Genomic DNA, 54,876 nt, shown 5'->3' with positions numbered 1-54,876 from the left:
GCTATCCCGATGATCCGACCCTGCCGGCGGTCCGTGCCGAGCTGGCGGAGCTCACCGATGACCGTGAGCAGATGAAGGAAGCAATCGAACGCTCGCTGGCGCTCGACCCTGATCATCCGATGGCGCTCGCCGCCCGCGCAGGCTACAAGGCAAACTATGAGAGCGATATCAACGGCGCGCTTGCCGATCTCAATCGTGCGATCGAACTCGCGCCCGGCGGGTCGAGCACGCTGAATTCGCTCGGCCTGCTGCAGAGTTCGCGCGATGCGAATGGCGAAGCGGAAAAAGCCTTCAAGAAGGCGATTGAGCTCGATCCGCAGGACCCGCTGCTGCACGCAAACCTCGCGATCTTCTATCTCGATCAGGCGCGCATGAAGGAAGCCAAGCGCGAGATCGATACCGCAATCGCGCTTGACCCGTCCTTCGATCTCGCCTTGCTCGCCCGCGGCCGGTACTACCTGCAAATCGGCGAGAGGGACAAGGCGTTGGAAGATCTACTGGCGGCCAGCACCGCCAATCCGGCCCATTCGCAATCGCAGCTGATGCTCGCCGCTGCACACTATGAAAAGGGCGACCGGCTTCCGTCCGAGCAGGCGCTCGACAACGCCAACCGCATCGATGATGACGATCCGGCCATCTCCGCCTTCCGCACGGCTGTCGATATCGACGATTACAATGCCGATGGTGCCATTAGCAACGCGCAGGAATTCCTGCGCCGCTCGCGCGCCCGCGGCGGCGATTTCAGTGGGCTCGGTGCCAATCAAAGCGCCGGCTCGACGCTGAACAACGCCTTCCGCCTGCAGGGCCTGGATGCCTGGGGCCGCTATTATGGCGATGCCGTGTTCGATCCTTTCAAAGGCAGCGGCTATATCGACCAGTCGATCAAGGGCAGCATCTTTCCCTTCGTCAACGCGACGAGCTTCAGCGATGACAATGTCATCCAGTACCGGAACAACGCATCGAGCTACTCGTCCTTCATCCAGGGCTTGCTGCTCTCTCCGCACATGCTCTCCGGCCGTTCGCGCGCGGCAACGCTGTTCGACGTACCCTTCATCGAAGGCTCGCTCGGCGGCGGCATCAACAGCGTCGACGGCCATACGCGCGGCATCGGCGAGGCGGAAATCCAGGGCTATTCGAACGCGACGATCCCGATCAGCTTCTACGGCAACCTGACCTGGGAAGAACTGGCGCTCGATGGCGACTACCGCGACTTCGGCGGATATGCGACGGAGAATAACCTGCTCGGCGGCAACGGCTATCTGACGGCAACGGTGACGCCGGATGATCGCGTGGTGGCCTATGTCAATCACGCCAAGAATGACGGAACGTTAAGTGCGCTGTCGCAGAGCACACTTCTGACGGACACGCTCAATGACGCTTTGATCCGTTTGGGAGTACCGCCGTTTATACCCACCGTCGACCTACCACTCTATACGGATCGGCGCGCCACTTCAGAGACAACCAATGCGGGTTTAGGGTGGAGTCACACGTTCGGTTACGAAAATGTGTTAAACGGCGCCATTTTGTATTCCGGGAGTAAATCCAAGGTAACAACCGCCTTCCAAGTCGACGATGCTTTGCTAATCGGCACACCTGACCCCGATATCATTCCTTTTAGCGATAGTACCGAAGAGTTGTCTTCAAAAGCTTACGTTGCAGCGCTGAGCCATGCCATTGGCAATGATACGCTCACCTGGCGATACGGTATCGAAGGTGGATGGATTGATGCAAGCGCTAGCAGTCTTTTTCACCTGAACGAGATTATTCCCGCCTTCCCGCTCATTCCGGAAGGTACGGACGAAACGCCCGAACGCTCTAGCCGCACCAATATCGGTCGCGCCTATGTCGATGTGTTGCATGACATCACACCCGACCTTAAGGGCGAATATGCGTTGTTTGCCACGCGTCTCGAAGGTGATGGAGTCGATGTCAGCCGGCTTGAGCCGCGCTTCGGCCTTGCCTGGGCACCGGCTCAAAACCATTGGCTGCGCGCCGCCTTCATGCGCCAGAGCCTCGATACCGGCGTGCCGACGCTGGCTCCGATCGGCATTCTCGGCCTGCAGTCCAACCAGTTCACCGTCGGCGCAGAGGGTTATGCCGATACTGTCGCGCTGCAATGGGATGCCGAATGGACCGACCGCTTCTTCACGTCGGTCGAATACCAGCATCAGGAACTGCATGATTTCTCGATCGATCTGCCGTTGATCGCGCTTCCGGCCATCGAAAGCATGTCGCTCTCCAGCGGCAGGATCGACCGAGCCGGCATCACCGCCAACGTCGCGCTCGGTAATGGTTTCGGCCTCTCGGCCACCTATGCCTATATGGATTCCGAAAACCAAGATCCGGAAACCTTCAATTACGGCGGCAACTTGCCCTTCATACCGCAGAATTCGGGCCAGATCGCACTGACCTGGGTCAACGAAGCCAAGGTCAAGGCCACTGTTGCCGCAAACTACATCGGCGAGCGCGACGGCGACGATATCGGCACCAAGCTCGACGATTACTGGAGCCTCGACGCGCACCTGATCTGGGAACCCTTCGACAAGCGCATCGCGCTGGAAGCCGCCGCCTATAACCTGCTCGACGAGGATTTCGAAATAACGCCCGGCGTGCCCGGCTGGGGCCGCGCTTTCAAGGGCACGCTGAAGATCCGCTTCTGATGATGGCGCGCCCGGCCGCCCTGCACCGCCCCAAGGCAGAGCGCCCGGATCAGCCGCGCGGCGAGACCGGGCGCCCACCCGGCTGGCCCTTCTCCAACCGCGGCATCCGCCTGCTTGTGCTGGCGCTGGTCACGCTGATCACCATTTCCCTGATCTCCCGCCTGCCTGCCTGGACGCTGACGGAGCTGCGCACCTTCGACTATCTCTCCACCATCGACGATCCGACCCCGCCCGATGGCGGGCCGATCATCGTGGCGATCGACGAGCCGGCGCTTGCCGATATCAATGCTCAATGGCCCTGGCCACGCAGCCTGCATGCCGAACTCGTCAAACAGCTGCGCGCCGCCGGCGCAAAGGCGATCGCCCTTGATATCATCATGGCCGAGCCGTCGACGGCGGAAAACGATCAGGCCATCACCGCTGCCGTAGGCCCTGATGTCGTTCTCGCCGGTGATGAAACGCTGATCAAGACGCCGCAGGCCGACCAGCTGCTGCGCACCACGCCGCTGCCGCAAATGACGGATGCCGGCGCGCGCACCGGCATTGCTTCCATCACTCTGAATGGCGACGGCATCTTCCGCAATATTCCGTCCTACGAGGATGGCTTCGCCATGGAGCTTGCAAAGGCTGCGGGCATCAAGGCGCTGCATCTGCCGGCAGGCTCTCTCATCCAGTCCTTCGGCCCGGCCCGCAGCTACCCCACCGTCTCCTACTATCAGGCACTCGATCCAAAGAATTTCCTGCCGCCCGACATCTTCAAGGATCGCGTCGTGCTGGTCGGCCTCAGCCTGCAGAACGCGCCCGAGATCGACCAGGGCGGCGCCGATGCCTATGCCACGCCCTATACCGTCCACACCGGCAAGCTGATCTCGGGCGTCGAGGTGCAGGCCACCATCTATGACAATATCGTCCATGGCCTGGCGATCACGGAAGCCGGCCTGCCTGTCGTCGCGATTTGCATCCTCATATCAGTCGCTCTCGCTGCCGCCACCGTCTGGAAGGCCACGAGCTGGCGCACGCTGGTCGCCACCGCCGCCGCAATCCTCGCCTTTGCGGCAGTCAGCTATGCCGGCATCCGCATCAGTCATGTCTTCGTCTCGCCGCTTGGGCCGACCGTCGCCTTCGTGGCGGTCGCCTTCGGCCAGGCGGCGTTCGATTATACCGAGGAGCGCCGCCAGAAGCGCCAGATCACGCTGGCCTTCGCCCAATATATCTCGCCCGATCTCGTCAAGCGCCTCTCCAACGATCCCTCGCAGCTGAAGCTCGGCGGCGAGCGGCGCACGCTGACGATCCTGTTTTCCGATGTGCGCGGCTTCACCACCATCGCCGAGACCATGAAGGACGATCCCGAGCAGCTGACGGCGCTGATCAACCGCCTGCTCACACCGCTGTCGGATGTCGTCATGGATCACGGCGGCACGATCGACAAATATATGGGCGATTGCATCATGGCCTTCTGGAATGCGCCGCTCGACGACCCCGACCATGCCATCCACGCGGTCAAAGCCTCGATCGCCATGCAGGATGCGATCGGCACGCTGAACCGCGAGCTGGAGCGCGAAGCCACCGCGTCAGGCCGGACGCTGCACGTGCTGAAAATGGGCGTCGGCATCAACACCGGCGAATGCATCGTCGGCAATATGGGCTCCACCCGCCGCTTCGACTATTCCTGCCTCGGCGACAGCGTCAACCTCGCCTCGCGCCTCGAAGGCGCCTCGAAAAACTATGGCGTGGCCCTGCTGCTCGGCGAGGAAACCGCCCGTCTCGTCGCCGACCGCTACGCCGTGGTCGAGCTCGACCGCATCATCGTCAAGGGCCGCACCGTGCCCTCGCCCGTCTTCACCGTTCTCTACGGCTCGCATCGTGATGCCCTGCCGGAGCATAACGCCTTTCTGGAGGCGAAATATGCGGGCACGCTCACGATGGCAGATCCCGCCTTCGAAACCCTGCCGAAAGCCATACCGGAGCTTTCAGCCTATTACGCGCTGATGCGCGGCGCCCTCGCACAGGACTGACCCGGCCCAAACCGCACTTTCCCCCAGCCGCCTTTTGCGTCTAGGATGTCGAAGACTCGTCAATCAGCCAAGAAGTCCCGCCATGTCCCTTCCCGCCACCGTCATTCCCTTGCCGCAGCCCGTTCTCCTGCCCGTCGAAGGCAGCGCAGAAAGCTTTCCGGTGCGCCGCGTCTATTGCGTCGGCCGCAACTATGCCGACCACGCCATCGAAATGGGCCATGACCCGAACCGCGAGCCGCCCTTCTTCTTCCAGAAGAATGCCGACAACCTGTTTTCCGGCAAGGACTTCCCCTATCCGCCGCTGTCGAACGACGTGCATTTCGAGGTCGAATGCGTGCTGGCACTGAAGGCCGGCGGCGCCGATATACCCGCCGAAAAGGCCCTCGACTGCATCTATGGCTACGGCGTCGGCATCGATTTCACCCGCCGCGACCTGCAGGCCGAAGCCAAGAAGCTCGGCCGCCCGTGGGAACTCGCCAAGGCTTTCGAACATTCCGCGCCCGTCTCTCCCATCGTCCCGGCCAGCCGCATCGGCCATCCCACCGCCGGCCGCGTCTGGCTGGAGGTCAATGGCGTCAAGAAGCAGGATGGTGACTTAAACCAGATGATCTGGAAAGTGCCGGAAATCATTGCAGAGCTTTCGAAACTCTTCGTTCTCGCCCCCGGCGACGTCATCATGACCGGAACACCTGCCGGTGTCGCCGCCATCAACAAGGGCGACAGCATCTCCTGCGGCGTCGACGGCGTTGCGACGCTCTCGCTCAAAGTGGTCTGAGGAGGCAGTAATGGCGATCTATGCGCTCGGCGGTATCAGGCCGAAACTGCCTCCCCCAGGCACCTTCTGGATCGCCCCCGACGCGCATGTGATCGGCGATGTGGAACTTGCCGAAGAGGTCGGCATCTGGTTCGGCGCGGTGCTGCGCGGCGATAACGAACCCATCGTCATCGGCAAGGCCACCAACCTGCAGGAAGGCGTCATGGTCCACACCGACCCCGGCTTCCCGACCACGATCGGCGATCGCTGCACCATCGGCCACCACGCCATCATCCACGGCTGCACGATCGGCAACAACGCGCTCATCGGCATGGGCGCCACCATCCTGAACGGCGCAAAAATCGGCAACAACTGCCTTGTCGGCGCCAATGCGCTCATCACCGAAGGCAAGGAATTCCCCGACAATTCCCTCATTGTCGGGGCGCCCGCCAAGGTGATCCGCGCACTGGACGACGAGGCGGTCGCCAGGATCACCCAATCCGCAAAGAAATATGTCGGCAACTGGCAGCGCTTTGCGCGGGATCTCGTGCGGATCGATTGAAAATCGACTGTGGCGCATCGACCAAAATCGACGCTGGGCGGATCGCAGGCGACCGCGGGAAAAATGAGGCAGCGAGCCGGTTTTCAGTCGGTCGCTGCAGCGAGAATCCTGCCGCCTTCTGCTCCTGGACGATGATGGCGCTCTTGAGGTCGCCGGTTGCAGCCGGGATCGGCAACCTCAACATCTTGCCGTCCCAGGTCCCGAGACGCTTCAGTTCGTGCACGACATGGGCGTGCGGCAATGTCTCGCCGGCATTCTCGCCTCTGGCGACCGGAACCTGCACGGTGCCCGGAGCATAGCGGACGAGCCACACGTCGACGGCGTCGGTCCGGTCCTTCGCAGCGTCGATGACAGCCGCATCCCGGACGAGCGCGATCCCGGGGCCGGACAGTGCCGGTTCGGACGCGATTACGCGCCGGATCTCGTTGAGATCATAGCCGACGGTCGACTGATGGCCATTGATCACCATCTGCGGCGTGAAAGGGCCGGATTGGCCAAGTGCAGGCTCATAGGTCACCTGCCGGTCGGTGAACTCCCTCTTCCCGAAAATGTCCTTCCATCCAAGATAGTCCCAATAAGTCACCGAGAAGCTCAAGGCGAGCACATCAGGATCGTTGCTGAGCTTGACGAGATTGGCATTGGCCGGAGGACATGAGGAACAGCCCTGGCTGGTGAACAGTTCGACGACCGCAGGCGATTGCCCGGCTGAGGCCTGAGCGGTGGAACCAAGGCCGAAGACTGCTGCGATGATCGCAAGATTGAACGCGGCGGATTGTTTCATGGCGGTGCTCCCTGGTGATCTGCATCTCGTTCTCCTTCGCAGGTGGAACGCCATTCGTTACAGCTTCACGCACTTGTGACGGCGTCGCCCGGATGTCCGGAAAGCCGCGCCGCCAGCCTTTCCCGGCGAAAGGTTCGCGGCTGCGAAGAAGAAACTTCGGGAGGCCAGTAACAAATCCCGCTTCGCCTACGTACATGCAGTAGGGGCGTGACGGTACCGGACATCGAAACGATCATGGCAACACTCGACGATCACAGCCAGGCCACTCCAACAGGCCCGATGACAACAGTCATCCGCCGGCACTCGCTGGCGACCCGCATTACACACTGGATCAACGTTCTCTGTCTCAGCCTGCTTCTCATGAGCGGGCTGCAGATTTTCAATGCCCACCCGGCGCTCTATTGGGGCCAGTACGGCGCGGATGCAGACCCGTCATGGCTGTCGATCGGCGCCGTCGATGGCGGCACGCGCGGCGTGCTTCGCATCGGCAATCTGCAGATCACGACAACAGGCGTTCTCGGCGTTTCGGGAACGGGCGATGACGCGACCGAGCGTGGCTTCCCTTCCTGGATCACTATTCCGAGCTACCAGGATCTCGCAACCGGCCGCCGCTGGCATCTGTTCTTTGCCTGGCTCTTCGTCATCAACGGATCGATCTATGCGCTCATCGGCTTCCTGTCAGGCCATTTCCGCCGCGATCTGGCGCCGAGCGGCGAAGAGATCTCGCCGCGCCATCTGGGGCAGGAAATCACCGACCACGCGCGCCTGCGCTTCCCCAAGGGTGAAAAGGCAAGGCGTTACAATGTGCTGCAGAAGCTCGCCTACCTGATCGTCATCTTCATCCTGCTGCCGCTGATGTTTGCAACGGGCTTGACCATGTCACCCGCCATGGATGCCGGCTATCCTTTCCTGCTCGACCTCTTCGGCGGCAGGCAAACGGCCCGGTCGATCCACTTCATCTGCGCCTGGTCGATCGTCCTCTTCGTTTTCGTGCATATCGCCATGGTGATCCTGTCCGGCCTCTGGAACAACATGCGCTCTATGATAACGGGCCGCTACGTGATCGAAACCGAAAGGGACGATCGATGACCTTTTCCATCACACGCCGCGGCCTGCTGATCGGCTCGGCTGCCGGCCTCGGTGCTTTCGGCCTCACCGGCTGCGACGATGTCGTCCAGAACTCCAATGTCCAGTCCGTTCTCGACATGGCCGAGACGCTGACGATGAAAAGCCAGCGGCTGCTCGTTCCCAAGGACAAGCTGGCGCCGGAATATTCCGAAGCCGATATCTCGCCGACATTTCGGCCGAACGGCACGAGCCAGCCCGACAGCGAAGCCTACGCACAGATGATGGAAACCGGCTTTGCCGACTGGCGACTGAAGATCGACGGGCTGGTAGAGCGTCCCGTCGAGCTTTCGCTCGCAGATCTGAAGAAGCTGCCCTCACGCACCCAGATCACCCGTCACGATTGCGTCGAGGGCTGGAGCGCCATCGGCAAGTGGAGGGGCGCGCCGCTCGGACCGCTGCTGCAGAGCGTGGGGCTGAAGCCGGAGGCCCGCTATGCCGTCTTCTACTGCGCAGACCAGCTCGAACTAACGCTGGACGGCAGCGGAACCTATTACGAGAGCATCGATCTCATCGACGCCTTTCACCCGCAGACCATCCTCGCCTACCAGATGAACGGCAAGGATCTGGAGGTCGCCCACGGCGCCCCGCTTCGTCTGCGCGTCGAGCGCCAGCTCGGCTACAAGCATGCCAAATACCTGATGCGGATCGAGATCAAGGACAGCTTCGCCGGCCTGTGGGGCGGCAAGGGTGGCTTCTGGGAAGACCGTGGCTACGAGTGGTACGCCGGAATCTAGGCACTCGCGCCTTCGGACAGTGCTGCACGAGACGCCGGGCAGCTGATTGATGTGCGCGGAATATCTGGCATCCGCACACCGACGCTGGCATAAATGAGCTTCATCGAGGGAGGCATCATGATGCAGAAGAACGCGCCGGACTTCAGTCTTGCAGGCAAGGTGACTTTGGTGACGGGAGCGAGCCGAGGCATCGGTCGAGCTTGCGCACTTGCCTGCGCCGCAGCAGGCTCCGATATTGTCCTGGGGGTCCGTGATGTCGCAGCCTCGGCGGGCCTGGTTGCCGAACTCGAGGACACGGGCCGAAAAGTTCTCCCTGTCGAACTGGACATTCCCAACAAGGCCCATATCGCACAAGCCGTCGACGCGGCGCTTGCCACGTTCGGTCGGATCGACATCCTCGTCAACAACGTCGGCGTGGCTCCGGGCAATCTCGCGGAACTTGTTGAGGAGAAGGATCTTGATGAGATACTCGATGTCAACATCAAGGGCACCTTTCTGATGACGCAGGCAGTTGGCCGGCACATGATCAAGCGCAATGGGGGCCGCATCATCAACATCAGCTCACAGGCCGGTACTGTGGCACTACGTGGCGAGGCAATCTATTGCATGAGCAAGGCGGCAATCAATCACCTCACGCGCTGCCTTGCAGCCGAATGGGCACGCTACGATATCACCGTAAATACCGTATCGCCGACGTTCATTCACACCGACGGTACAGCACCTTTTCTATCCGATGCCGACAATCGCAAAGCGACGCTCGATCACATTCCACTCGGTCGAATCGGTGAAACCGATGATGTGGTGGGTGCCGTTGTCTTCCTTGCATCGCCGGCTGCGAGTCTGATCACCGGCGCGAACCTGCTGGTGGACGGTGGATGGTCCGTCGCCTGAGGCCGAGACGCCAGCGGCACTTTCCTCCGCAACTTGACGCGGCTCCCACCATTCACGGCCACGACCATTGCCGAGAAGGCGAGCGGCCAACTCTGGCATGCGTCTCCTCTGCCAGCGCTTTCGAAGGATGCGAAAAAGGCCGGCATCGGCCAGCCTTTTCCTTGTGCTGATCTTCCCGAAGCCAGAAGCCCTCAGGTGTTCAAGCCGCCATCCACATTGAGGATGGCGCCTGTGATGTTCCTTGCAGCCGGGCTTGCGAGGAAGGCGACGGCAGCCGCCACATCCTGCGGCTCGCCATAGCGGCCGAGCGGTATCAGGGCGCGCTGGAAATCGGCAAATTCCCCGTCGGCCGGGTTCATGTCCGTATTGGTTGATCCCGGCTGGATCAGGTTGACGGTGACATCCCGAGGTCCGAGTTCGCGGGCGAGACCACGCGTGAAGGACTGCAGCGCGGATTTCGTCATGTAATACACCGTGCCGGTGTCGCCGACGATGCGTTCGGCGCCGGCCGAGCCGATATTGATGACGCGGCCTCCCGCTTGCAGATGGGGAATGGCGGCCTGCGCGGCGAGCACCGGCGAGCGCACGTTGACATCAAGCAGCGCATCGATCTGCGCGACGCTGAAGCCGGCAATCGTATCGTAAAGCGCGATGGCGGCATTATTGACGAGAATGTCGAGGCCACCAAGCGCGCGAGCCGCCGCCTCCACCGAGCGCTTCACGGCCGCCGGATCGGCACTGTCGGCCTGGATTGCAAATCCCCGCCTGCCCTTGCCCTCGATAGCATGAACGACCTCGGCGGCGCGTTCGGCCGAGCGCTCATAGGTGATGGCGACATCGGCGCCCTTTTCGGCGAGCGCCACCGCAATGGCGGCACCGATCCCACGCGATGCGCCCGTCACGAGAGCACGTTTTCCAGCGAGTTCAGTCATCAATCGTCCCTTTCTGTATTGATCGACACAGAATTAGCTAGGAATGCCAAGCGTGCCCGTCAAGAATATTGTATCGATCGACACAAAATATTTCGAACCGTTGTCGAGACGTACCGGCGGGTTTATATAATGACCGATGCAGAAATCCGACCAGACGCCGCAAGCCCAGGATACGACGGCCAACGAGACGACAGCCACCCGCACCCGCGGGCGACCGCGCGCCTTCGATCGGGAAGCTGCGCTCGCGAAGGCGACCCGCCTGTTCTGGGAAAAGGGTTTCGAGGCGACGTCGATCACCGACCTTACCGAGGCGATGGGCATCGGATCGCCAAGCCTCTACGCGGCCTTCGGCTCGAAGGAGGCGCTCTATGCCGAGGCATTGAACTACTACCAAGAGACCAACGAGGCGCTTGTCTGGGCAGGCTTTCGCGCCGCCCGCACGGCGCGCGAAGCCGTCAAGGCGCTTCTCATGGACTCGGCGGCGGTCCTGACCGGCTCCGTCGTCGATATTCCCCTCGGCTGCATGGTGGCCCTCTCCTCGGTTGGCAGCGAGGGCCATGCCGAACTCGGCGAACTGGTGCGAACCGCCCGCGCCGTCACGCTCGACCTTCTGAAACTGCGCCTGACCCAGGCGGTATCGGCAGGCGAAATTCCGGCCTCGACCGACATTCACGGCCTCGCCCGTTTCGTGCAGACCGTGCAGAACGGCATGTCGATCCTTGCCCGCGATGGAGCAAGCCGCAGCGAACTGGAATCCGTGGCCGAGGTCTCGATGCTCGGATGGGATGCCCGCACGAAAGGACAATCATAGCGCGACGACCGGCATGAGCCGGAAGTGGCGGCAGACGTGGCGATCTCTGCGCTCGCAGGCGTGTGGCGGGGAATTGCGATCTGGCTTTTCTCGACCATGGCCGTACGCTAACGCACTGTAAGCCGGCGCCGGATGACCGCCCTTCCCGGCCTAATCCGCCTCGCCGATGTCGAAGCGAATGATCCTGTCGCCTTCCATGCGGAAGATATGCGTCACAGTCTTGTCCTTCAGGCCATGATCCTGCCCCTCCAGCGGCTGGCCATTCAGATCAAATACCCTCTGGATCACCTCGACCTTTATGGCGCCATCGTCCGTGTGCCGGATTGCGACCGGCTCGACATGCGGGCTGACGATAGCCCATTGACGTGTCCAGTAGTCGCGAACCGCCTCACGTCCATGAACATGGCCACCCTCCATGCCGTTCGCCCAGGCGACATCATCGGCCAAGACGGCAAGCACGCTGTCGATATCCCGCGCGTTGAAGCGCTCATAGATGCGCTTGATAAGTTGCGTCTGCTGTTCCGACATGCTGTTTCCTCGATACAGGTTGAAAGGCCGTTCAGCGGGATCGAACCAACGTTGACCGGCACAGTGCACGCGGATACATACGTACATATATAGATCATAGTCAACGGTCGACAAGGAGCAAATGCAATGAGTGAAGACGTGCTTTCCACACCGGGGCATCTCATCAGCCTCGCTGCGCGAGGCTTCGCCCGCCTCAGTGAATCACGTCTCAAACCGCTCGGCTTCGGCGTCGGGCAATTGCCGGTTCTGGTCGCGTTGCAAAACGGCAAAGCAAGCACGCAACGCGACCTCGCCCGCTTCGCCAAGGTGGAGCAGCCGCCGATGGCGCAGATGCTCGCGCGCATGGAGCGGAATGGCCTGATAGAGCGCACCCCCGACCCGGCGGACGGTCGAAGCAGCCACATCATGTTGACCGAGGCCGCACGGACACGCATGCCCGAGGCAATAGCGACCTTGTTTCAAGGCAACCGCGAGGCGCTGAATGGCTTCACAAATGCGGAAGAGGAACAACTCGTCGCCCTGCTGGTCCGGCTGATCGCAAACCTGGATCAAATTGCGAGTGCCGATCTGCCATCACGCGACCCCTGATTTTTCATCCCGTCGCGCCGACCATCACCCCGCCGGCCGCGCCACCTTCCGCGCAAACGGCACCCACAGCAGCGCACACCCCGTCAGCACCGCAACCACCATCCACGCCTCGTTGATCGCCTGAACGGTTGCAGCCGTCTGCACCAGCGGATCGAGCATCGCTGTCGTATCGGCATCGAACTCTCCCTGATGCCCGGCAATTGCCTGCAGCGGCGCACCGACGAAAGCGGCAATATCCACATCCCCCGCTTTCAGCCGATTCCAGATTCCCTCTCCCAGCGGGTCCGAGCGGGTGTAGATGACAGTGTCGATCAGCGCGATGCCGATTGCGCCGCCGAGGTTGCGCATGAGATTGAAGAGACCGCTGGCATCAGGAATGCGCTCCGGCGGCAAGGTGCCGAGGGCCAGACGCGTCGGCGGCAGCAGGCAGAACATGATGGCGACGCCGCGGATGATCTGCGGCCAGAACATCGCGTCGTAATCGGTCTGCGGATCCTGAAACGCGCTCATGCCGATGCCGATGGCAAAGAGCGTGAAGCCGACAGCAGACAGCAACCGCGCATCCGTCCGCTTTTCGAGAGCGACCGCGATCGGCGCGGTGACGAGCTGGGCAATGCCCGTCACCAGCATCGTCATGCCGATCTCGAGCGCGTTGTGTCCGCGCACGAAGGCGAGAAAGACCGGCATGAGATAGACGGAACCGAACAGCCCGATGCCGAGAACGAAGCTCAGGGCGGACCCCACCAGAAAATTTCTGTTGCTGAAATTGTTGAGCTCGACCACAGGTATCGCTCTGCGCAGCGACCGCCATGCGAAGACGCATCCCGAGACCACAGAGAGACCGATGAGGCCGGCGACGTAAAGCGAGGTCCAGCCGCTCGTCGGCGCCTCCTTCAAGCCGATTTCCAGCGCTGCGAGGCTCGCTGCCATCAGTAGCAACGAGACGATATCCAGATGCCACAGCTCCGACAGGTTGACGCCCTCCCGGGGAAGCGCGCGCATGGCGACGAGCGCTGCCAGAATGCCGGGAATGATGTTGATCAGGAACAGCCAGTGCCATGAATAGGTCTCGGTCAGCCAGCCGCCGACAACAGGCCCGATGGTCGGTGCGAGAACGGCGAGAACGCCGGCAATCGTCGTGGCAAGCGCCTGCCGCTTATCGGGAAACAGGATGAAGACGGCCGAAAACACCGAGGGGATCAGCGTGCCCCCGGAAAAGCCCTGGACGACCCGCCAGGCGATAAGCTCGCCGAAATTGCCGCTCGCAGCACAGCCTGCCGAGGCGATGACGAACAGCGAGAGCGCGGTCACGAAGAGCCAGCGCATCGTCAGCAGGCGGGTCAGGAAGCCCGTCAGCGGTATCGCCACCACTTCGGCGATGAGATAGGCAGTCTGAACCCAGCTCATCTGATCCGGATGAATATCGAGCGCCGACTGGATGGTCGGAAGCGACGTTGCGACAACCTGCACGTCGAGGATGGCCATGAACATGCCGAGGCACATGGCCAAAAAGCCGATCCATCTGCGCCGTGGCGCAACTGCGGACGAAACGGGTTCAGACCGGTCGGGCATGAAATGGTCCTGCAAGAGCTTCGTTCTCAGCCTGATCCTGATTGCTGGGGATCAACGCGTCGGCCACGGACAATAACCGCGATGTGCCTCTATCGCCAGAGCACCTGGTCCGCCGTCAGCATGCCGATAACCGGCGGCGATTTGCAGGGGATCTCAAGTAAAGATTCTTGAATTCTTCCTCTTGCAATTTGTGCCGACACGCATCATATCCCGGCTTCACCTGAAAACGAACTTGCGCTTGGTATCGACGTTGGTCGAGCCGCGTTCGAGCTTCACAGGACAAGGGCGCTCCCCGCAAGGGTCGAGCGCCCTTTTGATTTTAGCGGATTCAGGCGTAAGCCGTGCCCGTCATGGCAGCCTTCACTCCCAGACTTCCCTGATCAACGAGCGCGAGAAAGACGGCCTTCGCCTTCTCAGGGTCCTGATGCTGCCGGAAGCTCCGGTGCGCCTCGATGAAGGCGACGCTCCAGGCGGCAAGCAGCATGGCGCTCGCAAGCTTGGCCGCAAGATCGTCAGCCGGCCGGCCGGCACTTTCGGCAAGCGCCACCGCCAGTTCCCCCGCAATCTCGTCCCGGATGGTCCGCGCCCTCGCCTTCAGCGTCTCGCTGTTTTCCACCGTCTGGATGAAATTCTGGCTCGCCGGCGAAAACAGCAGGTAGGGCGTCTGCTGGTTCACGAGCCGGTACGCCAGCAGACGCAATGTCTCGATCGGCGAAACCTCGGGATCGCGCTGCCGCAAGGCCTCGCGCAGCGTCTCGCGCGCCTCCTCGTCGCGATCGAAGAACATGTCCTCCTTGCGCGGGAAATGGTTGAACACCGTCATCCGCCCGACATCGGCCGCCGCCGCGATCTCATCGACGGTCACATTCTCGAAGCCCCGCTCGAAAAACAGCCGGTCGGCGGCAAGCGAGATGGCACGGCGCGTGGCAAGGCGCTTGCGGGATCTCCGATCGAGCAATGTTGGGTCGGAAGATGTGTCGTCTGCTGGCATCGTCATGGCGCCCTCTATAACAGGATTTATGTACTGAGTACACCGACGTTGACAGGCAGCGCCTGACATCCTATTACTATACTCAGTACATATTTAGATGAAGTACACATCAAGCCAAGTTGACGTGGAACCGGGCCGCCGCCATGCCCGGCACCGCGATCGGCAAAGCCTTTCCTGCATCCTTCAGCGCCGCCGGCCGCGTGACCGGCAAACTCATCATTTCCCCATGATATCAGCTATGAACAAACCCCTCATCGTCATCTTCACCGCCATCTGCCTCGATGCCGTCGGCATAGGGCTGATCTTCCCCATCCTCCCGCACCTGCTTCAGGAGGTGACGCAGACTGAGGACATCGCCGTCTATGTCGGCATCATGACCGCGCTCTATGCCGCCATGCAGTTCGTCTTCGCCCCGGTGCTCGGCGCCCTCAGCGATGGGATCGGCCGCCGTCCGGTGCTCCTGATTTCGCTCGCCGGCGCCGCGGTCAATTACGTCATCATGGCCTTTGCGCCATCCCTCTCGCTGCTCTTCATCGGCCGCGCCATCGCCGGCCTCACCAGCGCCAATATGTCCGTCGCCTCGGCCTATATCACCGATATTTCGCCCGCCGATCAGCGCGCCCGCCGCTTCGGCCTCACCAACGCCATGTTCGGCGCCGGCTTCATCATCGGCCCCGTTCTCGGCGGGTTGCTCGGCGATTACTGGCTGCGCCTGCCCTTCATCGCCGCCGCAGTGCTGAACGCCTGCAACCTGCTGCTCGCCCTCTTCGTCCTGCCGGAGTCGCGGACACCATCGCGCCAGCGGATCGATCTCGCCGAATTGAACCCGCTGCGGCCCCTCAAATGGATCGTCTCGATGAAAGGCCTGCTGCCCATCGTCTCCGTGTACTTCGTCTTCAGCGCCGCCGGCGAATCCTATGGCACCTGCTGGGCGCTCTGGGGCTTCGACACATTCGGCTGGAACGGCTTCTGGATCGGCCTGTCGCTCGGCGCCTTCGGCATCTGCCAGACGGTCTGCCAGGCCCTCCTCCCCGGCCCCGCCACCCGCCTGCTCGGCGAACGCTGGTCGGTCATATCAGGCATCGCTTGCGCCTCGATCGCCCTCCTCGTCATGGCCTTCGCAGACCAGGGCTGGATGATCTTCGCCATCATGCCGGTCTTCACCCTCGTCGGCATCGGCAACCCCGCCTTCCAGGCGCTCGCCACAAGGCAGGTCGAGCCCGACCGGCAGGGCGAACTGCAGGGCGTACTCGCCTCCACCGTCAGCCTCGCCTCCATCATCGCCCCACTTGGGTTTTCATCGCTCTATTTCGTAACGCGAGAGAATTGGCCGGGCGGCATCTGGCTCTCGGTAATCGCCCTCTATGCAATTGCGATGCCGCTGGTGTTCATCAGCACGAGAACTGCTGGCACCTTACGGACCGAAAATGCTTGGTAAAGGCATGACCGCTTACGGCGGTACGGCCGCTGCCGTTAAACGCCGCGTCATGAAGAGGCTTATTGGCGTCCCCGCATAGGGCGGGAAAGGGTCGCAAGGCTGATACCCTCCGCGCCGATAGAGTTGCTGCGCCTCGGTATTGCGCGTTCCCACTTCGAGCAGCATCGTGAGTGCGCCAAGTTGCATGGCCTGAGCTTCCGCCCCTTTGAGGAGGGCCATACCGACACCAGCCCCTCGCGACTCCGCGTCAACAATCATGCGCTTGAGTTCAGTCGAATAATCACCCCTGTCAAACAGCACGCACATCCCGACAGCTTTCCCGGCGATACGGGCGATGAGAACATAAGTATCTGTCTTTGCTAAAGACTCCGCATTTATCGGTCGCCGATATTCACCCGGGTAAAGCATAGCGGCGACAGCATCCGATTGCTGCAGGAGGGATGAAACCTCTGACTGCATCGGGTGTTCGGGTTTAACGGAAATAAGGTTCATCAAAGCAAAGCTCATATCGCCGAGATAACGCCAACGCACAAGACTGCGGCCAACGCGCTCTGTCAACAGAACCGGGATTTTGCTGACGACCTGATGGCCGGTTATGGCTCCAGCGTCCCGAACCATGCGACAAGCGCCACGACGCCGATGGCGATCACGATCTCCGCAATCGTCCCGGCCGCCAGCGCATTCCCGGCAGCGCGGGATCGACCGATGCGCGGCACCAGCCCATAGCGGTTGAAGACGGCCATCAGCACCATGAGCACGGCAAGGCCGATCTTAAGCGCAAGCAGCCGCTGATAAGGCACGCTCCAGTCGAGCGGCAACCCGCCTGTTATCAACAGGCTGTTGGCAAGCCCCGAGAGAATGACCAGCGCCACGGCGACATGCCCCGCGGTCGAAAATCGGATCAGCGCCATCCGTGCATCAGTTCCCGCCGTGTGGTCGCGAAGTCGGCAAAGGACGAGCGCAACCGGGGCCAGCGCCCCAATCCATGCGCCGCCCGAGAGCACATGCACGATGTCGTTTGCCCGGTGCAGCACCCGCAGCCAGCCGTCATTCATCGCCGCATGGCCGGTCAGCGCCAGGCCGCAGAGCAGCAAGGCGGAAACGATGGCTGTCGCCGCCATCTGCCGATGCGACGGCAGCCATGTCACCGCCAGGAGAACAGCGGCAAACATGGCCTGCCAAGCCCATGCAGTGCCGATGGAGGTTCCCGTCAGCACTGATATCATCGTGTCCGTATCCAGCCCATCCGCCCAGCCATTGCCGAGCGTGGCGCTGCGCACCGGCAGCAGCGCCGTGGTGGAGATCACGGCCAGCGCCACGGCCGCAAAACGCACCACCCCGAGCTTCGCCCAGATGCAGCCGCTCAAACCCTTGGGAACGAGCAGCCACAGATAGGCTGCGCTGCCCCAGAGAAACAGCGCTGCCCCGTCGAAGGCGAAACGGCAGAGGATGAAGGCCGTATCCGGTGTCATCAGGGATTGACGGTGAACGTGAAACTGCCGTTCGTCTTGTGCCCGTCGGTGGAAAGCACATGCCAGTCGACCGTATAGCTGCCGGGCGCGAGCTTGTCGGAGACCGGCACCATCAGCACCTTGTCGCCGTCCTTGAGCATGCCGTCGCCGAGCTTGATGTCCTTTTTGTCCGGGCCGGTCACGGTGACGCCGCTGAACTTGAGATTCAGCTCTTCGGTGAAGCTGAGATCGAGTTCGCTGGGCGACGCGACGGCCGCCCTGTCAGCCGGCTCGGAGCTCTTCAGATGCGCATGCGCGAAGGCCTGCCCTGCAAACGCGATGCTTGCAACGGCGGTGACGGAGAGAATACGGGTCATCGGGGACATCAGATCATGCCTTTCGTTTGGTTGGGACAGGCGGTCGCGCAAGGCCCTCGCGAGATTAGACAGTCGGAGAGCGGATTTATTCCGCGCCCTTTCGTAATTCACTCGTGGGCTTCGCTCTTTGATCGGCGTCATCTCTTTCTCTCCGTCATCCTCGGGCTTGTCCCGAGGATCTGCATCGGCCCATGGCAGATCCTCGGGACAAGCCCGAGGATGACGGCTGAGGGAGTGGCAAGCGAAGACCACACTTGCGGCAAGCCCGAAATGGCAAGGGTGCGCGCGCTCATAGGCCATGCCCCTCATGGCCGCCCTGACCAGCGCCACCGGCCTCGCCCGCCATCATGACGGTGCCCTCGAAGCTCGCAAACAGCGCCAGAACCTTTGGGTCAAGCCCGGCTTCGGCCTCAGCCAGATCCGCCGCAAGCACCCCGGCATCCTCAGCGGAAAGCCCGGCCTTCTCCAAAGCCGCAACCTCCTTTATGCCATCGCCGCTGCAGAGAACGATGCTCCACCCGTGATGCCCCTTCTTCAGCAGTGCCCGTCCGCCGCGCCCGTCCTGCTGCCAGCCGGCAATCGCCCAGTCGTTCCTGACGACCACGGGCAGGATTGTCAGCGGCTTGTCCGGCCTCTCGAACATGGTCTTCAGCGTCGCCGGGATCGCCTCCTCCGGCGCTAGTCCGGACATGTCCATGCCCTCCATGCCGGGCATCGCCATCCCGCCATGATCCATCGCACCATGGTCCATGCCGCCGCTTGCCTCACCGATGTCATCGAGCGGCCCGGCAATCCTGCCGACGGCAAAATCGACCTCGATCTTTCCAGCCCTCTCGAAGCTCAGCACCACCCGGATCGTCTCGCCCTGCTTGAAGGGCTTGCTCACGTCCTGGAACATCAGGTGGTAATTGGGCGCAAGCGTCACCGTCTGCCCGGCGGGAATGGCAAGCCCGCCCTTCAGCTCGCGCATGGTCATGATGCCGTTATCCATGCTCATCTGGTGCAGCTGCACGGTCCTGGCGCGGTCCGAACTGGCGGCAACGAGTTTGTCCGGCTCGCTGCCCGTATTGGTGATGACAAGATAGCCATCGCCGACCTTGGCCCCCGGCACCATGGAATGCGAAGCCGCATGGTCGATCCGGATCGTGCCGGCGGCCGGGTCCTGCGCAGCCGCAGCCGTCGCAACCAGCAGACCCAGAAGAAAAGAGAAAATCGTCTTCATCATCCCCTCCTCAGGCAAAGGCGCGCTTCAGCGGCGGCACGAAGCGGATCACCATCTGGTCGAAGGCGATCATCAGCAGGATCGTGAGCCCACTCATCGGAAAGGCGACGGCGAAGATGAGCACGATGGTCCAGAGCCCCAGATAGACGGAGCGCCGCGGCGGCATGGGCGGCACGCCGATGCGACCGGCCGGTCGCCGCTTCCACCACATGACAGTACCTGTGACGCAGGAAAGGATGATCGCCAGGCACGTCGCCAGCATCAGAAGCTGGTTGAAGAGCCCGAATTCCTGCCCCTGATGCACATTGATGCCCCATTCGATCGCCCGCCCCAGGAAGGGATACTGGCCGAAGGAGAGATCGACGAGCGGCTTGCCGGAATACTGGTCGATATGGAGAGTGCGCTCGTTGGTGAGGTCATCGGGATAGATCGCCGCCGTATAGACGCCGGTCTCGCTGCCGGGAATGGCGAGATCGAAACCCGGCGCCATGCCGAGTCCGCGTGCGATCTCGACGGCGCGATCGAGGCCAACAGGTTTCTTCGACTGCGCCGCCGCGATATCCGACAGCGGCACCGGCGCCTGCTCGACGATCCAGCCGGCCTTCGGCAGGATATCCTCCGTCACCTTCTGCGATTTCGGCACGGCATCCCACAACTGCACGGGATAGCCGAGATCATGGCTCGTCAGCCACGCATTCACATTGGCGCCCCAGTATCCCGACCAGGGCATGCCCGTCATCGCCATGAAGAAGATCAGGATGCCGGCGAATGCGCCTGTCACCGCATGAAGATCGCGCCAGAAGACGCGCCGCGCAGGCGTCCCCCGCACGGTCACGACACCACCCGCCTGCCGCCGCGGCCACCAGAGGTAGATGCCGGTCACGACCAGCACCATTGCAAAACCGCCTGATATCTCGATCAGCTTGTTGGGCGTCGCCCCAAACAGCGCAAGGCTGTGGATGCGCTTGACGACATAGTTGAACTCCTCGGTCGTCCCGACCGTATCGAGCACCTTGCCGTCATAGGGATTGACGAAGACCAGCGTCGAGCCGGCCTCGGTGGAAACGGTGACGATCGCCGAGCGGTCGAGCCCGGCCGGATCCTTGTAGGAGCTGGCGACGGAACTAGGCACGGCCGCCGCCGCGATATCGGCGATCTCATGCGGCGCCAGCGCCTCGCCGGCAGGCTGAACAATATAGCGATAGGCAAAGACCGTATCGTTGATCTCGTCCTTGAAGAGATAGAGCGAGCCGGTGATCGCGAGATTGAGCAGGAAGGGAATGGTGAGCAAGCCGGCAAAGAAGTGCCAGCGCCAGATGGCGCGATAGAGCGAAACGCCGGATACGGCGTTGTCAGCCGGTTCGGCTGCAGTGGTGGTAGACATGGAAGTGTATCCGAATCCGCGGCCGGCGGCGTCAATGCGGCCCGGCCATGATTGCAAGACGCATCACGGCCCGTGCCGCAATGCGGGTTCAGGCAAGGATCGGATTGGCAGGCGGCGCGCGCGGCCCGGTATTCGGCGGAAAAAGCTGGCGATGGAAGGCTTCGGCGCGGCGCGGCAGCTCGACGGCAACCGTAAAGCCAATCCGCGCACCGGTGATATCGGCAGGCTGCGGCAGCACCACGGAAGCACTGATACGGCAGGCTTCGCACGGATTGAGGTGCGCGATCTTGCCGTGCTCCTTGCCGCTGTCGTCGACAACAGTGACGCAGAGCGTCGGCAGCGTGCCGTCGGGCAGCACATATTGGGCAAGTGCTGCGGGGCTGAGGGCATCCTCGGCAAGGGCCGGAACCTGATGCGCAAAGCCGACAAAGACGAGCGCAAGCGCGCATAGAATGCGCACCATCAATTGCTCGATCCTGTCCAGACGGCGTTGCATCGTTCCCCTGCGCCTCAAGGCCCCTACCTCGACATCGAATCCGTGATAGCGACATCCGCGGGAAAGCTCAATGCGACATTCGTTCGCCACGATGGGGTCGGCAGGCGAAGCGGCTTTGAACATTTTAGGCGTGAGGCTGAGCCACACCCCCTCTGTCCGGCAGGACATAGGGGGTGATCCTTGCGCGACATATGCCAACCGCCACGACCACCGTCCGCAGTGCAAGAGTATGCATCCCCGCAGACGAGGCCTGTTCACATGCGATGCGAGAGCTCGTCCTGATGCCGTTTGTAAGCGTGCCGCGCCTCGGCCAGCGCTTCATCGACATTGTGCGACCGGCCGGCCAGCGGCACATCGCCCAGCCTGCCGTTGGCAATCAGCAGGCGCCACCCCCAGGGTTTTGCCGCCGACAGGTTCTCTCCATCGCGGGCGATGGTCCCGATATATTTGCCGTCGACGGTCAGGTGGAAAACGCTCGGCTCGCCTGACGGCACAAGCGCGAAATTCGCGCCTTCCTGATGTCCAATCATGGCACTGGCTCCAACTGATGATGATCAAGCGATCCGAACCGCCGCCTCGCGCCTTTGTTCCCGAAAGCCCATTGCTTCTGAAAAGCACGTCACCATGAGGCGACGACAAGAGATCCGACCGTGATGATCAGGGCAACAAGCAGCACCAGGCCGATATAGATCGACATATATCTGACCCGGTATTTCGTCGCCGGCGTCATGGCACAGCTCCGGAAGGCGACTCATCCTCGCCGGGATCGGGCGCCGGCTGGTCATCGCCCTGCTTGTCGGGCATCGGCTCCTTGACGGGCGGAGCGGGTTTTCCGGGCGGCGGAACGGGGGCCGACGGATGAGGTTCGGGTGCCAGGACCTTGATCACTGTGGCAGGAATCGTCATGGCCTTGTTCTCCGGCTTGCGTGAAGGGCTTGCATGCAAAAGCCCAACGAGGCCGGGCCTGCGATGTTCCAGAGGCGCAGCCTTTTTCCGCCCGGCGGGAACCTCGGCGCTCACATCGGGTTTGGAAGCCAGGTCGAAAGGAAAAGGCCATGCCGGACCGATCCGAAAAAACCCTGCTTCCCGCCAATACCCAAGGCATGCCCTCTATGTTTCAGGGCATGCCCCCCCTTTTTCAGGACATGCCCCCTCTTTTTCAGGACATGAATGACGAGCTTGCCGATCGCGGCTTCATCCTGACCTCGACCGACGACCTCATCACCTGGGCGCGCACCGGCTCGCTGATGTGGATGACCTTCGGACTCGCCTGCTGCGCCATCGAGATGATGCAGGTCGCCATGCCTCGCTACGACATGGAGCGTTTCGGCGTTGCTCCCCGCGCAAGCCCGCGCCAGTCCGATCTGATGATCGTCGCCGGCACGCTCTGCAACAAGATGGCGCCGGCGCTGCGCAAGGTCTACGACCAGATGCCCGAGCCGCGCTACGTCATCTCCATGGGCTCCTGCGCCAATGGGGGCGGCTATTACCACTATTCCTATTCGGTGGTGCGCGGCTGCGACCGCGTCGTCCCTGTCGACATCTATGTGCCGGGCTGTCCCCCGACCGCCGAGGCGCTGCTCTATGGCGTGATGCTGCTGCAGAAGAAGATCCGCCGCCGCGGTTCGATCGAGCGCTAGGCGGTGCCTATGACAGCGGTACCGTCAAGCCACTTAAATCACTGCGCGCCGGCGATACTCTCCTGGGGTGACACCGAGACAGCGGCGGAACACCGTCGTCAAATGGGACTGGCTGGAAAAACCGCAAGCAAGCGCGATATCGACGAGCGGCACATCCCTTCGGCGCAACAAGGCTCCAGCCCGTTCGATCCGCCGTCCCAGCACATAAGAATGGGGCGACATGCCAACCGTCTCTTGGAAGCGACGGGCAAAATGATAGGTACTCATCCCTGCAACGGTCGCGAGCGATGACAGCCGCAGGTCATGGTCGATGCCATCTTCGATGTAATCGACAACGCGTGCGATGCCCCGGGCCGGAAGCTTGCCGAATGGCCCGTGCCCGTTTCGCTCGCCGTGACTCGATAACCGCAGAAGGAATGTTTCGGCGAGGATCAATGCCCAACTGTCGAGGAGGAGATTGGTAGGCTCGATCGAGGAGGCTGTATGCCGTATGCGCTCCAGGCTACGGTACAGCCGAGCATCCAGCACGTCGGCGGGCATCCGCAGATGGTCGTGGGTGAGCGCCTTTCCGAACAGCGAAGCACAAACCATGCCCATCAGGTCGAATGGAATGTGGAATTGCATGAAGCTCACCGGCTGCTCGAAGCGCCACTGTGCGCCTTCGAACGGCAACATGGAAACCAGGCCCGACGCCAATTCCAACCCGATAACCGAGGGCAAGTCGGATGGGTGGCGGCTGATCTACTGCACCGGCTCGGAAGGCGAACAGCTCGAATTCGTGCAGGCGCTGGGTCCGGTCAAGCAAACCTTCGACGATGCGTTCGAAGCGCGACGTAAAATGGTGGCCGCATCGCGCTGAGCGGAGAGCTGTGTTGCTGCTGCCGCGACATCGCCCGCCAACCCCTTCCTCACCAGTGCCTCGGCTCGAACCCGATGGCGCAACTCCAGCGTGAGACCTGAGAGCGGCGAGCGAGCAATCGAAGGAAGGAGACAAGTAATGACACGGAGATTCCTGTCCCACATCACGCCGGCGGCGCTGCTCGCGACCGCTTTTGCAGCGCCCTCGGCGATCGCTCGCGACGCCGGCGGCCTGCGCTACGCCGATATTCCCGCCGACGCTTATGCCGTCGTCGCACAGGTTCGCGCCAAGCCCGGCAAGGAAGATGCGCTGCGCGCCATCACGCTATCGCTCGTGCCGCAGGTCCGCGCCGAACCGAAGAACTTGCTCTACTTCCTTCAGGAGAGCCGCGAGGCGCCCGGACATTTCATATTCTATGAGATCTTCGCCAGCCAGGCCGATTTCGAAGCGCATAACCAGACGCCGCATGTGCAGTCTTGGTTCGCGCGCCTGCCCGAATTTGCCGATGGCGGGGTCACCGTGATCCGTATGGGTATCCTCAACAACGCGGCGACCGACCGCTGATGTGATCATGGAAAGCAGCTGAGCACTGGGCCTCGGTCTCGTTTTCGGTTCTGTTTCTCGCGCCATCAGGATATGGGCAGAGAACTAATGCTCGCTGCTGAAAACGAGGGGCGACGGCAAGGCTCGATCGAGCGCTTGGCAGCGCATTGGACGCATTGATCGTCGGCGCGCGTCGTCACCCCTCTCCCCGCCTGACTGCCGGGGCGCCTCACCCTCGACCGATCATTCCCCTCCGCAGCGCGCAGCGTTCCCGCTCATCAGCCCTTGCGAATCGCATAAGTATGTGCTTATGTGTCGTCATGATGGAACACGACATTTTCCGTGCCCTCGCGGACCCGACCCGCCGCACGATCTTCGAGAAACTGGCCGCCGGCAGCATGAATGCCAGCGCGCTTCGCCAAGGCATGGATATCAGCCAGCCGGCCATGTCCCAGCATCTCGCGGTGTTGCGGGCGGCAAGGCTGGTGCGCGAACAGAAAGAGGGCCGTTTCGTGAATTACGAGGTCGATCCGGATGGGCTGGCTCTCATCGCCCAATGGCTGGCGAAATATCGCGCCTACTGGCCAGCCCGCATCGATGCTCTCAAGCTCTTGTTGAAGGATATGGATCAATGAACGAGGTGAAAGCCAAGGTGCAAGCCAAGCAACAACAAAGCGGCTTCGAACAGACATACGAGCTGGATGCGCCGCCGGAAAAGGTCTGGCGCGCGATCAGCATTGCGGAATTCCGGGAGAAATGGCTGCCGAAGGAAGCGCTTGCCGATCCGCAATCGCTCTCCGAGACACCGGGCAAGGAAATCCGCTACCGATTGCGCGACGATGCCCCGCCCTATCTCGAAAGCACCGTCATCTTCACGGTCGCTCCGAATGCATCCGGCGGAACCAGCCTGCGGATCGTCCACAAGCTGACCGGTGCCACTTTCGAGCGGCTTTCGAGATCGGTCGCCAACAGCAACAGCCGGACCATGATGCTCGCCGCCTGAGGCGGCAGCCCCCTGATCAACTCTGGAAGATTGGAGTTCGCCGATGCGCGAAACGATGCAACTCGTCCCTATGGTCGTCGAACAATCCTCGAGAGGGGAGCGATCCTTCGACATCTATTCCCGGCTCCTGCGAGAGCGGATCATCTTTCTGAACGGAGAGATCAACGACACCGTTTCGGCCATCGTCTGCGCCCAACTGCTGTTCCTCGAAGCCGAAAATCCGAAGAAGCCGATCAATCTCTACATCAATTCGCCTGGCGGCGTCGTGACCAGCGGCTTTGCCATGTACGACACGATGCGCTTCATCCGCGCGCCGGTGCACACGCTCTGCATGGGAACGGCCCGCTCGATGGGCTCCTTCCTGCTGATGGCCGGCCAGCCGGGAGAGCGGTACGCCCTGCCGAATGCCAGCATCCTCATCCACCAGCCCCTCGGCGGCTTCCAGGGCCAGGCGTCCGACATGCTCATCCATGCGGAGGAAATCAGGAAGACGAAACAGCTCATGACGCGCCTCTACGCCGAACATTGCGGCCGATCCTATGAGGAGTTCGAGACCGCCATGGATCGCGATCGTTTCATGACGGCGCAAGAGGCCGTGGAATGGGGCCTGATCGACCGCATCCTTCGGGATCGCGAAGAAATGGCGGAGTCAGCGCCATAATAGTCGTCGGACGCGCCGAAGGGATCCGGTCACGATGAAAAGCCGGCCAGACATCAAACAAGGCCGGTGCCTCAATTTCTCAAAAATCCAACAGCTGGGACTGGACAAGGCAGATGTAACTTTATAACAACGATAATGTAATGTTATTACATTAAGGGAGATTTCATGTACCGGCGCCTTTTCGCTAACTTCGCAGTCGCCACCGCGCTGACATCCGCTATCTTGCCATCGGCTTCCCGCGCCGAAGAGGAACAGCAGCAGAGCTGGCGGCTTTTCGTGGCTGATCACAGCCTGCCGGTCGTCCGCGCCATCGATCTTGCGAGCGGGAGTGAGATCGGTCGCTTCGATCTCAAGGGTTATGCCGCCCTGTCGCTGAGCGACACCGGGCGCACCGTCTTTGCTGTCCAGGGCGAAGAGAATGTCGTTCATGTCATCGATACCGGCATTGCCCTTTCCGATCATGGGGAGCATCGCGATCTCGAAGTGACGCCGCCGAAGCTGGTCGGCGCGACGATAAAGGGCGAGAAGCCGGGCCATGTGGTAACGCATGGCGATGACGTGGCGATCTTCTACGATCGCACCGATCGCTTCGATCTCTTGAAGGAAAGCAGCCTGCTGCAGGAAAAGCCGGAGCCGAAGGCCGTCAATACCATCGCCGCCCATCACGGCGTCGCGGTACCCATGGGCAATCACCTGCTGGTTTCCGCGCCCAACATGCAGGCCCCGGTCAAGGAGGGCGAACTGCCGCCGCGCCTTGGCCTGCGGGTGCTCGATCGTGATGGCCGGCAGATCGGCGATGTTGCGCCCTGCACCGGCCTGCATGGCGAGGCAACCTCCGCCCGCCTCGTCGCCTTCGGTTGCGAGGAAGGCGTACTCGTCGCCCGCCCCGGCGGCATGGAAGGCCCCAAACTCGCGATGCTCGCCTATGGCGCATCGCTGCCGCAAGGCAAGGTTTCCACCCTGCTCGGCGGCCGTTCCATGCAGTTTTTCCTCGGCAATTACGGGGAGGATAAGGTGGTATTGATCGATCCCGACAGCACCGAGACGCCCTACCGCCTCGTCGACCTTCCGACACGGCGCGTCGATTTCACCCTCGATCCGGCAAAATTCCAGAATGCCTATATCCTCACTGAAGACGGCAGGCTGCATCTGCTCGACACAGTCAAGGGCGAGATCGTGAGATCGGAAACCGTGACCGAGCCCTACAGCAAGGATGGCCATTGGCGCGATGCCCGCCCGCGGCTGGCCGTGGCCGGCGATGATATCGCCATCACCGACCCCCGCCACAGCCTGATCCGCCTCGTCAGCACGCAGACGCTGAAGGAGGTACGCACGATCCCCGTCGAGGGTCAGCCCTTCGGGCTTGTCGCCGCCGGCGGCTCGGGCGCCAGCCACTAAGCCTCGAACCCGACACACTTCGCATTCCGGTGCTTGACGTCGCCCATGGCGGCGTCATAGATCGGGGCGACGGTTCCCCGAAGAGAACTCCGAGGGGAATAATAGGGAACACGGTGAGGACGACCCAAGAGGGACCGAGACCGTGGCTGCCCCCGCAACTGTAAGCGGATTGTCGATCTCGGGGTTGATCGCTTCAGCGGTCATGCCCTCGGCCTCAGGGCCGTGCCACTGCGTTTTCGCGGGAAGGCAGATGACCGGCACATATTCGCGAGCCAGGAGACCTGCCGTCGATCACGATCCAATCAAGCCGGGCGGGGATGCCCGACAAGGAGCAGACATGATTGACACGCCCCCTCTCCACCTGCCGCCATCCATCCGTCTCGATTGGACGATCCGCCGCTAGCCTCCAGCTCGCCCTTTCGCGAGCCGGCATCCGCCAGCCCTTTTCCTTTTGATCGAGAGTTTCCCATGCGACAGCGTCTGAAGAGTTTTTCCCTCGCGCTCGGGCTGGCCGGCTTTGCTGCGCCCGCATTTGCCGCCACCCAATATCCTCTCACCCTCGCCAATTGCGGCCAGCAGGTCACCTTCGAAAAAGCGCCGGCCAAGATCGTTTCGATCGGCCAGGGCATGACCGAAGTGCTGTTCTCGCTCGGCCTTGCCGACAAGATAGCCGGCACCGCCGTCTGGGTTGGTCCGGTCCTGCCGCAATATGCCGATGCCAACAGCGGGATCAAACGGCTGGCCGATAACGACCCGAGCTTCGAATCCGTCGTCGGCGCGGAGCCCGATCTTGTGGCTGCCGAATTCGAATGGCATGTCGGCACGCAAGGCTCCGTCGGCAAGCGCGAGCAATTCAGGGATCTCGGCATCAACACCTATGTCGCGCCGGCCGATTGCGTCGCCAAGGTCAACACCGACGGCGGCGATGGCGTGCGCAAGGAGCTGTTCACGATGGACCTGATCTATCAGGAAATCGCCGAACTCTCCGAGATCTTCGACGTGAAAGACCGCGGCGACGCGCTGATCGCCGAGATGAAAAAGCGCGAGGCCGATGCCGTTGCCTCCGTCGCCGGTGCTGCGGCCAAGAACCTGCCCGTCGTCTTCTGGTTCTCCAGCAAGGAGGTCAAGGGCGATGCCTTCATCGCCGGCAAGAACAGCGCCCCGGCCTATATCCTGAAAACGCTCGGCGCGAGAAACGTCGTGACGACTGAAGAGGAATGGCCCCTCGTCGGCTGGGAAACCATTACGCAGGCCAATCCTTCCGTCATCGTCATCGCCACGATGGACCGCCGCCGCTATGCCGCCGACGATCCCAAGGTGAAGGTGGATTTCCTGGAGAATGATCCGGTCACCGGGGAACTGGATGCGGTGAAAAGCAAGCGCTTCATCATGATGGACGCGCAGTCGATGAACCCGACGATCCGCACCATCGACGGCATCGAAACGCTGGCAAAGGGCATCAAGTCCTTCGGTCTGACACAGTGAGCCAGGCGCTTTCGCCACAGAGGAGATGGTGGGCGCTTGCCGCACTCACCATCGCCGCCGTCATCCTGCTCGGCCTGATGGTCAGCCTTGCCGTGTCGATCGGCGAGATCGCCATTCCGCTCGGCACCACGGCAAAGGCGGTCTCCAACCGCCTGTTCGGCACGGCGTTCGAGCTCAGCCGCATCCATCAGGGCATCATCTGGGATTACCGCCTCAGCCGCGCGCTGGTGGCGGCCAGTGCCGGCGCGTCGCTGGCACTCTGCGGCGCGATCCTGCAGGCGCTGCTGCGCAACCCGCTTGCCGAACCCTATGTGCTCGGCATCTCCGCCGGCGCATCGACGGGAGCCGTCTGCATCATGATATTAGGCTTCGGTTATGGCGTACTCGGCCTGTCGAGCGGCGCCTTCATCGGCGCGGTCGCCGCCTTCCTGCTGGTCGGCGTACTCGCCGCGGGTGCGGGCGGCACCAGCGAGCGCATCATCCTCTGCGGCGTGGCGGGCTCGCAGCTCTTCAATGCGCTGACCTCCTATATCGTCACCACTTCGGCCAATGCCGAACAGGCCCGCGGCGTGCTCTTCTGGCTGCTGGGATCGCTGAGCGGCGTGCGCTGGCCGGATGTCTATCTCTCCGTGCCCATTGCCGTGATCGGCTTCATCCTCTGCCTGGCGCATGTGCGCGCCCTCGATGCCTTCGCCTTCGGCACGGATGCCGCAGCCGCGCTCGGTGTCCCCGTGCGCCGCGTGCAGTTCACTCTGCTCGCCGTCACGGCCGCGATGACGGCGAGCGTCGTCAGCATGGTCGGCTCCATCGGCTTCGTCGGCCTCGTGATTCCCCATGCCGCCCGCTTCCTCGTCGGTCCCGTCCATGGCCGCCTGCTGCCGGCGACCGCGCTTGGTGGCGCGCTCTTCATGGTCGGCGCCGATATCATCTCGCGCATCATCATTCCGCAGCAGATCCTGCCGATCGGCGTCGTCACCGCGCTCTTCGGCGCCCCGGCCTTCGCCATCATCCTCTATCGCGTGCGGAGAAGCGCATGAGCATATCAGTCGACAAGGTCACCTATGCCGCCGGCAATACCGTCATCGTCAATGGCGTCAGCATATCGGTCGAAAGAGGCAAGGTGCTCGGCCTGCTCGGGCCGAACGGCTCCGGCAAATCCAGCCTGCTTCGCCTGATCTGCCGGCTGCGGCAGGTCAGATCCGGCATCATTCGCCTCGGCGACGACGATGTCTCCGGCCTTTCGCGCGCCGCCCTTGCCCGCCGCATCGCCTTCGTCGAGCAGCAGTCGACGACGGATACGCAGATCACCGTGCGCGATATCGTGCGCCTTGGCCGCACGCCGCATCGCGGTCTCCTCGCCTCCTGGGGCTCCGATGACGATGCCGCCGTCGAGGAAGCGCTTGCCCGCGTCGACATGGCCGAACGCGCCGGCCAGCTCTGGCAGACGCTGTCGGGCGGCGAGCGTCAGCGCGTGCATATCGCCCGGGCGCTGGCCCAGAGCCCGAGCGAATTGCTGCTCGACGAGCCGACCAACCACCTCGATATCCAGCATCAGCTCGATATCCTGTCGCTGGTTTCGAAACTCGGCCTCACCTCGATCATCGCCCTGCACGATCTCAATCTGGCGGCGATGTTCTGCGATCACCTGGCCGTGCTGCAGAAGGGCGAGGTCGTGGCTGCAGGCACGCCCGAGGAAGTGCTGACCGAAGATCTGATCGCCCGCGTCTTCGGCGTGCGCGCCCATATCGAAACATCGCCCGTGCATGGCCGCGCACATATCCAGTATCGGATGGGGTAAGACATGGATGGAGTGAATTTCGATCTCAAGGAAGAGATCCGCGACTACTGGTCGAAGCGCTCTGAAACCTTCGACCTCGCCTTCGGCCACAGGATCGCCCCCGGCCCGGAGGCAGACGCCTGGCAGAAGCCGATCCGCGATGCCCTCGACGTTGAGCCTAAGCGCGTGCTGGAGCTTGCCTGCGGCACCGGCGAAGTGACGCGCCTGATCCACGATCTCGGCCATGACGTCACCGCCCTCGATTTTTCCGAAGCGATGCTGAAGGTTGCCCGTGCCAAACACGCCGGCAAGGAGCGCCTGCGCTTCATCCTGGCGGATGCCGAAAACACCCTGGAACCGGACGCAAGCTATGACGCCATCATCTGCCGCCACCTCGTCTGGACGCTGATCCGCCCGGAAGAAACCTTTCACGAATGGTTCCGCATCCTCAAGCCCGGCGGCCTGCTGCTCTTCTTCGACGGCGACTGGGCGAGCCCGAAGCCGACCGGCCGCATCGCCAGCCGGCTGATCTCATGGATCGACCGCCTCATCGGCGCCGACACCAACTATGACGGCGCACTCGGCAGCCGCCACGCCCGCATCATGACAGCGCTCCCCTTCGGCGCCGGTCTGCGCCCCGACATGCTGCTGCCGCTCCTGAAATCCGCAGGCTTTGCCGGGATCGAACTGCACTCCCACGCCCCGATCGCACGCGCGCAGCGGAAGAACGCCAACCTCAGAAACAAGCTCAGAACCCTGGTCTATCGCCGCTTCATCCTGACCTGCAGGCGGCCTTGATCTGTTGCAGGCGGGCCTGACGTGCCAGCCCCCGCCTACCAGTTGCCGGGATCGGCCGTATGATCGACGGCGGCGAATTCGTCCGCCTTGTCCCGATCCAGCGTCACAGTCCTCGTCCTCTTCGTCTCGTCCGCGACCAGATAGCGAAGCGGCGCCGCGTCCCGAGCTAATTCCTGATACAGGAGAAGCGCGGCTTCCTCGGCGGTATCGGCCTCGATCTCGCGCGTGATGGACACAGTGAACTTCTGCATGGTTCGGGCCTTCTCGATCGTCGCGGGCATGGCGCAATGTCCATCGCCTGACAATAGGCGCAGAGCCGAATAGTTCAAGCTTGTCGAAGAGCGGCGTACGCGGCCCGCCTCAGCACCCCTCCCCGCCACCTCAAACCGACCGCATCAACCCGCCATCCACCTTCAGGCTCTGCCCCGTAATATACCCCGCCCCATCGGACACCAGAAAGGCAATCGTCGCAGCCACTTCCGCACTCGTCCCATAACGCTTCATCGGCACGCTCTCGCGCCGCTCCTCGGTTGCCGGCAGGCTGTCGATCCAGCCGGGCAGCACGTTGTTCATGCGGATATTCTCGGCCGCATAGGTATCGGCAAAGAGCTTCGTATAGGCGGCAAGGCCGGCGCGGAAAACCGCCGAGGTCGGAAACATCGTCGACGGCTCGAAGACCCAGGCCGTCGAGATATTGACGATCGCACCCTTCTTCTGGCCCTGCATGATCGGCGTCACCAGCCGCACCGGGCGGATGACGTTCATCAGGTAGACGTCCATGCCAGTATGCCATTGCTCGTCGGTGAGCTCGTTCAGCGGCGCGCGCGGCCCGTGGCCTGCGCTGTTGACGAGGACATCGATGCGGCCCCATTCCTTCATGGCGGAATCGACCAGCCGCCTCAAATCGTCGTTCGACTGGTTGGAACCGGTCACGCCGACACCGCCGAGCTCCTTGGCGAGCGCCTCGCCCTTGCCGGAGGAAGACAGGATCGCGACCTTGTAGCCATCGGCCGCAAGACGCCTCGCGCTCTCGGCCCCCATGCCGCTGCCGCCCGCAGTGATAACAGCCACTTTTTCTACTGACATGCCGGTGTCCTCCAGGTTTCATCACGTCGATTGATCGGTCTGTGGCAGCAATGTACCATGTCGCTCACGAGAGCACGAAACAGTTCTCCTTCATTTTTCCAGTAGAAAAACTATCGCCAATGAAGAGAGCATAGAATGAGCGATGTCATCGGAAAGCTCCCCTCCCTCAACGGCCTCAAAGCCTTCGAGGTCGCCGCGCGCCATCTGAATTTCCGGCTGGCTGCGGAAGAACTCGGCGTCACCCAAGGGGCCGTCGCGCAACAGGTGCGCGGGCTGGAAGCGCAGCTCGGCATGGCCCTCTTCGAAAGGCTGCCCCGCGCGCTGGCGCTGACGGCGGAGGGTCGCCGCTACATCGCCGATATCAGGCGCGCCTTCGAGATCATCGCCAGGGCGACCGGCGAATTGAAGCCGCAGGCGATCAAGCTGACGATCAGCACGACGCCGACCTTCGCCTCCAAATGGCTGATCCCGCGCCTGCCGGAATTCACTGCGCTCCATCAGGATCTCGACCTTCACATCCTGGCGACCGAGCGCATCTCCAATTTCGCCGTCGACGGCGTCGATCTCGCCGTCCGCTATGGCCGCCCGCCCTTCGGACCGGGGCTGAATGCCGAGTTGCTGTTCGAGCAGGAGGTCATCGCCGTCTGCAGCCCGCTGCTGCTTGCCGGCCGCAATCCGCCGCGGACGGCCGAGGAGCTCGCGGCCTATCCGCTGCTGCACGACGCCCATAATCTCTGGCCCGAGTTCGTCGAGCGCCATCTCACCAACGGCAGAAGCCCCTCCTTCAAGGGCATCAGCTTTTCGCAGACCTCGCATGCCATCGAGGCGGCGATTGCCGGTCAGGGCATCGTGCTTGCCAATGGCGGCTTCGTCACCGACGATCTGGCCAAGGGCCGGCTGGTGCGGGTTTTCGAGGCCAGGCTGCGCGGCCCGTCGGATTTCTATCTCGTCTGGCCCCGCTACCGGAAATCCTCGGCACTGGAAACCGTCATCGACTGGTTGTTCGCCGAGGCGCGGAAGGAAGGCTGAGCCGTCAGTGTCCGGCTTCGTCAGCGCTCCATCCTGAGCGGCGGCATTCGCGCCCAGGGCTCGCCCCTGTCAGGAGCTTGCCGGGATAGGCTGCCGGCAGCCTCCGACGCCAGCTCCCGGATGAGCTTCTTCCTCAGGGCTGTGGAATAGTCACGGTAATTTTTGATGTTCATGACGAAGGAATCGGAACCGAGAATGACCTTCCTGGCATAGTAGCTGGCCAGATCCCCTCCGTCGTCGGATACGGTCAGGGCGTTGATCGCCACGCCCATTTGCCTGGCCCTCAGCCGGGCCTGGTACAGTGAGATCACATGGGGACGCCTGGGGCCGAGCGTCTCCCTGCCATCGCCCGATATGTCGATAATCGACCGTCGCGGACACAGATCCGTCTCCGCAAGCATAGTGAGCGCAGACCATATGCCGTTGCCGATGTCGGTATTTCCAAACACGAGGCGGTCGTAATCCTCGATCTCACGCGCAAACCCCTCCGCGCCCTCGCCCTCGGTGATGACGAACCATCCGACTTTCTGCGCTGGAGACCCCGCATCGCCCCAGAAAACGGCGGCCACCGCCACAACTCCCACCTCCCGCAGCGTCGAAATCACCGACTTGTCGCGGAATGCGGTGGAGATTGCCGTCTTCTGGAATGCATATTCGCTGTCGTCGATGCTGTCGGAACCGTCCACGGCCAGAACGAGTGCAATGTCGGAGCACCCGGTCGCTTGAACCGGTGGGGCTGCAGCCAGAATCAGTGCCGAAGTGATGCAGAGCAGTGCTTCCCTCATCGCCGTCCCCTCGTAAGGCGTCAACGACAGCATCCGGTGGAAATCATATCACAAACGACGATTGAATTGCAGCGGAAAACACCCTTCCGCCACGTCAACTCGGCATGCCCAAGAGGCTTCCGCCTCTGACTGGTGTGGGAGATGCTTACGCAAGAGCTTGCGTGCGACAGGCTGAGATCTCATATAAGCCTCTTTGAGCAGGCAGCCTTGGATACCAGGTTCATTCTCTTCACTCCCACCCGTAACGACCGACAATCACAGGCATATTGATGTTTCATCTCATCCTCGGGCTTCCCTGGCTGGTCGTTGTCCTCCGCTTCATCCTGCCCCTGCCGTGGATATGGCCTGCCAAGGCCCTGCTTGCCGGCCTGCTCCTGGTCGCCTCCCAGCACCTGGTGTTCAACCGGATCTCCTCAGGCTCCGTCTTCGCCCCCGAATATCCCCGTCCGCTGATCATCGCCTTCAACTTCCTTTTCGGCGCGACCGTACTGCTCGCCGTCCTCCAGATCGCCCTGGATGTCCTCTCGCTGATCCCGCTCCTGCTCAGCGGGCATTTTCCGGTCGTGCCGCCTGCGGTCCGCTACGTGATGGGGGCAGCAGCCGCCCTTCTGGCTGCTGTCGGCGTCGCGCAAGCCGTGCGCATTCCACCGGAGAAGAATGTCGAAATCCCGATCAAAGATCTTCCCGAAGCCTTCGACGGCTACCGCCTTCTGCAATTGACCGATCTCCATCTCAGCCGCCTCTTCCCAGCATCCTGGGCCGAAGCCGTCGTGAAGAAGGCCAATGATCTGAAAACCGATCTGATCGTCGTAACAGGCGACTTCATCGATGGCCGTCTCGAAAAGCGCCGCGCGGATGTCGCTCCGCTGGCAAAGCTGCAGGCGCGCGACGGCCTCTTCGCCATCCCCGGCAATCACGAATATTATTTCGGCTACGACGATTGGATAGAGCACGACGCCAGCCTTGGCATGCGTATGCTGACGAATGAGCACGCGGTTATAGAGCGCGGTGCTGATCGTATCGTCATCGCCGGCGTCACGGATCTCTCGGCTTTCGGCAGGTCGATGCCAAATCCCGATCTTGCCGGAGCCTTGAACGGCGCTCCGGCCGAGGCCCCGATCATCCTGCTCGATCATCAGCCGCGAATGGCAGCAGAGACGGCCAAGGCGGGCATTGCGCTGCAGCTGTCAGGGCATACCCATGGCGGCATGGTGCTCGGCCTCGATCGTCTGGTCGCCCGTGCCAACGGCGGTTTCGTCTCCGGCCTGTATGAAGTCGGCGGCATGCACCTCTACGTCAACAACGGCACCGCGCTCTGGCCAGGCTTTGCGCTGCGGCTGGGCCGGCCCTCGGAACTGACGGTGTTCACGCTGCGCAAGCGTTGCTGACAACGCTAAAACCTGGATCCATTCTTCTCCAGCACCAGCCTGCGGATACGCTCGGCCACGTCAGGGTCGACGGGATTGTAAACGACCATGTTGAGATCCGGCCGGCCGTCGATGGCAAAGCCCGAATATTCCAGCGCGATATCGCCGAGAACAGGGTGTCTCAGCCGCTTGGTTCCCTCGCCATGGGCAATCACCTCGTTCTCCTGCCAGATCCGCTTGAATTCGGGGCTCGCGAGGCTGAGTTCCTCGACCAGTTCGGCAATCTCCGACGTCGCCCCGGCGCGCGCCGCATCCGCCCGGAAGGCACCGACGACGAAGCGAGCCATGGTTTCCCAGTCATGCTGAACGTTGCGGACATTGGGGTTGCAGAAGAGCAGACGCAGGACGTTCCGGTCTTCGGGAGCAAGCTTGCCGTAATCGGTCATGACAACGGTCGCCGCACGGTTCCAGGCAACGATATCCCAGGCGGCCGTACGCACCAGCGCCGGGCTGACCTCGAGCGTGTCGATAAGGCGCTGCAGGCGCGGGCTGATACCCTCGATGGCGCGGTAACGCACTTCCGGCGGCCGGCCGAGACCAAGGATGAACAGATGCTCGCGCTCCGGTTCGGTCAGCATCAACCCGCTGGCGATCCGGTTCAGAACATCGGATGACGGTGCACCGCCACGTCCCTGCTCCAGCCATGTGTACCAGGTCGGGCTGATATTGGCGCGCTGCGCCACCTCTTCCCGTCTCAGCCCCGGCGTACGCCGGCGGCCGGAGAACCCGAACACCGCCGGATCGAGGCGCGAACGACGGTCGCGAAGGAAAATGCCAAGGGCGTTGTTGCTGTCGGTACTCATGCCGTGCCTGTTAGCTGTTATAATAGGATAACGTCACTACTTTAACAGCATAAAACATAGCGCAATAACAGGGTCACCGCAACAAGGAGAGACCCAATGCGCATATTCCTCACCGGCGCCACCGGCTTCATCGGCTCGGCCATCGTGCCGGAACTCCAGAAAACAGGTCATCACGTCATCGGCTTGACCCGTTCCGACAGCGGCGCCAAGGCGCTCGAAGCAGCCGGCGTCGAGGTCCACCGCGGCGTGCTGGAAGAGCCCGAAAGCGTTCGAGCCGGCGTCGAGAAGGCGGATGCCGTCATCCATACGGCTTTCGATCATGATTTTTCCCGCTTCGTCGAGAATTGCCAGAAGGACGGCCGCGTCATCGCCGCGATGGGCGAAGCCCTGAAAGGCTCGAACCGCCCCCTCCTCATCACCTCGGGCACCGGCATCGGCAACGCCCACCTCGGAGAGCCCGCGAGCGAGGATGTCTTCAACATCGAGCATCCGAACCCGCGCATCGCCTCCGAACTTGCCGGCAACGCCCTGCTCGATCAGGGCGTCAACGTCTCCGTCATGCGCCTCCCGCAGGTCCACAATACCTTCAAGCAAGGCCTCGTCTCGCCGCTCATCGAGATCGCCCGCGAAAAAGGCTCCGTCGCCTATGTCGGCGAAGGCCGCAACCGCTTCCCGGCTGGTCACCTGCTGGACGTCGCCCTGCTCTACCGACTTGCGATCGAAAAAGCTGAGCCCGGCGCCCGCTACAATGCCGTCGCCGAGGAAGGCATCACCACCCGCGAGATCGCCGAAGCCCTCGGCCGCGGCCTGAAGCTGCCGGTCGTTTCGGTCGCACCGGAAAAGGCGGCCGAACATTTTGGCTGGATGGCGATCTTCGCCGGCCTCGACTTCCCGGCGTCAAGCGAAAAGACCCGCCGTATCCTCGGCTGGAACCCAACCGGTCCAGGCCTGATCGCCGATCTCGACGCGATGGATTACGGCAATCTCGCTGCCTGACCGGTCGCCTCGTCGCCGAACCTGTCGCCGCGGAACCTCTCGGCTTCGCAGGCGCTGGAGGCCGTTGCCGAGCAGGCGCTATCGACATGGCCATCAGGCAGGTCCGAAGCCTCTTGAAGGACGCAGCCAACAACCTCCCGGCAACCCACGCTTCAACCTCGGGTCCAGCGTGCCCGCGCTTCAGCTTCACTTAGCGCAATACAATCTTGCCCGATACTGAACGCAGCTCGGGAAAGCTGCGTCGAGGTAAGATCGGTCCTGATCAAAAGAAGCAGCCAGTCGGTGATCGGCTCGCCGACCGTGCTTCGCATATTGGCCGGCCTGTGGATGACACAGTTTTGTTGGATGATCTCGCCGCTTTCCAGGGCGATATCGCAGCTCGTTTCATAATATCGGCCGAAGCCGATCTGCTCGGGAATATCGGGGAAGGACGTGAGATAGATCAGAAACTCGCGCTCTGCCCACGGCATCACAGTCACATCTGCCATCAGCGCGCTCCGCCTTGCTGGCTCCAGATTTCGGACGGCAACCTAATCCGCCGCCGCATCCATCTTCGCCCGTACCTCCAGAAACGCCGCCGTCAGCCGCGCCAGAACCGGCGATTTGACTGATCCATTCGTCCCGCCGATCGGGTCCTCGATATGGATCCGTCTCAGATCTTCCATGAACTCGTCCCAGAGCTTCTGCCCGCCCTCCTCCAGCAATTCGGCGCGGATGCTCAAATCCTCGCTAACCGGCAGAAACCGCCGTCCCCAGGCACCGATCATCGCAAACATGGGCACGAGCTGGATAGAAGCTTCCGTCAGGCTGTAGATCGCCTTCTGGCTATGGGAGGGATCGTCGAGCTTGGTGATCAGCCCGTAAGACATCAGCCGCTTCAGCCGCGCCGCCAGAATATTGGAGGCGATGCCCTCTTCCGATTGCGTCAGCAGCTCGCGGAAATGACGGCGATTGCCGAACATGATATCCCTGATGATGACGAGGCTCCATCGATCGCCCAGCACCTCCATCGTCAGGTTGATCGGGCAGCCCGACCGTATTTCGATATCCATACTCGACTCCGCGAGAAAAACCAGTTGCATTATAGGATTGGTTATGCGACAAGACAACCGATTTCAAAATGCAATCAGATGGAGGCTGACATGACCCGTGTACGCATCGCTGCATTTTCCCTTTCGGTCGATGGTTTCGGCGCCGGTCCGGACCAAAGCCTTGAAAATCCCCTCGGCAAGCGCGGCATGGAGGTACACCAGTGGTTCTTCCCCACCCGCACCTTCCGCACCATGATCGGCAAGGACGACGGCACCACCGGCGTCGATGACAGATATGGCGCCGCAGCCATGACCGGCTTCGGCGCCTTCATCCTCGGCCGCAACATGTTCGGACCCATCAGAGGCGAATGGCCGGATGAAAACTGGAAAGGCTGGTGGGGGCCGAACCCGCCCTATCATGCGCCCACCTTCATCCTCACCCATTATGCCCGCGAGCCCATCGTCATGGAGGGCGGCACCACCTTCCATTTCATCACCGGCGGCATCGAGGAAGCGCTGGAAAAGGCGAAAGCCGCAGCCGGCGACAAGGACGTCAAGATCGGTGGCGGCGTCAGCACGGTGCGCCAATATCTGAAAGCCGGCCTGATCGACGAGATGCATTTCGCCATCTCCCCCGTCGTCCTCGGCAAGGGCGAATCCATGTTCGAAGGCATCGACCTGCCGGCGCTGGGCTTCTCCGTCAAATCCCACGAGATGACGGAAATGGCTGCGCATATCGTGCTGACGAAAAGCAATTCCAGCAAAAGTGTGTAGCGGTTTTGCGTCCGGAATTGCGTGAAGACAAATAATGAGGCTTGCCCATGTCCGCCGCCATGCCGCTCGTGATCTACCTGCACCCGCTTTCCTCCTATTCCCAGAAGGCGAAAACGGCCTTCTACGAAAAGGACCTGGCCTTCGAAGTGAAGCTTCTCGACGGCAGCGAGCCGATCGCCTCGGAATTCCAGGCGAAGTGGCCGATCAAGCGCTTTCCGGTCCTTGAGCATGGCGGCGACTTCATCTTCGAGGCCACCAGCATCATCGAATATATCGACCTGCTGCACCCGACCGACCACCCCTTGCTTCCCGCCGACGCCATGGTGGCAAACAGGGTGCGCATGTGGGACCGTTTCTTCGACAACTACCTCCAATATCCGCAGCAGCGCATGGTCAATGCCTCGCTCGGCCGCGAGGTCGAGCCCGATGACAACTATATCCGCTGGCGCCAGGCACTCGAAACCGCCTATGGCATTCTCGATGAGCATATGAAGGGCCGCCAATGGGTGGCGAGCGAAGACTTCAGCCTCGCAGACTGCTCCGCCGCCCCCGCCATGCTCTATGCCGACTGGGCGCACCCGGTCCCCGAATATTTCGAAAATGTCCGCGCCTACCGCACCCGCCTTCTCCAGCGCCCGAGCTATGCCCGCGCCCTCGACGAGGCCAGACCCTACCGCCATCTCTACCCGCTGGGAGCGCCGGTCGGACGGGATTGAGCGGGCTGTCGTTGCCCCGATAACAAACCGTCCTATCCTTCCCCGAGGTGAATCAGGCAAGGACATGCGAGAGACCGATGAGTGACGATCTGTTACAGGGCGTGGCGGCGCGATGGGATGGCAATGCCGATCAATGGACGCATGACGTCCGTAGCGGCTACGACGTCTATCGCGATCTTTTCACCTTCCCCGCCTTCCTGGATTTCCTGCCGCCGATCGCCGGCCTTGATGTCATCGATTTCGGCTGCGGCGAAGGCACGAATACCCGCCGCTTTGCCGAACTCGGCGCGCGCCTGACCGGCATTGATCTCTCCGCGCGCATGATCGGCCATGCGCAAAAGGCCGAGCAGGAAAGCCCTCTCGGCATTACCTACAAGATTTCTTCCTACAGCACCGATACCGGCTTTCCGGATGCCTCCTTCGATGCCGTCGTCTCCACCATGGCGCTGATGGATGGCCCGGATTTCGAGGCTGCCATGCGCGAAGCCTACCGGCTGCTGCGCCCCGGCGGCTTTATCGCCTTCAGCGTGCTGCATCCCTGCTTCATCACGCCGGGCCTCGGCTGGCAAAAGAACGAGGATGGCTTTGCGACCGCCCTCTGCGTCTCGCGCTATTTCGATCGCAGCACCTTCACCGAGGAATGGCGTTTCGGCGCCCGGCCGGCCGGCGAAGAGGTCAGGCTCTTCGCCGTACCGCGCTTTCCGCGCACCATGGCCGATTACCTGAACGGCGTCGCCGCCGCCGGCTTCCGCATCGGCAGGATCGGCGAACCGCAGCCGAGCCCCGAAGTCTGCGAAAACTCCCCGCGCTTTGCCCGCTGGCGCGACCTTGCCGCCTTCCTGCTGCTCGTCATGGCCGAGCGCCCTTAGAGCAATTCCAGCAAAAGTGCGTAGCGGCGTCCGGAATTGCGTGAAAACAATGAGATAGAGCATTTCCGTGATTCGGAGATAAACAGAAATGCTCTAAACCGAGGCGCCCTGTCCTGATCAGACAAGCCCCTGGCTGAACCCGAATTCGCCTTCCGCTTCCGCCGCGCGCACATCCTCACCGAACAGCATGTCATTATGCGGCCGGCCGCTGCGGAACATCGGATAGACATTCTCGAGCGCTGCTACCCGGCAATCGAAAAGCACCGGCCGGTCGATCGCGATCATCTCGCAGATCTTCGCATCCAGTTCATCCGGCCTTTCACACCGGATACCAACCGCGCCATAGGCTTCCGCCAGCTTGACGAAATCCGGCAGCGAGGCGGAGTAGGATCGGTCCTGGCGGTTGCCGTGCAGGATCTGCTGCCATTGCCGGATCATGCCGAGCTGCGCATTGTTGAGGATGAAGATCTTCACCGGCGCCTGATGCTGCATAGCCGCCGAAAGCTCCTTCAGCGTCATCTGCACCGAGCCATCGCCGACAATGCCGAGAACCAGCCGGCCGGGATGGGCGATCTGCGCCCCGATCGCCGCCGGCAACCCATAGCCCATCGTGCCGAGCCCGCCTGACGTCAGCCACCGGTTCGGTTCCTCCATGCCGAAAAGCTGCGCCGCCCACATCTGATGCTGGCCGACATCTGTCGTGACGATGGGATCGAGGCCTGATGTCAGCGCATGCAGCCGTTCCAGCGCATATTGCGGCATGATCTCGTCATGGCGCATCTCATAGGCGAATGAGTTTCGCGCCCGCCATCGCTCGATCTCGGCCCACCAGCCGGCGAGCCGCCTTCGCTCCGGCACGGCAGAAAGCGCCCGCCAGGCCTCGATCATTGCCTTCAGCACATCAGCCGCATCGCCTGTTATGCCGATATCGACAGCAATATTCTTGTTGATCGAGGACGGATCGATATCGATATGGATCTTCCTCGAACCCGGCGAGAACTTGTCGGTGCGAGAAGTCACGCGGTCGTCGAAACGCGCGCCGATGGCGATCATCAGATCGCAATCATGCATCGCCATATTCGCCTCGTAGGAGCCGTGCATGCCTGGCATTTTCAGCCAGTTCGGCCCGCTCGCCGGATAGGCACCAAGCCCCATCAGCGTCGAGGTGATGGGAAAGCCCGTCACCTCGACCAGCCCCCGAAGCAGGCGCGAAGCCTCCGGCCCGGAATTGATGATGCCGCCACCGGTATAGATGACCGGCCGCCGAGCCTCCGCCATCAGCCTGACCGCAGCAGCGATTACGTCACGGTCGCCACCTGTTCGCGCCTGATAGCGCGCCGGCACGGAAACCTCTTGCCGCGAAACATAAAGTCCGCTCGCAAACAACACGTCCTTCGGCATATCGACCAGAACCGGCCCTGGCCGACCTGACGCCGCGATCCTGAAAGCGAGATGGATCGTCTTTGCGAGATCGTCGATATGGCTGACGAGGAAATTATGCTTGGTGCAGGGCCGCGTGATGCCGACCGTATCGCATTCCTGAAAGGCATCCGTGCCGATCAGGTTCGTCGGCACCTGTCCCGTCAGGCAGACGAGCGGGATGGAATCCATCAGCGCATCCTGCAGCGCCGTGACAGCATTGGTGACACCTGGTCCAGAGGTCACCAGCATGACGCCGACCTTGCCGGTCGCGCGCGCATATCCTTCGGCCGCATGTCCTGCACCCTGCTCGTGGCGCACCAGCAGATGTTTGATGTCATCCTGTTGAAAAATCTCGTCATAGATCGGCAGCACGGCAGCGCCCGGATAGCCGAAAATATGCTCGACACCATTGTCGCGCAGCGCCTGCAGAACGATTTCGCCGCCATTCATCAGGCGGCCGGAGGACGTATTGGAGGAGGAATTTTGGGTAAAGCTAACCTTATCGCCGGTCATAGCAATTGTTCCGTCGTTCGAGGTGATTGGGGTGCGACGGGGCATAAAAAAAGGCCCCGTCAGGGACCTTGTGTTCGGCGCATGGGTGGCTGATGCCGGACGGTTACACCGTCCTGCCCATGCGCGATATCACCACGACGAGAACCATTGCGATTTTCATGGGTGTAAGAGCTAACCGCAAATCGCCACACCGTCAATCGCGTCTTTGCGGAGCCCGTCGGATGCGTCGATCGCATGGATCGATCATCCTCAATCGAATTCAGCCCGCACGATCCATGCTTCCTCTTCGCTCGGAAATTCGAAACCTTGAGCATATTTTGCGAGCAGCTCGTCCGTTATCGGAAATGCGGCATTCGCGTCGCGTCGTGCTGCTCGTCCTTTCAAACGGTTGCGCAAGATCGCTTCTTCCACCTGCAGACAGATGATGCAGCACCGGTGATCATGAGCTTCGACAAGCTGCCGGTAGCGGGTGCGGGACGCGGCGTTCCAGAACGCAAAATCGATCACGGCTTTCGTGCCGGCGGTCAGCTGATTTTCAAGACGCAGCCTCAGCCTGGCCTCCGCCGCGGCCTGCAGATCGCCATAGGTAGCCTCAGGATAATCGACGCCAAAACGCCCGTCATGCCGCCAGACCTCCTCATCAATTGAGAAACGCTCGCATCCGAGCGCCTCGAGCCGCTTCGCAAACGTCGTTTTGCCGGAGCCCGCCAGACCACACATCAGGAACACGATCCGCGGCTCGCTTTGCGCCAGATCCTCAGCGGCAGCCACTGCCTCCCGGTAAGACATCATCATGCGATCCGCCTCCTGCGCATCGTCGGCCCGCAATGCATCGGCAATTGATGCGTCGTCTATTAATGACAACGGAAACTATCGTTATGTCTCGTCCTTTTCAGGGAAAAACAGAGACAAAGTTCTCGTCCAGTTTTCCGTTTTACTCCGCCAGTTCCCGCATAACCTTGATGAGGTCCGACTTGCCTTCGAAGCCGATGCCGGGCAGTTCCGGCATGGTGACATGACCGTCGATGACCTTCACTCCATCAGGAAAACCGCCATAGGGCTGAAAGAGATCGGGATAGCTCTCATTGCCGCCAAGACCAAGGCCGGCTGCAATGTTGAGCGACATCTGATGACCGCCATGCGGAATGCAGCGAGATGGCGACCAGCCGAACTGGCGCAGCACATCGAGCGTGCGCAGATATTCGACGAGGCCATAGGACAGCGCGCAGTCGAACTGCAGATAATCGCGGTCGGCGCGCATGCCGCCATAGCGAAGCAGGTTACGAGCATCCTGATGCGAGAAGAGGTTCTCGCCGGTCGCCATCGGCGCATCGTAGAATTCCGAGATCGCCGCCTGCAGCGCATAATCCAAGGGATCGCCGATCTCCTCGTACCAGAAGAGCGGATAGTCGCGCAGCATCTTGGCATAAGCGATGCCGGTCTCCAGATCGAAGCGGCCGTTCGCATCGACGGCAAGCTGCGCCTGAGAGCCGATCTCCTCCAGCACGGATTCGATACGGCCACGATCTTCATCGATCGAGGCACCGCCGATCTTCATCTTGACCACGGTATAGCCGCGGTCCAGATAGCTGCGCATTTCCTTACGCAGCGCGCTGTTGTCCTTGCCGGGATAATAATAGCCGCCGGCCGCATAGACGAAAACCCTGGGGTTGGCCTCCCTGCCCTTCATGTCCGCCAGCAGCCGGAAGAGCGGTTTGCCCTCGATCTTGGCAACGGCGTCCCAGACGGCCATGTCGATCGTGCCGACCGCGACCGAGCGCTCGCCATGGCCGCCGGGCTTTTCATTCCTCATCATCGCCGCCCAGATCCTGTGCGGGTCGAGATTTGTGCCGGCATCATTCACGAGGCTTTCCGGCGCGGCTTCCAGAATACGATCCCTGAAGCGCTCGCGGATAAGACCGCCCTGGCCATAACGGCCGTTGGAATTGAAGCCATAACCAACCACGCGCCGCCCATCTCTCACGACATCGGTGACGACGGCCACCAGGCTCGCCGTCATCTTGCTGAAGTCGATATAGGCGTTGCGGATCGGCGAAGCGATCGGCTTCGTCACTTCGCAGACATCGATGATACGCATTGCTGTCTCCATTCCGGTCCTGAGGCTGCGCCCTCGCATGGCCATAACTTAAGAAAAACCCGCCCTCCCAGTCCAATGCCGATCCGGGTCCCTTCAATGCCGGATCGGCACTGCCAATGTCCCGCCTCACCGCAAATCCCTATGAATTAACTTGAAATCCTTGGAATGATGCCGTTCTGTCAATGCTCCAGAAGCATCACAGAAACGGGTAAACCATCGTGGAAACCGCCTGGCTCGCCGATCTCCAGGCTCTCGCCGAAACGCTGAACTTTTCGAGAGCCGCAGAAAAGCGCCACATCACGCAGCCGGCTTTCGGACGCCGCATCAAGTCGCTCGAAGACTGGTGCGGCTCCGACCTCGTCGACCGTTCGACGCACAGGTTGAAGCTCACCCCCGCAGGCGAGGCCATGCTGGAGGTGGCAAACGATATCGCCGCACGGCTGGAGCGCGCCAGCCGGGATCTCGCGCAGATGCGCGCGGCGACCTCGACCGTGACCTTCGCCGCCACCCACGTCCTCTCCTTCATCTTCTTTCCCGGCTGGATCCAAGGATTGGGTCACGAGGCATCGACGATGCCCATCCGCCTGCTCTCCGACAATATGAATGAATGCGAGCGGATCATGACGGAAGGCCGCGCGCAATTCCTGCTCTGCCACGACCATCAGAACAGTAGGATCCGTCTCGACATGAACGCCTACAGGCATGTGGAGCTAGCAACCGACCGGCTGATCCCCGTCAGCGGGCGGGACAGGAATGGTCGCGCGCTGCACAGCATTTCCGAGGCGTCGGATCGCGCAGTCCCGCATCTCGCCTTCGAGGAGACATCGGGCATGGGCCGCATCCTGTCGTCGACCCTCTCCTCCAGCACAGATCGGCTGCCCCTCTCGACAGTCTTCACCTCCCACCTGGCAATGGCGCTGAAAGCGCTCGCTGTCGAGGGAAAGGGCGTGGCCTGGATACCGGAGAGCCTGGCGGCGGACGAGATGGGGCCGGCCGGAAGACTGGCGCCGGCCGGATCGGCGGATTGGGCCGTCGACGTCAAGATCGTCCTGATCAGACCTCGAGCGCGCATGACGGATATCGCCGAAAACTTCTGGAGCCTGGTTCAAGGCCAGTATCGGCCTTCGGGCCGGTGAACGAGGTCCGCTGGCGCAAAGCGGCAGCGTCAAACCGGCCTTTCATCACAGCAGCGGCACGCGCAGGATCGGGTTCGTTCAGCTTCCGCGAGAATAAATTGTCGCAATGTGACCGCCGTCACTATCCAGAACATCCACTGCTTGTATTTTGCCTCCGCTGGATGCTGCACCTACCAGCAGGAGAAGGGTTGCCAGGCCCCACTTGGCGGCCCTTCTCAATTTCCCGCTGACGATGAGGGAGCGGCGGCAGCTCTATTTTGCGCCCCGGATCACCGAAACATCTCGCTCTGGCTGCCGATCCTGCCGCCTTTTTGGACGCTGATCGTTACATCCGTCCGCGGGTCGGACTGCGCATCACCGAACCATGACACGATGACCAGAAGAGCGGCAACTGCAAACAGTGGCGGGCCAATATAGACGATCAGGAGGGAATGCAGCGATTTCATAGTGGTCTTGTTCTCCGATTTCTACGGTCGTCGTGAGGTTGATTTCGGCGGTCACGCCTGGGTGGGGACTATCGTGTGATCGGGCGTCAGTGCGGGGCGCCACGAACCGCACGTGGAATGAAGGAAATATCAAATGAACGGGAAGCATTCAGGGTATGATAGATTTCCCGAGCGCCATAGTAGGCGCCACCCCACATCAGCAGGCTGAGTTGAAACGCGATGACAAAGAAGCAGATCCTCATAGCTTCCCTTCCGTTTTTTGTTTTAATGCGTCAGAAGCTCAAATATAAGTTGCATTCACATCTGAAAATTGATCCATATATTTTACATTTATCGTAAAATTATCTGTTTTTCTATTACAGAAACGGAAATATAAAGGATGACATAATAACCATAACGGGTGAAATTCTAAGAAATAAAAATAATTATACCTACACTTCGATGATAGCATCACTTTTCATTGCTGACGTATCGGTCGATGTCTGGAGGGTCTACTTGCCACAGCCGCTTGTCCTATCGGATGACGAAGCAATGGTGGTAAAGATCTGATCGTTAACCACTCTGGACTAAAGCCCTGGCGTCAAACCCCTTTTAGAAGGAATATTAGAATGCTCTAAGGAGCTCGGGAGGGGTATGATGACACATAGGGATGAGGACGAAGTCTTTTCCAGATTCGTAGAGGAGCGCCGCGAACTCGGCTTTCGGGGCGAGCGGCCGCCGCAACGAAGGTTGATAAACTGGCACTTTCTTGCGCTGGTCGCGGTCGTTTTGGGTGCCGGGCTCATAACGGTTACATAACCAGGATCGGCACCGAGATCACCGTCGCTCTTGTCAGGCGATGGCGCCAGGGACCATCAAAAGCGCAGGCGAACGCGTCTCCGCTGCCGACCGATATCGTCGGCCGGCAACGATCGTTCGCCCGTCAGATGATAGGGTCATCGGGTTAAACCTATTGAATTAATTGCTATCTCCGGTCCACGAGGTAGCATTCCAATGACCTTGTGGGGCAGGCTTGCGCATCGGCTCGCCACATCGGTCGGGAGGGTTTAATGGCACATATGGAAGACGACGATGTCTTTTCCAGATTCGTGGAGGAACGCCGCGAGTTTGGCTTTCAGGGCAAACGGCCGCAGCAACAACGGCCGATGGATTGGCCCTTGATTGCGCTGATCACGCTTGCCTTGGGCGCCGGGCTCGTAACGCTGACACAAGCGACAATCGACAAAGCGATAACCATCGCCGTTCACTAAGCGTGGCGCGCGCTGTTCCGTCAGAACCAGAGATCGCGCACGCATTGTCCCTTGGAAGGAAGGTCGTCAAATGTGTCCAGCCCGTCGAAATGATCGATCGGCAGGTCTGAGACGAGATCCGGCGGCGCCAGCCGCACATTGACCGCCATGCGCCGGCGCCCATCCCTGTTGAGTCTCAGGCCGCGCCAGCTCAGCACACAGGCGCAGGTCGGGCAGAACAATATTTCGAGCGAGGGCGTCTCGCGGCCGGCCCGCGTATAGGAACCGGTCTCGCCCCTCATGGTGATCCGCTCGCCCTCGTAATCATAGGCCCAGAGCGCGCCATAACGCCGGCAAAGCGTGCAGTTGCAGGCAGTAATCGAGCCCGGATCGCCTTCCAGCGTCCAGCCCGCCTTGCCGCAATGACATGAGCCGATCAGCATCAGCGCCCCGTTTTTTCTGCTTGTTCGAAGAAATGCATCCTGCCTCAATCACGGGACGTCTGCAAATGACCACGGTTCCGAAGCAAGTCCCCCACCCCTCCCCAGTCTGAACACCCTTGTGGGGATGGGTTTGGGGCGGGGTTTACAGCCAACCAGCCCCGCACTTGACTCCTGCACAAATGAGAACATAATAAGAACATCCGTGGCGCTGCGGCCGCCATCCCGACAATCTGGAACTGAAATGCTCTGCAAGGAGAATGAGAACATGCGCCCGCAACTGGCCCCCCCTAAAATCCTGAATGAAGAGACGACAAACGAAGACCTGAGCTGGGAGGTCGAGGCCGTGCTTTCCTGGCATGACGAGGACGCCAAGGCGGCCATCGCAACGCTCCTGCAGGACTGCCGCCACCTGCGCCAACAGTTGGCCCTTGCCGAAGGCGCGATGAGTCGCGGCATCACGCGCGGCTGGCGGCCATCCTTCGACCGGCTCCTCTCAGACAGGCGCCCCCTCGACAAACAATGAAACACCGCCGCAGCATCGATCTCGTCGCCAGCCATGAGGCTGTCGCGGCCGACAGGGAAACGCTCGCCACCCTGCCGCAATGGTATGTCCTTCACGCACGGTGCGACGCCTGCCGGCATGAGACGAGGATCGACCGGCGCGCGCTCGCCTACCGCTGCGGCAAGGACCTGTCGCTGGCGATGATCGGCCTTCGCTTGACATGCAGGAACTGCGGCAACCGCAGGGGAAACCACCTGCTGCTCGGCACGCTGCCGCGGGATTGATGATCCCGTTGCCCGAGGCCTGGTTCCTACGTCAGGAACCGGCTGAGATAGGCATAGCTGCGGGCTGCAAATTCGAAGGGCAGCCGCGGATTGTCGTGCTCGACCACGAAGAGCCGCGCCCCGCTCGCAACCGCCGCCCGCCACAGGGACGGCCAGAGAAGCACGCCGGAGCCGACATTCGCCCAGCCATCCTCCTCGGGATCCCTGTCGTCGGGCGCCTGATCCTTCACATGCACCGAGGTGAGCACGCCGGCGTAGTGCCTTATCCATTCGCCGGCATTGGGCTGGGCGCGCGCCAGCCAGGCAATATCCGCCTGCCAGACGAGCGGACTGCCCCTGGCCGCCTCGAACATCAGCTCGAAACCGTAGCGCCCGCCGATGGTGCGATCGAAGCCCGCCATCATATTGTGATAACCGAGCATGATGCCGTCGGCTTTCATCTGCTCCGAGAGGACGCCGAGTTCATGGCCGATCCGCTGCCATCCCGCTTTCGTATCCTTCACCAGCGAAGGCCCCGGATGCGGAACGAACAGCTGCCCGATGCCGCACTGCTGGCAGGCCTCGACAAAGCGCTGCCGCTCCCTGCGCAGCGCCTCCAGCCCGACATGCGCCGACGGCGCCGTCAGCCCGTTCCGCAGAAGCCCGTTTTGCAGGAGGTCGGCGTCGCGCAGATGCCCCTCGAGCGGCTCGACCGCGTCAAAGCCGGCGCCTGCTGCCTTCTCAAGCTGTGTGCCGAGTTCTCCAAGGCCACGCATCGAAAAGAGCTGCAGCGAAAGCATAGGCTTCGTCATCGCCCACCCCCAGACCAATCTCGCCGCCGGCAAGACATCCCGACCAATCCTCCGCATCGAATCCAAGGACAGTTTGGCCCGTGTCGGCGCAGATTGCGAGGGCCAAACGGCCGATATCACCCTAATGCTGGCAAGCCCCCCTTCGGCAGCAGCTTCCGTTTCAGGTTGACGATATGGCGGCCGAAAGACCTGTCGATGCGCTTCACATCGATGAGCGTCAGGTCCCCGCAGGCGGAAAACGTGTGCAGCCCGTCAGGGTAATCGGCAGCGGCGAGATCGCCGGTCAACTGCACCGGCAGATGCTCCGAGGTCACATGCGTTTCCGTAAGCAGGCTGAAACGCAGAAAGCGCAGGCCGCCGCCATAGCTGAGGCTGCAATCCTGAACCGGAAGGGTGATCTGGCCATCGGCGCCGACAAAGGGCGTGCCGCCCGGCCGCGCGCCGGAGCGGTCGACCAGAACCGGATTCTGCGGATGGGTCTTCCATGGCCCGGTCAGCCGGTCGGCAAAGGCGACATGCAGTTCGCGCTGGTCGCGCGCGCCGGACCCGACGACGGTGTAAAACATCCACCACTTGCCCTGATGCTGGATCAGGCAGGCCTCGGCAGCCGGAATATCGGCTAGAAGCACCGTTTCGCGCACCCAGCCGTCCGGGAAAGCACGGGCGCGATAAAGGGCCACTTCACCGGCCTTATGGCTTTCCGGCACCATCAGCACCTCGCCATCCTGCTCGATCAGGAAAGGATAGGAGAGATGGAAAGGCCGCACGAGCGTCACCGCCTTGCCGCGCCATTCGAGAGCCGGCCCGAATTCATGGCGCTCGATGAAGCCATGCTTGGTGTGGTAGTCATACGCCTCGACGAAGACGTGCAGGGCATCGCCCCGCTTCACGGCGAAGGGATCGGCGAGAAAGCGCCAGGGGCCGGGATCGGGCAGCCACATGATGCGGCTGGAACAATCCGCCAAAGTCTCGGCATCGAGCAGCGCCTCGGCGGGTGCGGGCACGATGCCGACCTGCCAGAAATCACTCTTGGGCTTCAGACGCATGGATCAACCGCGGATGATCGGTGCCGAGGCCAGCTGCGCTGCGGCTCCGCCGGCAACCCGGGAATAGAAATCGAGAACATTCACAATGCCTGCCGAACGAGAGAAAGGACGCAAGTCGTAGCTTACGCGCGACAGACGGACAACAGGTTGTTCTCGCATCACATCGGCAAGCGCCTCGGAAAGCTGCTCGACGGAGCCCGGCGCGACCAGGGTCACCGGATGCTCGCGCAGATATTCCGATGGCCCTTCGGCGGCCGTGGCGATGATCGGCAGCCCCTCGCTCATGGCTTCGAGGATGGCAAGCCCCGCCGATTCCTCGCGCGACGGCGACACGAAGAGATCCAGATTGCGCAGGAACCCCGGCACATTGTTGCAATGACCGAGCAGATGGATGCGGCTGTCGCCCCTGGCAAGCTTTTCCAGCGCGGCGCGATGCGGCCCCTCGCCGACGATGACAAGAGCGGCGTCCCTGGGGGCCGACTGCCGGAAGGCCGACACCAGCACATCATATCCCTTGCTGAGATGCAGACGCCCGACGCTGCCGACGAGCCGTGTTTCGCGCGGCAGATTCAGCTGCGCACGCAGGTCGAAGCTCTCGGCGGATTTGACGTCCGGCAGCCAGTTGGAAATCAGCGTCGACTGGGCGTCATATTTGCCGAGCCGTGTTGCCTGGGCCGCGTTGACACAGATGACGCCATCGAGATGCGCGTGCTGCCTGGCCTTGTACCCGACATGCAGGGTCGCGATTCTGGCGACGCTGTCGGGCGCTGCGGCAAGCGCCTTGCAACCATGGCTGAGATGCCCATGCGCGATTTCGATCCCTGCCCGCGCGGCCAGCCACCGCAGCCTGAGACCGCGCAGAAACGGTGTCGCAAAGCCGTGGAAAATGACTTGCTTGGAAAGCAGTTTCGTCATCGGCGAGCCATATCGTCCGGCAACATGCACCTCGTGCCCAAGAGCAGCCTGCCCGTTGGCGAGGTCAATGCAGTATCGTTCCGATCCGGCAATTCTGGAGGAGAACAAGATATGCAGAATTTTCAACTTATGAGACGCTACCGGATCGGCAGTGGCATAGGCACGCGGGTGCAGATCACCCACGAAATTATTTCGAGCGCTCAAGATACACCTCAGACCGATAGCCGACCGAGTTGAGATGTTGGCGCAACACTGCTCGATAGGTTTCGGCGATGGTCTACATTGCCGAACTGTCACGAACAAGACTGGCTAAGCATACGGAATCGTAAGCTTTTACGTCACAGAATAACCATTTTTGGGTAATTTCTTGAATTGGCTCTTGAAAATTGCGGCGGTCTTATGCCGCGACTGCAACACCGCTGAAACGACATGCTAAAGTAACAAAAAAGTTCTGAGCCGGATCTTGCCGGCAACAGCAAGGCCGCCCCTCACATCCGGGCCTTCCGACCCGTTGCCTTATTTTTTCAATGCGTAGTTGATTCTGCGGACCGTCTCGGCGATGCGAATCGCATAGGTCGGCAACCGCCTCCACCAGGGAAATTTGGTGGCCCTGTAGACGGATCGCGTCCCGATATTCGAGCCGCCCTCTTCCACGACAGTCACATTCTGCCGGGTCGTGTAGATCCGCGCTCGCGATGCCCAGCCCCGTTCCAGTTCGATATCCCACGGAAACCGCATGACGGCGATCTGCTTGAGAAGCTTCAGGGCGCCCATCCGCGTCACCGCATAGCAGGCGGCTGACCCTTGTGGACCATGCGTCGCCCGGCCGATCTCATCGCCGGCAGCCGAGGTGGCGACAGGCCTGAAGCCGACAATGCGGTGATTGAAGAGCTTGATCACATCGGCGCCGGGCACCGCCGCGAGCGCCGCCTCGGCGCGCGCAACGAGATCGGCAGACAAAATGACATCATCCTCGACGATGATGCAGGCGTCCTTGCCCGTTTCCAGAAAGGCTGCGAGCACCTTCAGGTGGCTCCGGTAGCAGCCATATTCGCCCGGCAGCATGGTTCGGCCATTGTTGCGCCGAAAGGCGCGGTCATCGCATGCCGTACGCTGATCTGCGGGAACCTCCCGCCCATCGACACCGGCAATGCGAACGAGATCGAACTGCAGGGCCTTGACCTGATCGGAGAGCGCATTCCACCGATCCGTGGACCGGTCGAGATTGATCACATAAATGCTGATGCTCATCGTCCAACCATGGTTTCTGCTGCTCGAGGCCGCCATGGGCGGCGCCCTTGCATCGCAGCTGCGTTTTCCGTTAAAAAATGCTCGCCTAGCACTTCCCCCACCGGCTGTGCAACCTGCCGTCCCGGTATTGCAGCATCGCTGGCCGCGAATTTCTCTTTATTCGGCTACAGCCTGATGCGTAGATGCAAAAAGGTAGAGCGCCGTGCGTCCGAATGGACGCACGGCGCTCTACGGGGCAACGGCATCATGGCTTCGGTGGCCACTCGCTCACATCGCCTTGAATTGCCGGCCTGGAGCCTCTAGCAATCGTCAGTCCATCGATCAGCCTTCAGGATTCACAGCTTGCCCACCTTCCCCTTCTCCGTCGCCGACCCCATCCGGCATCATGGCCCGCTTCCGAAAACCTCCAACGTCGTGATCATCGGCGGCGGCGTGATCGGTGTGACGACGGCGCTGTTTCTGGCCAAGCGCAGGATCTCCGTGACGCTCATCGAGAAGGGACGCATTGCCGCCGAACAGTCCTCGCGCAACTGGGGCTGGATCCGCAAGCAGGGCCGCGATGGCGACGAACTGCCCATCGTCATCGAGGCCTGCCGCCTCTGGAAAGAGCTGGCGGAAGAATGCGGTGAGGATATCGGCCTTACCAAGACCGGCGTCACCTATCTCGCCAACTCCGACAAGCAGATGGCCGGCTTCGAAACCTTCATGAAGCTCGCGAGCGCCTATGATCTCGACACCCGCCTGCTCGACAGTGGGCAAACGGCAGCCCTCTTCAAGGGCATGTCCCGCAAATTTACCGGCGCCATGACGACGCCGTCGGATATGCGCGCCGAGCCATGGCTCGCAGTCCCCGCCCTTGCCCGGCTCGCCGCCCGGCTGGGCGTCACGATCGTCGAAAACTGCGCGGCGCGAACCCTCGATATCTCCGCCGGTCAAGTGAGCGGTGTGTGGACCGAAGCCGGCCGCATCGAGACTTCGACCGTGCTGGTCGCAGGCGGCGCCTGGTCGTCTCTTTTCCTGAAGCGGCACGGCATCTCCATCCCGCAGCTTGCCGTGCGCGCCACCGTCGCCGCGACCGAACCCATGCCTGAAATTCACGCAGGTGCCGTGGCCGGAGCCGAGGTCGCCTTCCGCCGCAGGCAGGATGGCGGCTACACGCTGGCGCCCGGAAGCCATCGTCTCTATCTCGGGCCGGACGTATTCCGCCACGCGAAGAAATACCTGCCCGCCCTGATGGCCCACCCCTTCGGCACGCGCTATTCGCCTGCAGCGCCTGAAGCCTATCCCGACAGCTGGTCGACGCCGCGCAACTGGACGGCAGATGCCGAGAGCCCCTTCGAACGGATGCGGGTCCTCAACCCCGCTCCCGAAAAATCCAGCCTCGATGCCATCAGCCGCAATTTCCAGCGCCTTTTCCCGCAATTCGAAACCGTTCGCCTGAAGACGACCTGGGCCGGCATGATCGACGCCATGCCCGACATCGTGCCGATCGTCGATCGCGTGGAAACAATCCCCGGTCTCTTCGTCGCGACCGGCATGAGCGGCCACGGCTTCGGCATCGGCCCAGGCATCGGCCGCGTGGTCTCGGACCTGATCCAGGGAAATGCCACCGGCCACAATCTCAACCGCTTCCGCCTGTCGCGCTTCACCGATGGAAGCCGCATGCGGCCGGGTCCGGCGATCTAGGGCCGCATCTCCGGCATGGCGCCGGCGGCGTGGTGAAATGCAAGCCCAGCCAGTTCGGCAGGCCTGGCACCGAGTAACAGGCGCCGCCCAACGACGCTCCAGCCTTACTCCCGCTTGCC

At 61.8% G+C, this 54,876-nt stretch carries 60 protein-coding genes, 2 pseudogenes and 1 riboswitch (2 of these 63 cut by a window edge); of the genes and pseudogenes, 32 read left to right on the top strand and 30 right to left on the bottom strand.

The genetic code is table 11. The features are described 5' to 3' along the window. From FHT87_RS18525 to FHT87_RS18510, 4 genes are all read left to right on the top strand, one after another. Positions 1-2,660, top strand: partial view of a FecR domain-containing protein gene (locus FHT87_RS18525; RefSeq protein WP_246699621.1) — the 3' portion only. Its footprint begins 1,066 nt before the window's first position; only the last 2,660 of its 3,726 coding nucleotides appear in the window; its start codon lies off the left edge, out of view; the stop codon is at positions 2,658-2,660. Then, on the top strand, positions 2,660-4,675 hold the full coding sequence (locus FHT87_RS18520; RefSeq protein ID WP_246699620.1) for an adenylate/guanylate cyclase domain-containing protein: 2,016 nt from the start codon (positions 2,660-2,662) through the stop codon (positions 4,673-4,675). Before FHT87_RS18525 ends, FHT87_RS18520 begins: the two co-directional genes overlap by 1 nt. Positions 4,676-4,757: 82 nt before the next feature. Continuing rightward, positions 4,758-5,450: a fumarylacetoacetate hydrolase family protein gene (locus FHT87_RS18515; RefSeq protein WP_183803883.1), complete on the top strand. Its 693-nt coding sequence runs from the start codon at positions 4,758-4,760 to the stop codon at positions 5,448-5,450. A 10-nt stretch (positions 5,451-5,460) separates the two neighbouring features. Further along, positions 5,461-5,991, top strand: coding sequence for a gamma carbonic anhydrase family protein (locus FHT87_RS18510; RefSeq protein WP_183803880.1), 531 nt, complete (start codon positions 5,461-5,463; stop codon positions 5,989-5,991). 83 nt (positions 5,992-6,074) lie between these two features. Here the strand turns inward: FHT87_RS18510 and FHT87_RS18505 are convergent. Beyond that, a pseudogene (locus FHT87_RS18505) lies at positions 6,075-6,772 on the bottom strand (DUF1223 domain-containing protein). Positions 6,773-7,006: 234 nt separating this feature from the next. Here FHT87_RS18505 and FHT87_RS18500 point away from each other — a divergent pair. From FHT87_RS18500 to FHT87_RS18490, 3 genes are all read left to right on the top strand, one after another. Continuing rightward, the gene (locus FHT87_RS18500; protein ID WP_183804039.1) at positions 7,007-7,861 is read left to right on the top strand and encodes a cytochrome b/b6 domain-containing protein; all 855 of its coding nucleotides are present in this window, start codon (positions 7,007-7,009) and stop codon (positions 7,859-7,861) included. Next, the gene (locus tag FHT87_RS18495; protein ID WP_183803877.1) at positions 7,858-8,634 is read left to right on the top strand and encodes a molybdopterin-binding protein; all 777 of its coding nucleotides are present in this window, start codon (positions 7,858-7,860) and stop codon (positions 8,632-8,634) included. The genes FHT87_RS18500 and FHT87_RS18495 overlap by 4 nt, the downstream gene beginning before the upstream one ends. Before the next feature lie 120 nt (positions 8,635-8,754). Then, positions 8,755-9,525 (top strand): glucose 1-dehydrogenase, encoded by a 771-nt coding sequence (locus FHT87_RS18490; RefSeq protein ID WP_183804036.1) that lies wholly within the window; start codon positions 8,755-8,757, stop codon positions 9,523-9,525. Positions 9,526-9,716: 191 nt separating this feature from the next. Here FHT87_RS18490 and FHT87_RS18485 read toward each other — a convergent pair whose 3' ends face one another. Then, positions 9,717-10,457 carry an SDR family oxidoreductase gene (locus tag FHT87_RS18485; RefSeq protein ID WP_183803874.1) on the bottom strand — a complete coding sequence of 247 codons (741 nt, stop codon included), beginning with the start codon at positions 10,455-10,457 and terminating at the stop codon, positions 9,717-9,719. A gap of 136 nt (positions 10,458-10,593) precedes the next feature. On the opposite strand from FHT87_RS18485, the gene FHT87_RS18480 reads away from it, so the two are divergent. Beyond that, positions 10,594-11,268: a TetR/AcrR family transcriptional regulator gene (locus FHT87_RS18480; protein WP_183803871.1), complete on the top strand. Its 675-nt coding sequence runs from the start codon at positions 10,594-10,596 to the stop codon at positions 11,266-11,268. Positions 11,269-11,418: 150 nt separating this feature from the next. Here the strand turns inward: FHT87_RS18480 and FHT87_RS18475 are convergent, their stop codons facing one another. Next, a complete protein-coding gene (locus tag FHT87_RS18475) occupies positions 11,419-11,796 on the bottom strand; it encodes a nuclear transport factor 2 family protein (RefSeq protein WP_183803868.1) in 378 nt (125 codons plus the stop codon). A gap of 126 nt (positions 11,797-11,922) precedes the next feature. Between FHT87_RS18475 and FHT87_RS18470 the strand changes: the two genes are divergently transcribed. Beyond that, the gene (locus FHT87_RS18470) at positions 11,923-12,384 is read left to right on the top strand and encodes a MarR family winged helix-turn-helix transcriptional regulator (RefSeq protein WP_183803865.1); all 462 of its coding nucleotides are present in this window, start codon (positions 11,923-11,925) and stop codon (positions 12,382-12,384) included. 24 nt (positions 12,385-12,408) lie between these two features. On the opposite strand, the gene FHT87_RS18465 is transcribed toward FHT87_RS18470, so the two are convergent. Together FHT87_RS18465 and FHT87_RS18460 are read right to left on the bottom strand one after the other, a co-directional pair. Then, positions 12,409-13,956 carry a DHA2 family efflux MFS transporter permease subunit gene (locus tag FHT87_RS18465; protein ID WP_183803862.1) on the bottom strand — a complete coding sequence of 516 codons (1,548 nt, stop codon included), beginning with the start codon at positions 13,954-13,956 and terminating at the stop codon, positions 12,409-12,411. A 328-nt stretch (positions 13,957-14,284) separates the two neighbouring features. Further along, on the bottom strand, positions 14,285-14,953 hold the full coding sequence (locus FHT87_RS18460; protein ID WP_183803859.1) for a TetR/AcrR family transcriptional regulator: 669 nt from the start codon (positions 14,951-14,953) through the stop codon (positions 14,285-14,287). 232 nt (positions 14,954-15,185) lie between these two features. On the opposite strand from FHT87_RS18460, the gene FHT87_RS18455 reads away from it, so the two are divergent. Further along, on the top strand, positions 15,186-16,385 hold the full coding sequence (locus FHT87_RS18455) for a TCR/Tet family MFS transporter (protein ID WP_183803855.1): 1,200 nt from the start codon (positions 15,186-15,188) through the stop codon (positions 16,383-16,385). A 12-nt stretch (positions 16,386-16,397) separates the two neighbouring features. On the opposite strand, the gene FHT87_RS18450 is transcribed toward FHT87_RS18455, so the two are convergent. The 8 genes from FHT87_RS18450 to FHT87_RS18415 form a co-directional block, all read right to left on the bottom strand. Next, a complete protein-coding gene (locus FHT87_RS18450) occupies positions 16,398-17,003 on the bottom strand; it encodes a GNAT family N-acetyltransferase (RefSeq protein WP_183803852.1) in 606 nt (201 codons plus the stop codon). Further along, the gene (gene copD / locus FHT87_RS18445) at positions 16,979-17,857 is read right to left on the bottom strand and encodes a copper homeostasis membrane protein CopD (protein ID WP_183803849.1); all 879 of its coding nucleotides are present in this window, start codon (positions 17,855-17,857) and stop codon (positions 16,979-16,981) included. Before copD ends, FHT87_RS18450 begins: the two co-directional genes overlap by 25 nt. Then, positions 17,857-18,222, bottom strand: coding sequence for a copper homeostasis periplasmic binding protein CopC (gene copC / locus FHT87_RS18440; protein ID WP_183803846.1), 366 nt, complete (start codon positions 18,220-18,222; stop codon positions 17,857-17,859). The genes copD and copC overlap by 1 nt, the downstream gene beginning before the upstream one ends. A 280-nt stretch (positions 18,223-18,502) precedes the next feature. Beyond that, the gene (locus FHT87_RS18435) at positions 18,503-19,438 is read right to left on the bottom strand and encodes a copper uptake system-associated protein (RefSeq protein ID WP_246699619.1); all 936 of its coding nucleotides are present in this window, start codon (positions 19,436-19,438) and stop codon (positions 18,503-18,505) included. 7 nt (positions 19,439-19,445) lie between these two features. Further along, positions 19,446-20,819, bottom strand: coding sequence for a PepSY domain-containing protein (locus FHT87_RS18430; RefSeq protein WP_183803843.1), 1,374 nt, complete (start codon positions 20,817-20,819; stop codon positions 19,446-19,448). 88 nt (positions 20,820-20,907) lie between these two features. Continuing rightward, the gene (locus FHT87_RS18425) at positions 20,908-21,315 is read right to left on the bottom strand and encodes a hypothetical protein (protein WP_183736196.1); all 408 of its coding nucleotides are present in this window, start codon (positions 21,313-21,315) and stop codon (positions 20,908-20,910) included. Positions 21,316-21,569: 254 nt separating this feature from the next. Next, positions 21,570-21,845, bottom strand: a complete 276-nt coding sequence (locus tag FHT87_RS18420) for a hypothetical protein (RefSeq protein ID WP_183803840.1) — start codon at positions 21,843-21,845, stop codon at positions 21,570-21,572. 196 nt (positions 21,846-22,041) lie between these two features. Beyond that, the gene (locus FHT87_RS18415; RefSeq protein WP_183736198.1) at positions 22,042-22,221 is read right to left on the bottom strand and encodes a hypothetical protein; all 180 of its coding nucleotides are present in this window, start codon (positions 22,219-22,221) and stop codon (positions 22,042-22,044) included. Between the two features lie 257 nt (positions 22,222-22,478). On the opposite strand from FHT87_RS18415, the pseudogene FHT87_RS18410 reads away from it, so the two are divergent. After that, positions 22,479-22,955 (top strand): annotated as a pseudogene (locus FHT87_RS18410) (NADH-quinone oxidoreductase subunit B family protein); the annotation flags it as partial. 33 nt (positions 22,956-22,988) lie between these two features. Here FHT87_RS18410 and FHT87_RS18405 read toward each other — a convergent pair. Beyond that, the gene (locus tag FHT87_RS18405) at positions 22,989-23,579 is read right to left on the bottom strand and encodes an AraC family transcriptional regulator (RefSeq protein ID WP_183803837.1); all 591 of its coding nucleotides are present in this window, start codon (positions 23,577-23,579) and stop codon (positions 22,989-22,991) included. Here FHT87_RS18405 and FHT87_RS18400 point away from each other — a divergent pair. The 10 genes from FHT87_RS18400 to FHT87_RS18355 all read left to right on the top strand — a co-directional run bounded on the left by FHT87_RS18400 (position 23,578) and on the right by FHT87_RS18355 (position 31,479). Then, positions 23,578-23,814: a hypothetical protein gene (locus tag FHT87_RS18400; protein WP_210277862.1), complete on the top strand. Its 237-nt coding sequence runs from the start codon at positions 23,578-23,580 to the stop codon at positions 23,812-23,814. The two genes, FHT87_RS18405 and FHT87_RS18400, sit on opposite strands and share 2 nt — an antisense overlap. 138 nt (positions 23,815-23,952) lie before the next feature. Continuing rightward, positions 23,953-24,378: a putative quinol monooxygenase gene (locus FHT87_RS18395; RefSeq protein WP_183803834.1), complete on the top strand. Its 426-nt coding sequence runs from the start codon at positions 23,953-23,955 to the stop codon at positions 24,376-24,378. A 281-nt stretch (positions 24,379-24,659) separates the two neighbouring features. Further along, a complete protein-coding gene (locus FHT87_RS18390) occupies positions 24,660-24,992 on the top strand; it encodes a metalloregulator ArsR/SmtB family transcription factor (RefSeq protein WP_183803831.1) in 333 nt (110 codons plus the stop codon). Continuing rightward, positions 24,989-25,360 (top strand): hypothetical protein, encoded by a 372-nt coding sequence (locus tag FHT87_RS18385; RefSeq protein ID WP_183803828.1) that lies wholly within the window; start codon positions 24,989-24,991, stop codon positions 25,358-25,360. The genes FHT87_RS18390 and FHT87_RS18385 overlap by 4 nt, the downstream gene beginning before the upstream one ends. A gap of 43 nt (positions 25,361-25,403) precedes the next feature. Continuing rightward, positions 25,404-26,021 (top strand): ATP-dependent Clp protease proteolytic subunit, encoded by a 618-nt coding sequence (locus FHT87_RS18380; protein WP_183803825.1) that lies wholly within the window; start codon positions 25,404-25,406, stop codon positions 26,019-26,021. Between the two features lie 165 nt (positions 26,022-26,186). Next, complete coding sequence (locus FHT87_RS18375; protein WP_183803822.1) at positions 26,187-27,419, top strand: metallochaperone AztD; 1,233 nt, start codon at positions 26,187-26,189, stop codon at positions 27,417-27,419. Positions 27,420-27,472: 53 nt separating this feature from the next. Next, positions 27,473-27,723: riboswitch (cobalamin riboswitch) on the top strand. Positions 27,724-27,887: 164 nt separating this feature from the next. Beyond that, positions 27,888-28,904 carry an ABC transporter substrate-binding protein gene (locus tag FHT87_RS18370; RefSeq protein ID WP_183803820.1) on the top strand — a complete coding sequence of 339 codons (1,017 nt, stop codon included), beginning with the start codon at positions 27,888-27,890 and terminating at the stop codon, positions 28,902-28,904. Next, positions 28,901-29,941: an iron ABC transporter permease gene (locus FHT87_RS18365; protein WP_183803818.1), complete on the top strand. Its 1,041-nt coding sequence runs from the start codon at positions 28,901-28,903 to the stop codon at positions 29,939-29,941. The genes FHT87_RS18370 and FHT87_RS18365 overlap by 4 nt, the downstream gene beginning before the upstream one ends. After that, a complete protein-coding gene (locus FHT87_RS18360; protein ID WP_183803816.1) occupies positions 29,938-30,702 on the top strand; it encodes an ABC transporter ATP-binding protein in 765 nt (254 codons plus the stop codon). Before FHT87_RS18365 ends, FHT87_RS18360 begins: the two co-directional genes overlap by 4 nt. A gap of 3 nt (positions 30,703-30,705) precedes the next feature. Further along, a complete protein-coding gene (locus FHT87_RS18355) occupies positions 30,706-31,479 on the top strand; it encodes a class I SAM-dependent methyltransferase (protein WP_183803814.1) in 774 nt (257 codons plus the stop codon). Positions 31,480-31,514: 35 nt separating this feature from the next. On the opposite strand, the gene FHT87_RS18350 is transcribed toward FHT87_RS18355, so the two are convergent. Next, on the bottom strand, positions 31,515-31,730 hold the full coding sequence (locus FHT87_RS18350) for a hypothetical protein (RefSeq protein WP_183736290.1): 216 nt from the start codon (positions 31,728-31,730) through the stop codon (positions 31,515-31,517). Positions 31,731-31,860: 130 nt separating this feature from the next. Beyond that, positions 31,861-32,565 (bottom strand): SDR family oxidoreductase, encoded by a 705-nt coding sequence (locus FHT87_RS18345; protein ID WP_183736210.1) that lies wholly within the window; start codon positions 32,563-32,565, stop codon positions 31,861-31,863. Positions 32,566-32,700: 135 nt separating this feature from the next. Here FHT87_RS18345 and gcvA point away from each other — a divergent pair, with 135 nt between their 5' ends. Next, positions 32,701-33,594, top strand: coding sequence for a transcriptional regulator GcvA (gene gcvA, locus FHT87_RS18340; RefSeq protein WP_183803812.1), 894 nt, complete (start codon positions 32,701-32,703; stop codon positions 33,592-33,594). Positions 33,595-33,614: 20 nt separating this feature from the next. Here gcvA and FHT87_RS18335 read toward each other — a convergent pair whose 3' ends face one another. After that, positions 33,615-34,379, bottom strand: a complete 765-nt coding sequence (locus FHT87_RS18335) for a DUF1194 domain-containing protein (RefSeq protein ID WP_183803810.1) — start codon at positions 34,377-34,379, stop codon at positions 33,615-33,617. A gap of 269 nt (positions 34,380-34,648) precedes the next feature. Between FHT87_RS18335 and FHT87_RS18330 the strand changes: the two genes are divergently transcribed. Continuing rightward, a complete protein-coding gene (locus FHT87_RS18330; RefSeq protein WP_183803807.1) occupies positions 34,649-35,767 on the top strand; it encodes a metallophosphoesterase in 1,119 nt (372 codons plus the stop codon). Between the two features lie 5 nt (positions 35,768-35,772). Here FHT87_RS18330 and FHT87_RS18325 read toward each other — a convergent pair whose 3' ends face one another. Then, positions 35,773-36,609 (bottom strand): helix-turn-helix transcriptional regulator, encoded by an 837-nt coding sequence (locus tag FHT87_RS18325; protein WP_183803804.1) that lies wholly within the window; start codon positions 36,607-36,609, stop codon positions 35,773-35,775. A gap of 96 nt (positions 36,610-36,705) precedes the next feature. On the opposite strand from FHT87_RS18325, the gene FHT87_RS18320 reads away from it, so the two are divergent. Further along, a complete protein-coding gene (locus tag FHT87_RS18320; RefSeq protein ID WP_183803801.1) occupies positions 36,706-37,605 on the top strand; it encodes an SDR family oxidoreductase in 900 nt (299 codons plus the stop codon). Between the two features lie 152 nt (positions 37,606-37,757). On the opposite strand, the gene FHT87_RS18315 is transcribed toward FHT87_RS18320, so the two are convergent. Further along, positions 37,758-38,093: a hypothetical protein gene (locus FHT87_RS18315; protein ID WP_183803798.1), complete on the bottom strand. Its 336-nt coding sequence runs from the start codon at positions 38,091-38,093 to the stop codon at positions 37,758-37,760. A gap of 42 nt (positions 38,094-38,135) precedes the next feature. Further along, a complete protein-coding gene (locus FHT87_RS18310) occupies positions 38,136-38,657 on the bottom strand; it encodes a helix-turn-helix domain-containing protein (RefSeq protein WP_183803795.1) in 522 nt (173 codons plus the stop codon). Between the two features lie 90 nt (positions 38,658-38,747). On the opposite strand from FHT87_RS18310, the gene FHT87_RS18305 reads away from it, so the two are divergent. The 3 genes from FHT87_RS18305 to FHT87_RS18295 all read left to right on the top strand — a co-directional run bounded on the left by FHT87_RS18305 (position 38,748) and on the right by FHT87_RS18295 (position 40,995). Then, a complete protein-coding gene (locus tag FHT87_RS18305) occupies positions 38,748-39,410 on the top strand; it encodes a dihydrofolate reductase family protein (RefSeq protein WP_183803793.1) in 663 nt (220 codons plus the stop codon). A gap of 59 nt (positions 39,411-39,469) precedes the next feature. After that, positions 39,470-40,126, top strand: coding sequence for a glutathione S-transferase family protein (locus tag FHT87_RS18300; protein WP_183736291.1), 657 nt, complete (start codon positions 39,470-39,472; stop codon positions 40,124-40,126). 77 nt (positions 40,127-40,203) lie between these two features. Beyond that, the gene (locus FHT87_RS18295; protein ID WP_183803791.1) at positions 40,204-40,995 is read left to right on the top strand and encodes a class I SAM-dependent methyltransferase; all 792 of its coding nucleotides are present in this window, start codon (positions 40,204-40,206) and stop codon (positions 40,993-40,995) included. 117 nt (positions 40,996-41,112) lie between these two features. On the opposite strand, the gene FHT87_RS18290 is transcribed toward FHT87_RS18295, so the two are convergent. The 3 genes from FHT87_RS18290 to FHT87_RS18280 form a co-directional block, all read right to left on the bottom strand. After that, positions 41,113-42,930 (bottom strand): acetolactate synthase 3 large subunit, encoded by a 1,818-nt coding sequence (locus FHT87_RS18290; RefSeq protein ID WP_183803789.1) that lies wholly within the window; start codon positions 42,928-42,930, stop codon positions 41,113-41,115. Positions 42,931-43,179: 249 nt separating this feature from the next. Beyond that, complete coding sequence (locus FHT87_RS18285; RefSeq protein ID WP_246699618.1) at positions 43,180-43,758, bottom strand: ATP-binding protein; 579 nt, start codon at positions 43,756-43,758, stop codon at positions 43,180-43,182. 106 nt (positions 43,759-43,864) lie between these two features. Continuing rightward, the gene (locus FHT87_RS18280; RefSeq protein WP_183803786.1) at positions 43,865-45,028 is read right to left on the bottom strand and encodes a mandelate racemase/muconate lactonizing enzyme family protein; all 1,164 of its coding nucleotides are present in this window, start codon (positions 45,026-45,028) and stop codon (positions 43,865-43,867) included. 218 nt (positions 45,029-45,246) lie between these two features. Here FHT87_RS18280 and FHT87_RS18275 point away from each other — a divergent pair, with 218 nt between their 5' ends. Further along, positions 45,247-46,164, top strand: a complete 918-nt coding sequence (locus tag FHT87_RS18275; protein ID WP_183803783.1) for a LysR family transcriptional regulator — start codon at positions 45,247-45,249, stop codon at positions 46,162-46,164. Between the two features lie 269 nt (positions 46,165-46,433). Here FHT87_RS18275 and FHT87_RS18270 read toward each other — a convergent pair whose 3' ends face one another. Next, the gene (locus FHT87_RS18270) at positions 46,434-46,610 is read right to left on the bottom strand and encodes a hypothetical protein (protein ID WP_183803780.1); all 177 of its coding nucleotides are present in this window, start codon (positions 46,608-46,610) and stop codon (positions 46,434-46,436) included. Positions 46,611-47,659: 1,049 nt separating this feature from the next. On the opposite strand from FHT87_RS18270, the gene FHT87_RS18265 reads away from it, so the two are divergent. Beyond that, complete coding sequence (locus FHT87_RS18265) at positions 47,660-47,860, top strand: hypothetical protein (RefSeq protein WP_183803777.1); 201 nt, start codon at positions 47,660-47,662, stop codon at positions 47,858-47,860. Between the two features lie 20 nt (positions 47,861-47,880). On the opposite strand, the gene FHT87_RS18260 is transcribed toward FHT87_RS18265, so the two are convergent. Further along, a complete protein-coding gene (locus FHT87_RS18260) occupies positions 47,881-48,282 on the bottom strand; it encodes a GFA family protein (protein ID WP_183803774.1) in 402 nt (133 codons plus the stop codon). A 265-nt stretch (positions 48,283-48,547) separates the two neighbouring features. Here FHT87_RS18260 and FHT87_RS18255 point away from each other — a divergent pair, with 265 nt between their 5' ends. Both FHT87_RS18255 and FHT87_RS18250 read left to right on the top strand, forming a co-directional pair. Continuing rightward, positions 48,548-48,805, top strand: coding sequence for a hypothetical protein (locus FHT87_RS18255; RefSeq protein WP_183803771.1), 258 nt, complete (start codon positions 48,548-48,550; stop codon positions 48,803-48,805). Then, the gene (locus FHT87_RS18250; RefSeq protein ID WP_183803768.1) at positions 48,802-49,068 is read left to right on the top strand and encodes a hypothetical protein; all 267 of its coding nucleotides are present in this window, start codon (positions 48,802-48,804) and stop codon (positions 49,066-49,068) included. Before FHT87_RS18255 ends, FHT87_RS18250 begins: the two co-directional genes overlap by 4 nt. 26 nt (positions 49,069-49,094) lie before the next feature. Here the strand turns inward: FHT87_RS18250 and FHT87_RS18245 are convergent, their stop codons facing one another. The 4 genes from FHT87_RS18245 to FHT87_RS18230 form a co-directional block, all read right to left on the bottom strand. Beyond that, a complete protein-coding gene (locus tag FHT87_RS18245) occupies positions 49,095-49,859 on the bottom strand; it encodes a sugar phosphate isomerase/epimerase (RefSeq protein ID WP_183803765.1) in 765 nt (254 codons plus the stop codon). Positions 49,860-49,975: 116 nt separating this feature from the next. Further along, a complete protein-coding gene (locus FHT87_RS18240; RefSeq protein WP_183803763.1) occupies positions 49,976-50,905 on the bottom strand; it encodes a glycosyl hydrolase family 43 in 930 nt (309 codons plus the stop codon). Between the two features lie 3 nt (positions 50,906-50,908). Next, the gene (locus FHT87_RS18235; protein WP_348649381.1) at positions 50,909-51,850 is read right to left on the bottom strand and encodes a glycosyltransferase; all 942 of its coding nucleotides are present in this window, start codon (positions 51,848-51,850) and stop codon (positions 50,909-50,911) included. 486 nt (positions 51,851-52,336) lie between these two features. Beyond that, positions 52,337-53,071 carry a glycosyltransferase family 25 protein gene (locus FHT87_RS18230; RefSeq protein ID WP_183803760.1) on the bottom strand — a complete coding sequence of 245 codons (735 nt, stop codon included), beginning with the start codon at positions 53,069-53,071 and terminating at the stop codon, positions 52,337-52,339. A 342-nt stretch (positions 53,072-53,413) separates the two neighbouring features. Between FHT87_RS18230 and FHT87_RS18225 the strand changes: the two genes are divergently transcribed. Beyond that, positions 53,414-54,757 carry an FAD-binding oxidoreductase gene (locus tag FHT87_RS18225; RefSeq protein ID WP_183803756.1) on the top strand — a complete coding sequence of 448 codons (1,344 nt, stop codon included), beginning with the start codon at positions 53,414-53,416 and terminating at the stop codon, positions 54,755-54,757. Between the two features lie 104 nt (positions 54,758-54,861). Here FHT87_RS18225 and FHT87_RS18220 read toward each other — a convergent pair whose 3' ends face one another. Continuing rightward, positions 54,862-54,876 carry the final stretch of a class I SAM-dependent methyltransferase gene (locus FHT87_RS18220; RefSeq protein ID WP_183803754.1) on the bottom strand. It continues 792 nt past the right edge of the window, so only the last 15 of its 807 coding nucleotides appear in the window; the start codon falls outside the window, past its right edge — the gene reads right to left on this strand; it ends in the stop codon at positions 54,862-54,864.

The sequence above is a fragment of the Rhizobium sp. BK316 genome (assembly GCF_014193695.1).
Taxonomy (GTDB): Bacteria; Pseudomonadota; Alphaproteobacteria; order Rhizobiales; family Rhizobiaceae; genus Rhizobium.
Note: the sequence above shows the minus strand (reverse complement) of the source record. Positions and strands in the feature narration are given on the sequence as shown.

Coding starts and splice junctions, on each gene's coding strand:
- FHT87_RS18470 (WP_183803865.1), top strand. CDS start 11,923: ATGAGTGAAGACGTGCTTTCCACACCGGGGCATCTCATCAGCCTCGCT.
- FHT87_RS18290 (WP_183803789.1), bottom strand. CDS start 42,930: ATGACCGGCGATAAGGTTAGCTTTACCCAAAATTCCTCCTCCAATACG.
- FHT87_RS18385 (WP_183803828.1), top strand. CDS start 24,989: ATGAACGAGGTGAAAGCCAAGGTGCAAGCCAAGCAACAACAAAGCGGC.
- FHT87_RS18475 (WP_183803868.1), bottom strand. CDS start 11,796: ATGTCGGAACAGCAGACGCAACTTATCAAGCGCATCTATGAGCGCTTC.
- FHT87_RS18355 (WP_183803814.1), top strand. CDS start 30,706: ATGGATGGAGTGAATTTCGATCTCAAGGAAGAGATCCGCGACTACTGG.
- FHT87_RS18265 (WP_183803777.1), top strand. CDS start 47,660: ATGGCACATATGGAAGACGACGATGTCTTTTCCAGATTCGTGGAGGAA.
- FHT87_RS18380 (WP_183803825.1), top strand. CDS start 25,404: ATGCGCGAAACGATGCAACTCGTCCCTATGGTCGTCGAACAATCCTCG.
- FHT87_RS18255 (WP_183803771.1), top strand. CDS start 48,548: ATGCGCCCGCAACTGGCCCCCCCTAAAATCCTGAATGAAGAGACGACA.
- FHT87_RS18245 (WP_183803765.1), bottom strand. CDS start 49,859: ATGACGAAGCCTATGCTTTCGCTGCAGCTCTTTTCGATGCGTGGCCTT.
- FHT87_RS18395 (WP_183803834.1), top strand. CDS start 23,953: ATGACACGGAGATTCCTGTCCCACATCACGCCGGCGGCGCTGCTCGCG.
- FHT87_RS18330 (WP_183803807.1), top strand. CDS start 34,649: ATGTTTCATCTCATCCTCGGGCTTCCCTGGCTGGTCGTTGTCCTCCGC.
- FHT87_RS18345 (WP_183736210.1), bottom strand. CDS start 32,565: ATGTCAGTAGAAAAAGTGGCTGTTATCACTGCGGGCGGCAGCGGCATG.
- FHT87_RS18425 (WP_183736196.1), bottom strand. CDS start 21,315: ATGCAACGCCGTCTGGACAGGATCGAGCAATTGATGGTGCGCATTCTA.
- FHT87_RS18335 (WP_183803810.1), bottom strand. CDS start 34,379: ATGAGGGAAGCACTGCTCTGCATCACTTCGGCACTGATTCTGGCTGCA.
- FHT87_RS18320 (WP_183803801.1), top strand. CDS start 36,706: ATGCGCATATTCCTCACCGGCGCCACCGGCTTCATCGGCTCGGCCATC.
- FHT87_RS18500 (WP_183804039.1), top strand. CDS start 7,007: ATGGCAACACTCGACGATCACAGCCAGGCCACTCCAACAGGCCCGATG.
- FHT87_RS18300 (WP_183736291.1), top strand. CDS start 39,470: ATGCCGCTCGTGATCTACCTGCACCCGCTTTCCTCCTATTCCCAGAAG.
- FHT87_RS18305 (WP_183803793.1), top strand. CDS start 38,748: ATGACCCGTGTACGCATCGCTGCATTTTCCCTTTCGGTCGATGGTTTC.
- FHT87_RS18260 (WP_183803774.1), bottom strand. CDS start 48,282: ATGCTGATCGGCTCATGTCATTGCGGCAAGGCGGGCTGGACGCTGGAA.
- FHT87_RS18450 (WP_183803852.1), bottom strand. CDS start 17,003: ATGGTTCGGGACGCTGGAGCCATAACCGGCCATCAGGTCGTCAGCAAA.
- FHT87_RS18375 (WP_183803822.1), top strand. CDS start 26,187: ATGTACCGGCGCCTTTTCGCTAACTTCGCAGTCGCCACCGCGCTGACA.
- FHT87_RS18360 (WP_183803816.1), top strand. CDS start 29,938: ATGAGCATATCAGTCGACAAGGTCACCTATGCCGCCGGCAATACCGTC.
- FHT87_RS18430 (WP_183803843.1), bottom strand. CDS start 20,819: ATGTCTACCACCACTGCAGCCGAACCGGCTGACAACGCCGTATCCGGC.
- FHT87_RS18435 (WP_246699619.1), bottom strand. CDS start 19,438: ATGATGAAGACGATTTTCTCTTTTCTTCTGGGTCTGCTGGTTGCGACG.
- FHT87_RS18400 (WP_210277862.1), top strand. CDS start 23,578: ATGAAGCTCACCGGCTGCTCGAAGCGCCACTGTGCGCCTTCGAACGGC.
- FHT87_RS18390 (WP_183803831.1), top strand. CDS start 24,660: ATGTGCTTATGTGTCGTCATGATGGAACACGACATTTTCCGTGCCCTC.
- FHT87_RS18515 (WP_183803883.1), top strand. CDS start 4,758: ATGTCCCTTCCCGCCACCGTCATTCCCTTGCCGCAGCCCGTTCTCCTG.
- FHT87_RS18230 (WP_183803760.1), bottom strand. CDS start 53,071: ATGAGCATCAGCATTTATGTGATCAATCTCGACCGGTCCACGGATCGG.
- copD (WP_183803849.1), bottom strand. CDS start 17,857: ATGACACCGGATACGGCCTTCATCCTCTGCCGTTTCGCCTTCGACGGG.
- FHT87_RS18295 (WP_183803791.1), top strand. CDS start 40,204: ATGAGTGACGATCTGTTACAGGGCGTGGCGGCGCGATGGGATGGCAAT.
- copC (WP_183803846.1), bottom strand. CDS start 18,222: ATGTCCCCGATGACCCGTATTCTCTCCGTCACCGCCGTTGCAAGCATC.
- FHT87_RS18350 (WP_183736290.1), bottom strand. CDS start 31,730: ATGCAGAAGTTCACTGTGTCCATCACGCGCGAGATCGAGGCCGATACC.
- FHT87_RS18465 (WP_183803862.1), bottom strand. CDS start 13,956: ATGCCCGACCGGTCTGAACCCGTTTCGTCCGCAGTTGCGCCACGGCGC.
- FHT87_RS18325 (WP_183803804.1), bottom strand. CDS start 36,609: ATGAGTACCGACAGCAACAACGCCCTTGGCATTTTCCTTCGCGACCGT.
- FHT87_RS18280 (WP_183803786.1), bottom strand. CDS start 45,028: ATGCGTATCATCGATGTCTGCGAAGTGACGAAGCCGATCGCTTCGCCG.
- FHT87_RS18420 (WP_183803840.1), bottom strand. CDS start 21,845: ATGATTGGACATCAGGAAGGCGCGAATTTCGCGCTTGTGCCGTCAGGC.
- FHT87_RS18510 (WP_183803880.1), top strand. CDS start 5,461: ATGGCGATCTATGCGCTCGGCGGTATCAGGCCGAAACTGCCTCCCCCA.
- FHT87_RS18455 (WP_183803855.1), top strand. CDS start 15,186: ATGAACAAACCCCTCATCGTCATCTTCACCGCCATCTGCCTCGATGCC.
- FHT87_RS18415 (WP_183736198.1), bottom strand. CDS start 22,221: ATGACGATTCCTGCCACAGTGATCAAGGTCCTGGCACCCGAACCTCAT.
- FHT87_RS18520 (WP_246699620.1), top strand. CDS start 2,660: ATGATGGCGCGCCCGGCCGCCCTGCACCGCCCCAAGGCAGAGCGCCCG.
- FHT87_RS18480 (WP_183803871.1), top strand. CDS start 10,594: ATGCAGAAATCCGACCAGACGCCGCAAGCCCAGGATACGACGGCCAAC.
- FHT87_RS18405 (WP_183803837.1), bottom strand. CDS start 23,579: ATGCAATTCCACATTCCATTCGACCTGATGGGCATGGTTTGTGCTTCG.
- FHT87_RS18315 (WP_183803798.1), bottom strand. CDS start 38,093: ATGGCAGATGTGACTGTGATGCCGTGGGCAGAGCGCGAGTTTCTGATC.
- gcvA (WP_183803812.1), top strand. CDS start 32,701: ATGAGCGATGTCATCGGAAAGCTCCCCTCCCTCAACGGCCTCAAAGCC.
- FHT87_RS18370 (WP_183803820.1), top strand. CDS start 27,888: ATGCGACAGCGTCTGAAGAGTTTTTCCCTCGCGCTCGGGCTGGCCGGC.
- FHT87_RS18240 (WP_183803763.1), bottom strand. CDS start 50,905: ATGCGTCTGAAGCCCAAGAGTGATTTCTGGCAGGTCGGCATCGTGCCC.
- FHT87_RS18310 (WP_183803795.1), bottom strand. CDS start 38,657: ATGGATATCGAAATACGGTCGGGCTGCCCGATCAACCTGACGATGGAG.
- FHT87_RS18250 (WP_183803768.1), top strand. CDS start 48,802: ATGAAACACCGCCGCAGCATCGATCTCGTCGCCAGCCATGAGGCTGTC.
- FHT87_RS18270 (WP_183803780.1), bottom strand. CDS start 46,610: ATGAAATCGCTGCATTCCCTCCTGATCGTCTATATTGGCCCGCCACTG.
- FHT87_RS18485 (WP_183803874.1), bottom strand. CDS start 10,457: ATGACTGAACTCGCTGGAAAACGTGCTCTCGTGACGGGCGCATCGCGT.
- FHT87_RS18490 (WP_183804036.1), top strand. CDS start 8,755: ATGCAGAAGAACGCGCCGGACTTCAGTCTTGCAGGCAAGGTGACTTTG.
- FHT87_RS18495 (WP_183803877.1), top strand. CDS start 7,858: ATGACCTTTTCCATCACACGCCGCGGCCTGCTGATCGGCTCGGCTGCC.
- FHT87_RS18460 (WP_183803859.1), bottom strand. CDS start 14,953: ATGACGATGCCAGCAGACGACACATCTTCCGACCCAACATTGCTCGAT.